Here is a 55,372-nt window from a genome sequence, read left to right on the forward strand (position 1 = left end):
GTGCGGTGATCCTGGCCAGCAACCACCTGTCGTTCATCGACTCGATGGCGATCCCCGTCGCCGCCCCCCGCCCCGTGCACTTCCTCGCGAAGTCGAGCTACTTCGAGGGCACCGGTGTGAAGGGAGCGCTCTCGAGGGAGTTCTTCACTTCCGTCGGCGCCATCCCGGTGCGCCGCGGTGCCGGCCAGGCCGCGCTCGACGCCCTGGATCAGCAGCGTCAGCTGCTCGATCAGGGTCTCGCGGTGGCGCTCTACCCTGAGGGGACGCGGTCCACCGACGGCCGGCTGTACAAGGGCCGCACCGGAGTCGCCTTCCTCGCTCTGCAGACCGGTGCACCCGTCGTGCCGGTCGGGCTGATCGGCACGGATCATGTGATGCCCGTGGGCGCGAAGATGCCGTCGGTCAAGGAGCGCATCACCGTGCGCTTCGGCCAGCCCATCGACGTGTCCAAGCACGGTCCCGCCACCAGCGGGAAGGCGCGCCGACTCGCGACCGACGAGATCATGGCCGCCATCCACGCGCTGAGCGAGCAGGAGCTCGCGGGCGTGTACAACGAGCCGCCGGCGCAGAGCCCGATCGAGAAGATCAAGCAGGCGCTGCCGCACGAGCGGCGCTGACCCTTCGACGGTCTCAGGGGCCGGCAAGAGGGTCGACGGTCACCGTCGCCTCATGGCGGACCGGGAAGTTCACCGAGTTCGCGATGAAGCACCAGTCGTGCGCCTGGTGGTGAGCCTGCTCGGCGGCCTCGATCATGGACGCGTCCGCGACCGTCACCTGCGGATGCAGCACCACCTCGGCGAATGCTCCCCCGCCGCGGCCGTCCTCGCGCATGACCCCGGTCGCCTCATCGCGATACGAGGTGACGACGACCCCCGCCGTGACGCAGGCGTGCAGGTACGACAGCAGATGGCACTCGGCGAGCGCCGCGATCAGCATGTCCTCGGGATTCCAGCGGCCGGGATCGCCGCGGAACGGACGGTCGGCGGAGGCGAGCAGGTCCGGTTTGCCGTCGATCGAGATCGTCACGTCGCGCGCGTAGTCCCGGTAGCCGCTCGTGCCGCTCCCGCGGTCGCCGGTCCAGGTGGCGGTGAGTGCGTAGCGGTGCTCGCCGAGCGGATGCTGTGCCATGCCGCCAGTCTTTCACCTTCCGGGAGCGGCGGGACGGTCGCACGACAGAGGAGGCCAGGCCGTCTGCAGGAAGGGGCGATGCGGCGCATTAGGCTGGTCTGGTGCTGGAGACCCTTACCGTCCGTGATGCTGTCGAACTCGCCGTCGTGGAGCGCAGCGGCTTCGTGGAGTCCCGCCACGCGGGCGCCGCGGTCGTGCTGTCACCGGAAGGCGACATCGTCGCCCAGCACGGCAACGCGGATGCCCTGATCCTCCCCCGCTCGAGCCTCAAGCCGCTGCAGGCGGTCGCCAGCCTCACCGCCGGCGCCGCGCTGGAGGGCGAGCAGCTCGCGGTAGGTACGGCCAGTCATTCCGGGACCGATCGACACGCCGAGGTCGTGCGCGAGATCCTCGCCGCCGGTGGTCTGACCGAGGACGATCTGGGCTGCCCTCCCGCCTGGCCCTCGGATGCCGCCACCCGGCGGGAGATGATCAGCGATCACGCCGCGGAGTCCCGCATCCGGATGAACTGCTCCGGCAAGCACGCGCTCATGCTCCGCGCCTGCGTGGCAACCGGGTGGCCCACCGCGGGGTACCTGGATCCCGCGCATCCGCTGCAGGTGCACATCCGCGAAGTCGTCGAACGGCTCACCGGTGAGAAGATCGCGCACACGTCGGTCGACGGCTGCGGTGCGCCGGTGCATGCGATCACGCTGACCGGGCTCGCCCGCGGCATCCACCGGATCGGCTCCGCGTCGGAGCGCTCCCCGTTCGCGCTGCATCGCGTGGCCGGAGCCCTGGTGCGCGCCGTGCGCGAGAACCCGTGGACGATCGCCGGTCCCGGTGAGCCGGACACGATCGCGATCGAGACGCTCGGCGTTTTCGCGAAGGGCGGTGCCGAGGGCGTCATGGTCATGGTCGCCCCGAACGGCGCGACCGTGGCGCTCAAGATGCTCGACGGCAACGGCCGCGCCGCGACGATCGTCGCCGCGACACTGCTCGCCCGCGCGGGGGCCCTGACGGATGCCGATGTGGCGACGCTGACTGCGGCACTGCCGCTGTCGGTGCTCGGCGGCGGGCAGCCCGTCGGAGCCGTCCGGGTCGCCCCCGGCCTCTGAGCTCTGAGCTCCGCCGCGGGCCGAGGGGTGCTCCCCTCACGCGGGTGAGCGCGCTCACCCGAGCACGACGCGTCGCGGCATCCGTCCGCCCTGCACGCTCCAGGCCCGATCGGCGTGGGCTCGCGCATACGGCGGCAGTTCCCGCACGCCCGTGAGCTGCCGGAGCTCGGTGGCGCACTCCGCGGCGACGACGAGTTCTCCGGAGGATCGGATGCCCTGCAGGAGCGTCCACTGGGCTCGCCAGTCCTCGGGATCACCGACGATGATCACGGGCGCGTCCAGGTGAGCGCCGAGCGCCTCAGCGAGAGGCACGATGCGATGGCCGGGATGCGCGGTGCGCAGCACAGCGCAGGTGGCTCTGACCGCCTGAGTGATGATCCCCACCCGGTGCTCGGACGGCGCCCACACCGCATCGGTTGCCGGAGAGACGCGAGCCGAGGACATGGCGCGATCGGAGGAGCCGGGCACGCACAGCTGCACCTCCCGCCCGTCCAGCCACGCGCGCCCGACCGGACGGTCGCGTTCGAACGCCGCCGGCTCTCCCCCGGCCGCGATGTGCTCGACCCTGCTCGTCAGTCTGAGCAGGCCGCGCCGCGGGAGGGCGTCGATCAGCCGGCCGACCGGCCCTGACACCCGGGACAGCGTGACCACGATCGTCGTGGGGGCGCGCACGATCAGCTCCCAGCGGCTCAGGAAGAGCTGCGCGTAATCGGGCGGATACTGACCGATCAGCACGTCCAGGTCGTCGCAGAGCACGGGTCGATCGGTTCCCGCGCTGAGTTCCGCGACGACGTCCCAGGCGGCCTCGGGATCCGCGGGGATCACGATCGCATCCGGGAGCTGTGCGGCCAGCATCTCGATGGCAGAGCTCTTGCCCGAGCCGGGCCCGCCGATCAGCGCAAGCCCGTCCGACGGCCCCAGCGCCACCCACGGCTGCCTCTGCCGCTCGGGCTCGTCCGCCCGGCCGAGCACCGCGCCGCCGTCGTCGCGCACGCCGCTCGGCAGCGGGATCCGAGCCGGCAGCGGAGGCAGCCATGGGCTTCTCTGCGATTCGTGTCCCGCCCACCGGCGGTCGACGCCGGCGAGAGCGGCCTCGGCAGTGAGGGCGATGCGGGCCGGCAGTGCCGCCGTGTCTCGGGGACGCCGCACGAAGGCCAGGCCGCGCGAGTCCGCTCCGCCGGGCAGATCGGATGCCGCATCCGAGCCGATCACGAAACGGCTGTCGGCCGCCTCGGCGACCCGCAGGCTGACGCGCAGCGGGCAGTTCGCGGCCAACGCGTCGCGGATGACCCCACTCGCGCGCTGCGTGCCGAGGATGAGATGCATGCCGAGGGCGCGACCGCGCGCCGCGACGTCGGTGAAGATCTGGCCCAGGTCGGGGTGCTCCTGAAGAAGCGCGGCGAACTCGTCCACGACGATCACGAGCCGCGCCAGCTCGGGACAGTCAGTGACGTCGCGCACGCCGGCCCGCGACAGCGCGGCCTCTCGCCGCCGCAGCTCGGCGCTCAGGCTCCCCACGCCGCGCTGCGCTCCCTCGGCGTCCAGATCGGTGACGACCGCGACCACGTGGGGCAGGCGGCGCAGCGGATCGAACGCCGTGCCGCCCTTGAAGTCGACGAGCACGAAGGCGAGCTGCTCCGGCGGGTGCGCTGCAGCGAGGCCCGTGATCCAGGTGATCAGCAGCTCGCTCTTCCCGGTCCCCGTCATACCGGTGACGATGGCATGCGGGCCGTCCTCGACGAGGTCCACGACCACATCTCCTCGCTCGCCCCTCCCGAGTGCGGCGGTGAGGCCGGCAGGGCCCACCGGTGCGAGTTCGTCCAGACCGATGCGATCGGGGAAGGTCTCCTCGGCATCCGTCCGCCCGGCGAGCTCTGCGGCGATCGCCCGCGCCTGCTGCGCGGACAGGGCCTCGACCGCGACGGACTCCTCACCGTCGGGTGTGCGCACACGCGTCTCGTCCGGCACGGTGCAGTCGAGCACGGTGGTCACGCCCTCTGGGGCCTCCTCCCCCGGCCGGCGGATGCACACGACGGCATCCGCACCCTCCACCCCGGCATCGAGCCCGAGCCGGAACGCCGCGCGACGGCGGCCCAGGTGCGGGAGCGCATCCAGTGCCCAGGCCGGTGCGAGGTCGCCGATCACACCCAGCTGGCCCGGGCCGAACCGCAGGCACAGCTGGATCACGAGCGCGCGGGCGACGGCCCGGGCCACGGGTTCTGCGGCGCGGACGCAGATCCCGCCGCCGAGTGGGACCGACGCGGGCGCGTCATGCAGCGTCTGCGCGCGAACGCGGAAGGCCCGCGAGAGCTCGTCCTCCCCGCCCCTCACCTGGACGCGGCTGGTCCGGGTTCCACGGCCCAGCACCACCGGAGTGGCTCGATCAGGCGGCTCATGCCCTCGCAGCGGCGGCTCGGCCACGCACTCCGCGACGCCCGGTTCGCGGCGCCAGGCGGCGGCGTGCTCCTGTACGTGCAGGCGCTCCAGCTCCGCCTCGGCGCGCTGCCAGCCGGCATCCGCCTCCTGCTGCGCGCGTCGGCGATCCCTGCCCCTGGTGCGCAGCCCGTCGAGGAACGACGCGACCAGCATCAGCGGGCCGAGCGCGGCGAAGCACAGCGCGAACAGGGACCCCGTGACCAGCCAGAGGACGACACCCGCGACGACGGGCACGACCGCGGCCATCAGAGGCAGCGACGGGCGTCTCGGCTCGGCGGGAACAGCGGGAAGCACGATCGTGGTGGCGTCCATGCGCACCATTGCACCGCACGATCAGCACGGGAACCGGCCTGTCCACAGGCCGGACCGGTCATTCCTCCGGATCGGCGTCTGTGGAGGGAGAGTCCGGCATCAGCACGCGCACGACGATCAGCGTGACGTTGTCGCGCCCGCCGTTCTCCAGAGCCGCGTCGAGCATGGCTTCCGCCGCCTCGGCCGGGTCCTCGTGCTCGCGCAGGAAATGCAGGATGCCGTAGTCCGTGAGCTCTTTGGTGAGCCCGTCGGAGCAGATGACGAGCCGGTCCTCGTCGCGCAGGTCGACCGTCACGTAGTCCGGCGGCACGAGCTCACTGGCGCCGACGGCGCGCGTGATCACGTTGCTGTACGGGTGGCCGTCGGCCTCCTCCGGGCTGATCTTGCCCGAGGCGATGAGCTCCTGCACCACGGAGTGGTCGGTCGTGACCTGCACGAGCCGGTCATCGCGCTTGAGGTAGACGCGCGAGTCGCCGATGTTCAGCACGGTCCACTGCGGGGTGCCGTCCTCGGCGTGGTCCAGAAATGCACCGGTGAGCGTGGTCCCGGTGCCCTCGTCCGTCGTCTCCGGGTGCAGGTGGATGTCGTCGACCGCGTGGTGCAGTGCGGTCTGGATGGCGGCATCCGACACCTCGCCGTCACCGACCATCTCGTCGAGGCGGGCGACCGTGCTCTGGCTGGCGATCTCGCCACCCGCATGCCCGCCCATGCCGTCCGCCACCACGAAGAGCGGGAACCTCGCCAGGAACGAGTCCTGGTTGTTCTCACGGCGACGACCGCGATCGGTCACCCCGGCCCAGGCGAGCTGCAGCTCGTCGCTGACGCGATGCGTCTGCGTTGTGGTCTCAGGCACGGGCGGTCTCCGTCGAGTGGGCGGATGCAGGGGCATCCGCGGGATACAGATACATGCTAGTGGTCGCCGCTCACATCGCCGACGCGGGGTCCTCGACCAGCGGGAACAGCCGGTCGATCTCCTCCAGCTCGGCGACGGACGGCGCCCAGGCATCGGAGGCTGCGGCATTCGCCTCGACCTGGGCCGGCGTGGTGGCTCCGGCGATCACACTGGCCACCCCCGGCTGGGCGAGCAGCCACCCGAACGTCGCCTGCAGCATGGTGATCCCCCGCGCGTCGCAGAACGCCTGGTACGCCTCGAGCGCATCCCACGGGGCATCGGCCCAGATGTGCGGACGGGTCTCCATGATGCGGCTTCCCGCCGGACCGCCTTCGCGGGTGAACTTGCCGGTGAGCAGACCGTTCTTCAGCGGGAAGTACGGGAAGAATCCCAGATCGTAGCGATTCGCCGCGGGCAGCACCTCCCGCTCGGACGCCCGTGCGAGCAGCGAGTAGTGGTTCTGCGCGGAGATGAACCGGCCCGTGGAGCGCGCCCGCGCCGTGAACTCCGCCTCGGCGATCTGCCATCCGTCGAAGTTCGAATGACCGTAGTAGCGGATCTTCCCCTCATCGACGAGCTCGTCCAGGGCGTCGATCGTCTCGGCGATCGGCGTCTGCGGGTCAGGCAGATGAAGCTGGTACAGGTCGATCCAGTCCGTGCGCAGGCGCCGCAGGGACTGCTCGACGGCGAAGCGCACGTACCGGCGGGAGCCTCGGCCACCCGGGAAGTCGTAGCCCATGTCGCGGGCGTGCCCGAACTTCGTGGCCAGCACGACGCGATCGCGACGCCCCTCGAGGGCCTCGCCCATCAGCGCCTCGCTGCTGCCCGGCTCTGCGCCGTACATGTCGGCCGTGTCGAAGAAGAAAACGCCGTTCGAGAGGGCCGCGTCGATCACGGCCCTGGTGCCCTCCAGCGTCTGCGTCACGGTGCCCGCGCGCCCGAAGTTGTTGCAGCCGAGGCCGGTTGCGGAGACGACGAGGCCGGATGCGCCGACGCGACGCTGCGAGGTTCCCATGCCTCCACCGTATCGAACGCGCGGACATGCCGAGGCCGCACGCAGGAACGCCCCCGACCGGAGTCGGGGGCGTTCGAGGCGAATCAGATCACGCCGGGGGCTGCGTCGGATCTGCCGGCGGCTCAGCGGCCGGCGGTGCGGGCGGAGCAGGAGGCGCCGGCGGAGTCGCAGGCGGTGCAGCAGGCGGCACGGGGGCTGCCGGGGGCGCCGCGGGCGGCGGAACCGGAGCACCCGGTGCAGCAGGCGGCGGGAACGGAGCACCGGGCTGCGGAACACCGTATCCCGGCTGCGCGGGGGCGCCGTAACCGGGCTGTGCCGGGTAGCCGGGCTGCTGCGGAGCACCGTAGCCGGGCTGCGGCGGGGCGTAGCCCTGCGGTGCCGGCGGCTGGTATCCCTGCGGCGCGCCGTAGCCGGGGGCCGCGAAGCCCGGAGCAGCGGCGGCCGACGGCTGAACGGGGATGCCGTCCCACACCGTGCGGTCGGCGAGGAAGCTGTTCGTCGCCCAGGCGGACGGCGGGATGTTCGGGTTCCAGCGCGAGGAGTCGAAGGCGAGGATACCCAGCCAGACCGGCTCGAGCAGGATGTACAGCACGATCCACGCGCCGTCCTTCTGCAGCTTCTGGCCGATGCGGTACGCGGCCAGGATGCCCATCACGGCGACGGCCAGGCCGACCAGCCAGCCGAGGAACGGGATCCAGGTCAGGAACACGCCGAAGAGCAGCCAGGGGCTGACATCACCGAGCTTGAAGAAGATCATCCCGTTGTAGAACGGGACCCAGGCGCGCCACTTGCCCTGCACACCGGCCTTCTCGAAGATGTTCATCAGGAACCAGGCCGTGATGACGTAGAAGATGGGCCCGGCAAGCAGCACGATCAGCCAGATCAGGCCGATCAGGGCGCTCACCCCCGCGCCATAGCCGTAACCGCTGTAGTCGTCCATGTTTCCCTCCGATAGGCATTCGCGTCCACGCGGACGCCGTGACCACACTAGCCAACGCCCGGTACCGCGAGCAATCGTCACTCTGCGACGACGAGCTCCAGCACTCCGGCATCCGCTGTCCTCCTGAGCAGGATGCCCTGCTCGCCGGCCCACGAGAGGAGGGATCCGGCCGACTTCACCCTCGGGCGCGTGTGCGCGAGGGTGCGCACCAGTTCGCCCTTGGACTTCTTGTTGAAGTGGTTCAGCGCCCGGCCCTGCTCGGTGACCACGCGCACGTAGGCGGCGGGGACGCCTGACGGAACGGGCCCGAGCGCGACGTACGCCTCACTGCGCAGGTCGAGAACGAAGTCGGCGTCGCCCAGTGCGGCGCTGGTCGCCGCGCTCCAATGCCGTCGCAGCGGCGGGATGCCAGGCAGCGACGTCCCGGCCGAAAGCCGGTACACCGGGATCGGGTCCAACGCTCCGACCGGTCCGAAGGGCGCCGAGTGGATGAGCACGTTCCGTCCCAGCCACCGTCGGGCCGGCTGGTCGAGCGATCCGGCGTCCAGTGCGTCGTAGAGCACGCCGGTGTACCGGTCGACCGCCGCCATCGTGGCGGCCGTGCGCAGCATCCGGTTGTGGTCCACATCCGCCAGCTGACGGTCGCTGAGCTTGAGCACGCGCCGCACGGCGTCGGCATCCGCCGACAGCGCCACGAGGGCGTCCACGACCGCCTCGCGCTGCGGCGCAAGGGCGGGCAGCGCGAGCCCGGCGACGTCGAGCGGCCGCGGCCGCCCCCCGGCGCGCTTGGTCTCCGAGGGCGGGAGGAGGATCTTCATGAGCTCCCTGCATACGGAGACGTCCGCCCCGTCCTGCGCCGGAGCGCGGTCGAGGCGGACGTCTCGGGAATGGTTGTCAGGCGACCAGTGCGGCGTTCCCGGCCACGATCGTCAGGGCGTCGCCCTCCATGGAGAGGAAGCCGTCCTGCGCGTTGGCGAGCACCTTCGTGCCGTCGGGCCGGGTGATCCGGACCTGCCCCTCGGCGAGGATGGCCAGGACCGGCTCGTGACCGGACATGAAGCCGATCTCGCCCTCGACGGTCTTGGCGACGACGAGCGACGCTTCTCCCGTCCAGACCTCCGCGTCCGCGGAGACGAGGCTGACGTGCAGAGCCATGGTCAGCCGTTCTCCTTCTGGATCTTCGCCCACGCCTCTTCCACGTCGGAGATGCCACCGACGTTGAAGAACGCCTGCTCGGCGACGTGGTCGAAGTCACCGCGGCAGATCGCATCGAACGACTCGATGGTCTCCTTCAGCGGCACGGTCGAACCCTCGACGCCGGTGAACTTCTTGGCCATGTAGGTGTTCTGCGAGAGGAACTGCTGGATGCGGCGCGCACGGGCGACGACGATCTTGTCCTCTTCCGAGAGCTCGTCGACACCGAGGATCGCGATGATCTCCTGGAGCTCCTTGTTCTTCTGCAGGATCTGCTTGACCGTGGTGGCCACGCGGTAGTGGTCCTCGCCCAGGTAGCGGGGGTCCATGATGCGCGACGTCGAGGTCAGCGGGTCGATGGCCGGGTACAGACCCTTCGACGCGATCTCACGGCTGAGCTCGGTCGTCGCATCGAGGTGCGCGAACGTGGTCGCCGGAGCCGGGTCGGTGTAGTCGTCAGCCGGCACGTAGATCGCCTGCAGCGAGGTGATCGAGTGACCGCGCGTCGAGGTGATGCGCTCCTGCAGGAGGCCCATCTCGTCAGCCAGGTTCGGCTGGTATCCCACGGCGGAGGGCATGCGGCCCAGCAGCGTGGAGACCTCGGAACCGGCCTGCGTGAAGCGGAAGATGTTGTCGATGAAGAGCAGCACGTCCTGCTTCTGCACATCGCGGAAGTACTCCGCCATGGTCAGGGCCGACAGGGCGACGCGCAGACGCGTCCCCGGCGGCTCGTCCATCTGGCCGAAGACGAGGGCGGTCTTGTCGAAGACGCCCGCCTCCTCCATCTCGTGGATCAGGTCGTTGCCCTCACGGGTGCGCTCACCGACACCGGCGAACACCGACACACCACCGTGGTCCTGCGCGACGCGCTGGATCATCTCCTGGATGAGGACCGTCTTGCCGACGCCGGCGCCGCCGAACAGGCCGATCTTTCCACCCTGCACGTACGGGGTGAGGAGGTCGATCGACTTGATGCCGGTCTCGAACATCGTGGTCTTCGACTCGAGCTGGTCGAAGTTCGGCGCCTTGCGGTGGATCGGCCAGCGCTCGGTGATCTCGATCTGCTCGCCGGGCTCGGCGTTGAGGACCTCGCCGATCACGTTGAAGACCTTGCCCTTGGTGACGTCGCCAACGGGCACCGAGATGGCGGCGCCGGTGTCGCGGACCTCCTGGCCGCGGACGATGCCGTCCGTCGGCTTCAGGGCGATCGCGCGCACCAGGTCGTCACCCAGGTGCTGTGCGACCTCGAGGGTGATCTCGTTGGACTCTTCGCCCATGACGATGGTCGTCTTCAGCGCGTTGTAGATGTCGGGGATCGAGTCGTGCGGGAACTCGATGTCGACAACCGGACCGTTGACGCGTGCGACGCGCCCGACGACCGCGGTCGCGGGCTTGTCAGCCGTAGCGGTGGGGGTCATTTCTTCGTCTCTTTCCTGAGTGTCTGTCAGCTGGATGCCAGTGCGTCGGCGCCACCGACGATCTCGGCGATCTGCTGGGTGATCTCGGCCTGACGCGCGTTGTTGCGCAGGCGGGTGTAGTCGGTGATCAGCTTGTCGGCGTTGTCGCTGGCCGACTTCATCGCCTTCTGCGTCGCCGCCTGCTTCGCGGCGGACGACTGCAGCAGTGCGTTGAACACACGGCTCTGGATGTACACCGGCAGGATCGCATCCAGCACGGTCTCGGCATCCGGCTCGAACTCGTAGAGCGGGTAGACGGTGCTGCCCGCCTCCGAGTCGTCCGCCTCCGCGATCTCCAGCGGCAGCAGGCGCACGGACTCCGGCGACTGCGTCATCATGCTGACGAAGCGGTTGTACACGAGGGTGATCTCGTCCACGCCGCCGGCATCTCCCCCGCGGTTGAAGGCATCCAGCAGGGTGTGCGAGATCTTCTCCGCGGTGTGGAAGGACGGCGTGTCCGTGTCGCCGGTCCACTCCGCCGCCGAGGCGATGCCCCGGAACTGGAAGTAGCCGACGGCCTTACGGCCCACCAGGTAGAACACCGGCTCCTTGCCCTGCTCGCGCAGGAGCTCTGCAACCTCGAGACCCTCACGGAGGATCTGCGAGTTGAAGGCTCCGGCGAGGCCGCGGTCCGACGAGAAGATGACGACCGCGGAGCGGCTGATCTTCTCGGGCTCGCGGGTGAGCGGGTGGTCGACGTTCGAGTGCGTCGCGACGGCGGACACGGCCCTCGTCACGGCACGCGCGAAGGGGCTGGACGCCTTGACGCGTGCCATCGCCTTCTGGATGCGCGAAGCCGCGATGAGTTCCATCGCCTTCGTGATCTTCTTGGTCGTCTGAGCAGAAGAGATCTTCTGCTTGTAGACCCTGAGTTGAGCGCCCATGAATCAGTACCTCACGCGATTACGCGCGACGACCCTTGACGATCTTCTCCTGGTTGACGTCGTCCGCCTCGGCGGCGGCGTGCTCCTCGTGGCCCGGGGCGCCGATGGCGTGACCCTTGCCGCCCTGGAACTCCAGAAGGAAGGCGTCGGTCTGCTTGTCGAGCTCGGCGACGGTCGCGTCGTCGAGGACGTTCGTCTCGCGCAGGGTGTCGAGGATGCTCGTGTTGCGACGCAGGTAGTCGAGCAGGTCGCGCTCGAAGCGCAGCACGTCCTCGACCTCGATGGTGTCGAGCTTGCCGTTGGTGCCGGCCCAGATCGAGACGACCTGCTCCTCCACCGGGTACGGCGAGTACTGCGGCTGCTTGAGCAGCTCGGTCAGGCGGGCACCGCGGGCCAGCTGACGACGCGAGGCGGCGTCGAGGTCGGATGCGAACATCGCGAACGCCTCGAGCGAGCGGTACTGCGCGAGCTCGAGCTTCAGCGTTCCGGAGACCTTCTTGATCGACTTGACCTGAGCGTCACCACCGACTCGCGAGACCGAGATGCCCACGTCGACAGCAGGACGCTGGTTGGCGTTGAACAGGTCGGACTGCAGGAAGATCTGACCGTCGGTGATCGAGATCACGTTGGTCGGGATGTACGCCGAGACGTCGTTCGCCTTGGTCTCGATGATCGGCAGACCGGTCATCGAGCCGGCGCCGAGCTCGTCGGACAGCTTCGCGCAGCGCTCCAGCAGACGGGAGTGCAGGTAGAACACATCGCCCGGGTAGGCCTCGCGCCCCGGCGGGCGGCGCAGCAGCAGCGACACGGCGCGGTAGGCCTCGGCCTGCTTGGACAGGTCGTCGAAGACGATCAGCACGTGCTTGCCGTCGTACATCCAGTGCTGGCCGATGGCCGAGCCGGTGTACGGGGCGAGGTACTTGAAGCCCGCGGGGTCGGAGGCGGGAGCGGCCACGATGGTGGTGTACTCCAGCGCACCGGCGTCCTCGAGCGCGCCCTTCACCGAGGCGATGGTCGAGCCCTTCTGGCCGATCGCGACGTAGATGCAGCGAACCTGCTTGTTGACGTCGCCGGACTCCCAGTTGGCCTTCTGGTTGATGATCGTGTCGATCGCCAGTGCCGTCTTGCCGGTCTGACGGTCGCCGATGATCAGCTGGCGCTGGCCGCGGCCGACGGGGATCATGGCGTCGATCGCCTTGACGCCGGTCTGCATCGGCTCGTGCACCGACTTGCGCTGCATGACGCCGGGCGCCTGCAGCTCGAGCTCGCGGACGCCGTCCGTCGCGATGGCGCCGAGGCCGTCGATCGGGTTGCCGAGCGGGTCGACGACGCGACCCAGGTAGCCGTCGCCGACGGGGACCGAGAGGACCTCGCCGGTGCGGGTCACTTCCTGGCCGGCCTCGATGCCGGTGAAGTCGCCGAGGACGACCACGCCGATCTCGTGCTCGTCGAGGTTCAGCGCCAGGCCCTTGGTGCCGTCACCGAAGGTGACGAGCTCGTTGGCCATGACGCCGGGCAGCCCCTCGACGTGCGCGATGCCGTCGGCTGCGTCGATGACGGTGCCGACCTCGGTCGCGACGGCGCCAGTGGGCTCGTAGGCGGCTGCGAAGTTCTTCAGCGCGTCACGGATGACGTCGGGGCTGATCGATAGTTCTGCCATTGTCTTCCCTTTGTGTGTCTGGTGTGCGCGGTTCCCCGCGTCAGTCTGTGTCAGCTCGCGAGCTTCTGACGGAGCTCGGCGAGTCGGGCGGAGATGCTGCCGTCGATGACGTCATCGGCGATCTGCACGCGCAGGCCGCCGACGACGGTGGGGTCGATCACCTGGTTCACGGAGATCTCCCCGCCGTAGCGGCGTGCCAGAGCGTCACGGAGACGCGTCTCCTGCGCAGCGGCGAGCGGTGCGGCCGTGTAGACGGTCGCGACCGAGCGGCCGGCCTGCGCGGAGACGATGTCGATGGCCCGGCTCAGAAGCTGACGGACGCGGCGCTCGCGCGGCAGGCGCACCAGCGAAGCGGCGATCAGCACGGTCGCAGCGGAGGCCGAGGAACCCAGTACGTTCTCGACGAGCGCGGCCTTGGCCGCGGAGTCGCCGAGGCGGCTGCCGAGCGCGAGCTCGAACTCCGGGTTCGCGGCGACGACGCGCGAGAACCCGAAGAGCTCGCCGGCGACGTCGTCCTTCGCGGAGGCGATGGCCGCAGCGCGGATCGCGAGCTCCTCGACACCGTCGATGAGATCGGATGCACTGGACCAGCGCTCACCGGCGACGGTGTCCAGCAGCGCGCGCACCGGAGCGGATGCCCCGGCGAACACGCTGGAGACCAGCGCGGAGCGTGCCTGGGCAGGCGCCGTGGGATCGGCCAGCGCGCCGCTCAGCTGAGCCGAATCCCCGAGCGCGCGGGCGGCTGCGAACAGCTCGGCCGCACTGTCGAGGGTCAGGCCCGACGCCGCGGCAAGCGCCTGCGTGGATGCCGCGAGTGCCTGAGTGGTCGCGCTGCCCATTACTTCGCCTTCTCGAGGTCGGCGAGGAAGCGGTCCACGACGGCCGTCGCACGAGCGTCGTCGGTGAGGGTCTCCCCCACCACGCCGCCGGCGAGGTCGATCGCGAGCGTGCCGACCTCGTTGCGGAGGGACACGAACGCGGCCTGGCGCTCGGCCTCGATCTGCGTGTGCGCGGCGGTGGTGATGCGGTTCGCCTCAGCGGACGCGGCATCCTTCGCCTCGGCGACGATCTTCTTGCCGTCCTCGCGGGCGGCGTCGCGGATCTGTCCGGCCTCGGTGCGCGCCTCGGCGAGCTGACGGGTGTACTCGTCGAGCGCGGCCTCGGCCTGCTTCTGAGCCTCATCAGCCTTGGCGATGTTGCCTTCGATCGCTGCGGAGCGCTCATCGAGCATCGCCGTGAGCTTCGGAAGGGCGACCTTCCAGACCACGATGAGGATGATGAGGAACCACAGCGCCGACCAGACGATGTCGTACCAGGCAGGGAGAAGCGGGTTCTGCGCCTCTTCCCCTGCTGCCAGGTTCGTGACAAGAGCGTTCAGCATCCTGTCTCCTTCAGAAGTCGCTGCGGTTTACGGGAAGGGGATGAATCCGACGGCGATGCCGACGAATGCAAGCGCCTCGGTGAAGGCGATACCGATCCACATCAGGACCTGCAGGCGACCTGCGAGCTCGGGCTGGCGGGCGACACCCTCGATCGTCTTGCCGACGACGATGCCCACGCCGATGGCCGGGCCGATGGCGGCGAGGCCGTAGCCGACTGCCGCGAGGTTGCCGTTGACTGCTGCGAGAACCGTAGTTGCGTCCACGGGGTTTTCCTTTCGATTTTGGTCAGCAGATGCTGACCCGTTCAGTGCTCTTCTGCGACCGCGAGCTGGATGTAGATCGCGGTGAGGACGGTGAAGACGTAGGACTGCAGGACGACGACGAGGATCTCGAAGATCGTGAACGCGCCGCCGAAGGCGAGGGTTCCGACGCCGAGCGCGGCCCAGCCGCCGCCTGCGGTGAACATGAAGAATGCGGTGGCCGAGAAGCAGAGCACGAGGATCATGTGCCCGACGACCAGGTTCATCATCAGTCGGAGCGTGAGCGTGACCGGACGGATGATGAAGGTGGAGATGAACTCCAGCGGCGTGACGATGATGTACACCGGCCACGGCACACCCGAGGGGAAGAGCGAGTTCTTCCAGAACCCGAGGGGGCTCTTCTTCATGCCCGCGTAGATGAACGTCACGTAGCTGATCACGGCGAGCGTGAGTGGGACGGCGATGATCGCGGTTCCCGGCATGTTCAGGAACGGGATGATGCCCGTGATGTTCATGAACAGGATCATGAAGAAGATCGTGACCAGCAGCGGCGCGAACCGCTCGCCGTCCTTGCGGCCGAGCAGATCGTGCGCGATTCCGTTGCGGACGAAGCCGATCCCCATCTCGACGAGGCTCTGGAAGCGGCCGGGGACGACCTTCATCCGGCGCGTGCCGAGCCACATGAACAGCACGACGGCGATCACCGAGAGGAACTGGATCAGGTGGATCCGGTGAACCGGAACACCGAAGACCTCGAACAGGATCGGCGGGAAGAAGTCGCCCATCGAGGGACCATGGAACTCACCATCACCGGCGAATGGACGAAGGATCATTGTCGCAACGGGATTCAACAGCGCGGGCTCCAGCTTCGGGTCACCGGTCGGAACCGGGGCGACGAGGGACGGTGTGCATCACAGCGCAAGCGCTCGCGAAACGAGCGGCGGGCACGGTTCAACACTATCAGATGTCGCCGGTCTGCTTTGGCGCACCGGGCGCCCCCTGGGCGTCGTCACCGTCGTCTTCGGGGTTCGTCGTCGGGAGGTCGATGTCGCTGACGTTCGGGAGCCGCATCTTCGTGAGGACGATGACATCCACGACGAGAGTCATCGCGATGCCCGCGACGAGAGCGAGGAAGAAGACGAGCGGGTCGATCCACGGCTGCTCACGCAGCACCAGCATGAGCACCACGAACAGACCGAGCTTGACCAGCCAGCCGCCGAGCACGATCGCGAAGAAGAACTGCACGTACAGCGGGTCCCCGAACCAGCGGTTCGCGAACAGGATGCTGCCCGCTGTGATCCCGAGGAAGATGAACGAGAGGAGCACGCCGATCAGCCCGCTCCACAGCCCGTCGGTGCCGGCGACTGCGAAGCCAATGCCCGCGGCGATGAGAGCCAGCACCCCGGCCGCGACGGCGGACAGGATCAGCGTGCGGCGAAGGATGGGCGTGCTGGACACGGGGCTCGGGGTCATCGGGGCTCCAGGGGCTTCGTGGGCTTCATGGCGTCAAGGGTCTGGGGTGCGCCCTCGGACGGTTCGTCCGTGCGCGGGCTGCGGCGAGAGGGTATCCGGGTGACCACCAGGCAGGCGGCCGCCCCGAGCACGCCGAACACGATCCCGCCGACGTAGCCGCCGGGCCAGTCCTGGCGCGTCCCGATGTACATCAGCAGCACCGCGAGCGAGATCACGGCGGTCCAGGCGTAGAAGACGAGCACGGCGTCGCGGTCGCGGTGGCCGAGGTCCAGCATCCGATGATGCAGGTGCTTGCGGTCCGGGGCGAACGGCGACTTGCCCGCGCGCATCCGCCGGAACACGGCCAGACCGAAGTCCAGCAGCGGCAGCATCACGATGACCAGCGGCAGGACGATCGGGATGAAGGCGCCCAGCAGCTGCGAACGGCCGAACTTCGCGGGGTCGAACGCGTTCACGTCGCCCTGGGCGGTCACGGCGATCGCCGAGGTGGCCATCAGCAGGCCGAGCACGAGCGCGCCGGAGTCGCCCATGAAGATCTTGGCGGGGCTCCAGTTGAACGGCAGGAACCCCAGGCAGGCGCCGATCAGGACGGCGGCGAGGAAGGTGGCCACGTTGAAGTAGCTGGTCGCGCCGGAGTCGCGGGTGAGGATGTAGGAGTAGACGAAGAAGATGCCGTTCGCGATCAGGCAGACGCCGGCGACGAGCCCGTCGAGTCCGTCGATGAAGTTCACGGCGTTCATGACCACGACGATCGCCACCATCGTGATCGCGATGCTGAGCCACGGCGAGACGAGGACCATGGTCCCGACGGGCAGCGACAGGATCTGCAGACCGCCCCAGGCCGTGATGATGCCGGCGGCGAGGAACTGCGCGGCCAGCTTGATCATCCAGTCCAGATCCCAGAGGTCGTCGATCACGCCGACCACGGCGATCAGCGCGGCCGCGGCGAGGATCGCCCAGAGCGTCTGCGGCGGCGACCACATCCGCTCGAAGAACGGGTTCGCGGTGGAGATCAGGATCGCCGCGGCGATGCCGATGAACATGGCGACGCCGCCCAGGCGGGGCTTCGGCGTCTTGTGCACGTCCCGTTCACGGATGCCCGGGTAGAGCTTGAACTTCATGCTCAAGCGCCACACCGCCCACGTCAGCGCGAAGGTGATCGACGCCGTGAGGATGATCGTGAACAGATACTGCTTCACTCTTCGTCTACCGGACTTCCCGCGTCCCCTGCCGGTGCGGCGTCCGCGGCAGGAGCGGCGTCCGCGGCAGGAGCGGCGTCAGGAACGTGACCCGGGACCGTCTCGTCGGGCTTCTCGGCGGGCTCGAGCAGATCACCGAGGACCTCCTCGAGCTGCTCGCGGGAGACCGCTCCCTGGCGCAGGATCCGGACGACAGGGGTCTCCCCCTCCGCGGTGCCCACCAGCGAGGTCGCGTCCACGATGGTCGAGGGGATGCCGTTCTCGCTGTAGCCCTCCTCGAGGTACACCGCGACGGAGTCGCCCAGCATCTCCTGGGCGTCGGAGGCGATGACCGCGGCATCGTGGCCGGTGAGGTTCGCGCTGGACACCGCGAGCGGGCCGGTCTCGGCGAGCAGCTCGAGGGCCACGCGGCGGTCGGGCATCCGCACCGCGACCGTGCCCTTGGTCTCCCCCAGGTCCCAGGTCAGCGACGGCTGCGCGGGCAGCACGATGGTCAGTCCGCCGGGCCAGAACGCGTCGATGAGCTTCTGCACGGCATCAGGCACGGACTCCACCAGAGCCGCCATCATCTCGGGCCCCGCGACGAGCACGGGCGGCGGCATCTCACGACCCCGGCCCTTCGCGTCGAGGAGACGCTGGACGGCGGCAGGTGAGAACGCGTCGGCGGCGATGCCGTAGACGGTGTCGGTGGGGAGGACGACGAGCTCGCCGCGGGCGATCGCCTGACGGGCGTGGCGCATGCCGGCGAGGATCTGGGCGTCGTCGCGGCAATCGAAGACAGTTGACATGGCGTGCTCATTCTACGGTGGTGGCCTGTCGGTCCGCCGTGGAGGGCGGACCCGGGTTCAGGGGAGGCTCAGCGACTCAGCGCAGTGGTGGCGCGATCGCGCCGGGTCAGGTCCTCGTGCGTCGCCGCCGCCCGCCATCCGTCGGCCTCCAGCAGCGCCCGGATCGACGCGCCCTGCAGCTCGCCGTGCTCCAGTACGAGCAGACCGCCCGGATGCAGCAGCTCCTGCGCCCGCCGGCTGATCACCCGCACCACGTCGAGCCCGTCCGCGCCGCCGTAGAGCGCCTGCGCTGGATCGTGCAGGCGCACCTCCGGGTCGCGCGGGATCGCGTCGTCCGGCACGTAGGGCGGGTTGGAGATCACGACCGACGCCGTGCCGCGCAGCTCATCGAACGCGGTGGCGAGATCGTCGAGCACGAGGGTCAGGTTCTCGGCATCCGCGGTGTTCCTCGCAGCCCAGGCGTGCGCCTCGAGCGAGCGCTCGACGGCGAACACCCGCGCGTGCGGCACCTCGGTCGCCATCGCGAGAGCGATAGCGCCGCTGCCCGTGCCCAGATCGATCGCGATCGGCGAGGGCGAGGCGCTCTCCATCAGTGCGTCGATCGCGATCTGCACGACCGTCTCGGTCTCCGGCCTGGGCACGAAGACGCCGGGGCCCACGGCGAGCTCCAGGTGCCGGAAGGCGGCGACACCGGTGAGATGCTGCAGGGGCTCCCTGGCTGCGCGCCGCGAGACGAGTGCGTCCAGCCGAGCGGCATCCGCGTCCTCCAGCCCGTCACCGCGGACGACGGCAGCCTGCAGCTCGCCGCGTCCGAGGCCCAGGACATGGCCGATCAGCAGCTCCGCATCCACCAGCGGGTCCGGAACCCCGGCATCGGCGAGCTGCTGGGCGACGGCGCGCAGACGCGCGGAGAGGGAGTCGGGCATCCCTCCAGCGTAGGCGTCGAACGCGCTCGGACACATTCGGCGAGGGTCGGGGATCCGGGTCGTAGGCTGAGCACGCTGATCACTTCGACACCCTTCGACGAAAGGCCCGCCATGACCGGCATCCACTCCGACATCACCTCCGCATTCGGCAACACCCCGCTGGTGCGCCTGAATCGCGTCACCGAGGGCCTGGACGCGACCGTGGTCGCGAAGCTGGAGTTCTACAACCCGGCATCCAGCGTCAAGGACCGCATCGGCATCGCCATGGTCGACGCGGCCGAGGCGTCGGGCCAGCTCAAGCCCGGCGGCACGATCCTCGAGGCCACCAGCGGGAACACCGGCATCGCGCTCGCGATGGTGGGGGCCGCGCGCGGCTACAAGGTGATCCTCACCATGCCGGCGTCGATGTCCAAGGAGCGTCGCGTGCTGCTGCGCGCGTTCGGCGCCGAGATCGTGCTCACCGACCCGACCAAGGGCATGACGGGATCCATCGACGCGCTGAAGGAGATCCTCGCCGAGAACCCGGGTGCCGTGTGGGCCCGCCAGTTCGAGAACGAGGCCAACCCCCGGATCCACCGCGAGACCACCGCCCAGGAGATCCTGCGCGACACCGACGGGAACATCGACATCCTGGTCGCAGGTGTCGGGACCGGTGGCACCGTCACCGGCGTCGGCCAGGCGCTGAAGGCGGTCAAGCCCGAGGTGCAGGTGATCGCGGTCGAGCCGAAGGACTCCCCCGTGCTCAGCGAGGGCCACCCCGGCCCGCACAAGATCCAGGGCATCGGCCCGAACTTCGTCCCGCCGGTGCTCGACCGCGACGTGATCGACGAGGTCTACCCCGTGGAGTTCGAGGACTCGCTGCGCACCGCGCGCGACCTCGCCGCCAAGGAGGGACTGCTCGTGGGCATGTCCGCCGGCGCCGCGGTGTGGGCGGCCCTGAACATCGCCCGTCGCCCCGAGAACGCGGGCAAGACCATCGTCGCGGTCGTCCCCGACACCGGTGAGCGCTACATCTCGACCGCGCTGTTCGAGGACCTGCGCGACCAGCCGAAGGACTGAGATGGGCATGATCGGGCGGCTGCGCGAGGACGTCGCAGCCGCACGCAGGCGCGACCCGGCGGCGCGCTCCGGACTCGAGGTGGCACTGCTGTACCCGGGGCTGCACGCCATCTGGGCGCACCGGGTCTGGCATGCGCTGTGGCGGCGCGGCATCCGATTCCCGGCGCGGATGGGCTCGCAGGTGTCGCGCTGGCTGACCGGCATCGAGATCCACCCCGGCGCGCGCATCGGCCGGCGCTTCTTCATCGACCACGGCATGGGCGTCGTGATCGGCGAGACCGCGGAGGTCGGCGACGACGTGATGCTGTACCACGGCGTGACGCTCGGCGGCCGCACACGGGATCACGGCAAGCGGCATCCGACGCTGGAGGACGGCGTCGCGGTCGGCGCCGGGGCGAAGATCCTCGGTCCGGTGCGCATCGGCGCGCGCTCGGTCATCGGGGCGAACGCGGTCGTGACCCGTGACGCCCCGCCGGACAGCGTGCTGGTGGGCATCCCCGCGAAGGCGCGCCCGCGCGACGCGGACGAGAGCGTCCGCGTCCTGCTGTCCGTCCCCGACTACTCGATCTGAGCGGCCGACTACTCGATCTGAGCGGCCGCGCGCCGACGGCGGGTCAGGACGCGTCGGAGCCGACGGCGGCGAGGCGCTCGGCCTCGTCGGCCTCGATGCAGGACTCGATGATCGGCTCGAGCGCGCCGTCCATGACCTGGTCGAGGTTGTACGCCTTGTACCCCGTGCGATGGTCCGCGATCCGGTTCTCCGGGAAGTTGTAGGTGCGGATGCGCTCCGAGCGATCCATACCGCGGATCTGCGAGCGACGGGCGTCGGATGCGGCGGCTGCCAGCTCCTCCTGCTGACGCGCCAGCAGCCGGGCGCGCAGCACGCGCATGCCGGCTTCGCGGTTCTGCAGCTGCGACTTCTCGTTCTGCATCGACACCACGATGCCGGTCGGCACATGCGTGATGCGCACGGCCGAGTCGGTGGTGTTCACCGACTGCCCGCCGGGACCGGACGATCGGTACACGTCGATCTTCAGATCGTTCGGATCGATCTGGATCTCCTCCGGCTCGTCGACCTCGGGGAAGACCAGCACACCGGTGGTCGAGGTGTGGATGCGTCCCTGCGACTCGGTGGCCGGCACGCGCTGCACGCGGTGCACGCCGCCCTCGTACTTCAGGTGCGCCCAGACACCCTGCGAGGGATCGCTGGAGGATCCCTTGATCGCCACCTGCACGTCCTTGTATCCGCCGAGATCGGACTCGTTGCGCTCGAGCAGCTCGGTCTTCCACCCGCGGTGCGCTGCGTACTGGATGTACATCCGCAGCAGGTCCGCGGCGAACAGCGCCGACTCGGCGCCGCCCTCCCCCGCCTTGATCTCCATGATCACGTCACGGGCGTCGTCCGGGTCGCGCGGGATCAGCAGCCGGCGCAGCTTCTCCTGCGCGGCGTGCAGCCCGGCCTCCAGCTCGGGAACCTCGTCGGCGAACGCCTCGTCCTCGCGGGCGAGCTCACGGGCGGCCTCCAGGTCCTCGCCTGCAGCGACCCACGCCTCGTGCGCGGCGACGATCTTCGACAGCTCGGCGTAGCGACGGTTGACGCGCTTCGCCCGCGCGGCATCGGCGTGCACCGCCGGGTCGGAGAGCTCCTCCTGCACCCGGCGATGCTCGTCGATCAGAGCCTGGACGGACTCGAACACAGATCAGTCCCGACTGCAGCTCAGCGGATGTTGTTCTCGTGCGCGTGCGAGGAACCGGTCGAGGTGGGCGCCGGGATCGACTTCTGCATCTGGAACAGGAACTCGACGTTCGAGCTCGTCTCCTTCAGCTTGCCGAGCACGACCTCCAGGGCCTGCTGCGGGTCCAGGCCCGCGAGGGCACGGCGCAGCTTCCAGGTGATCTTGACCTCGTCGGCCGAGAGCAGCATCTCCTCGCGGCGGGTGCTGGACGCGTTGACGTCCACGGCCGGGAAGATCCGCTTGTCGGCCAGCGCGCGCGACAGGCGCAGCTCGCTGTTGCCGGTGCCCTTGAACTCCTCGAAGATGACCTCGTCCATCTTGGAGCCGGTCTCCACGAGCGCGGTCGCGAGGATGGTCAGCGAGCCGCCGTTCTCGATGTTGCGCGCGGCGCCGAAGAAGCGCTTCGGCGGGTACAGCGCCGAAGCGTCGACTCCACCGGTCAGCACGCGGCCGGAGGCGGGCGCCGAAATGTTGTACGCACGGCCCAGTCGGGTGATCGAGTCGAGCAGCACGACCACGTCGCGGCCCAGCTCCACCAGTCGCTTCGCGCGCTCGATGGCGAGCTCGGCGACCGTGGTGTGGTCCTCGGCGGGGCGGTCGAAGGTGGAGGCGATGACCTCGCCCTTCACCGTGCGCTGCATGTCGGTGACCTCTTCGGGCCGCTCGTCGACGAGCACGACCATGAGGTGCACCTCGGGGTTGTTCTGCGCGATCGCGTTCGCGATCTGCTGCAGCACGATGGTCTTGCCGGCCTTGGGCGGCGCGACGATCAGGCCGCGCTGGCCCTTGCCGATCGGGGCGACCAGGTCGATGATGCGCTGGGTCAGCTTCTCGGGCGCCGTCTCCAGGCGCAGGCGCTCCTGCGGGTACAGCGGGGTCAGCTTGCCGAACTCGACGCGGTTGCCCGCATCCTCGGGCGAGAGGCCGTTGATCGAGTCGACCTTGACCAGGGCGTTGTACTTCTGGCGGCCCTGCTGCTCGCCCTCGCGCGGCTGCTTGATGGCGCCGACGATCGCGTCGCCCTTGCGCAGGTTGTACTTCTTGACCTGTCCGAGCGAGACGTAGACGTCGCTGGCGCCGGCGAGGTAGCCGGTGGTGCGCACGAACGCGTAGTTGTCGAGCACGTCGAGGATGCCCGCGACGGGGATCAGCACGTCGTCCTCGCCGATCTCGGTCTCGAACTCGTCGGCGTTCTGGTTGGCACCACCACGGCGCTTGTTGCGCTGGCGGGTGCGGCCAGAGCCCTGCTCGTCGTCGCCCTGGGCGTCGTCCTGCTGGCCACCACGGCTGTTCTGGCCGCCCTGCTGGCCGCCGTTCTGGCCGTTCTGACCGTTCTCGCCCTTGCCGCCGCGACCACGGCTGCGGCTCCGGCTGCGGCTCCGGCTCCGGCCGGAGCCCTCGCCGTCGGCCTGCTCTCCGTCGGCAGTCGAGCTCTGCTCTCCCTGCGCGACCTCGGCGGGTGCGGACTCGGCAGGCTTGTCACCCGATGCCTCGGATGCGGCGCCCTCGGCCGCGTCGGCGGCCTTCGAGCCGCGACGCCCGCGTGCGGGGCGCTTGGCCGGTGCGGCCGAGTCGTCGGATGCGGCGGCGTCCGCGGCCTCTGCCGGGGCGGACTGCTCGGCGGTGGTCTCGGCGGGAGCCGCGGCATCCTCCGTCGCCGTCTTGCCGGCGGCGCGCGATGCGCGCTTGCGGACGGGCTTGGCCGGTGCCTCGTCGGCGGCGGGCGCCTCGGCGACGGGGATGTCGAGCGTCTCGGCGTCCGCCTTCTTCGCGCGGGTGCGGCGCGCGGCCTTCGGCTTCTCCTCCGCGGCGGGCGCCGCCTCGGAGGCCGGCGCAGCCGGCGCCTCGGTCACCGCAGCCGGCGCCTCGGCGGCAGCAGCGGCGGATGCTGTGGTGGCGCGACGCGGAGCGCGCTTGCGCACCGGAGCAGCCTCGGAAGCCGGCGCCTCAGCGGTCGGCTGGTCGTTCTGGGTCTCGGAGAAGGTCTCCACGAGTACTCCCTCATATGTCGTGGGAAATGAGCAATCCAGATGTGCGCAGCAGAAGCTGCGCGTTTCACACGCGCCGACGCAGAAGAGCGTCTGCCGGCCAGAACCTGGATGGTGCTGGGGATCGCGTGCGGATTTCGCAGAAGTGCGATGGGGCGAGATTCACGAAGTTACGTGGAGCCCTCCGCTCGATCCCTAACTGTACCACCACGCACGTCGACGGCGAGCATGTGCGCGTCCCACGGAGTGTCCGTGACGGCGTCCGCCACCTCGACCGCGCGCTGGCGCGTGCCTGGTCCGTCCGCGAGCACCAGCACGCTCGGCCCTGCGCCGGACACGACGGCGGCGAAGCCCTCGGCTCGCAGCGCCTGCACGAGTCGCAGGGTCTCCGGCATCGCGGCGCCGCGGTAGTCCTGGTGCAGCCGGTCGGCGGTGGCGTCCAGCATCAGCTCGGGGCTCTGCGTCAGCGCCGCCACCAGCAGCGCGGAGCGCGAGACGTTGAACACGGCGTCCTCGCGCGGCACGTGCGGCGGCTGCAGCGAGCGCGCGAGCGAGGTCGACATGGTGAACCCGGGCACGAACACCAGCGGAGCGACGCCGCGATGCACCAGCAGCTTCTTGTGCTGCGGTCCGCGCTCGCCCATCCAGGCGATCGTCAGGCCCCCGAAGAGCGCCGGAGCGACGTTGTCGGGGTGCCCCTCCAGCTCGGTGGCCAGGCGCAGCAGCGCCTCGTCGTCGAGGTCGACGTCTCCTGCCAGCAGACCCTTGGCGATCAGGATGCCGGCGGTGACCGCCGCACCCGATGACCCCAGGCCGCGCCCGTGCGGGACGCCGTTGAGGGCGTGGATGCGCAGACCAGGCATCCGTCGCCCGGCATCGGCGTAGACGTGCGCGATGGTGCGGACCACGAGGTTGCTCGCGTCCGTGGGGATCTCGGCGGCGCCCGATCCCTCGACTTCGATCTCCAGGCGGTCGTCGTCGAAGGACGACGCCGTGAGCGTGTCGTAGATGCTGAGCGCGAGGCCCAGGGTGTCGAAACCGGGGCCGAGGTTCGCGCTGGTGGCCGGCACCGTCACGATGACCGTGCGCAGCGCGCCCTCGACGGCGTGCGCCTCGGAGACGACGGGCTCCATGTCCGCCGGCACGAGGGTGACGGTCATGCTCACTCCCCTTCGACGCGAAGCACTGAGACGACGTGCTCGACGACGTCGCTGGCCGTGAGCCGCTCGACAGCCGCGCTCAGCGCGCTGTCCGCCGCGCGGTGCGTTCCGATGATCAGGCGCGCGGTGCTGCGCTGCTCCCCCTCGACCGCGGGGATCGCGGTCTGCACGAGCGTCGCCACCGAGACGCCGCCCTCGCTGAGGAGGCCTGCGATCGACGCCAGCACGCCCGGCTGGTCGGCGACCTCGAGTGTGATCTGGTAGCGGGTCACGACGTGGCCGATCGAGACGATCGGCAGGTTCGCCCTGGTCGACTCGCCGACCCCGGTGCCGCCGGCCATGTGGCGCCGGGCGGCGGAGACGACGTCACCGAGCACGGCGGATGCGGTCTGCATCCCACCCGCTCCCGCGCCGTAGAACATCAGGGAGCCGGCCGCCTCGGCCTCGACGAAGACCGCGTTGTTCGCGCCGTGCACGGAGGCGAGCGGATGCGAGCGCGGCACGAGTGCCGGATACACGCGCACCGAGATCGACTCGCCGTCCTCCGTGGTCAGGCGCTCGCAGACGGCGAGCAGCTTGATCACGAAGCCGGCCTCGCGGGCCTCCTCGATCATGTCGGCGGTGATGGTCGTGATGCCCTCGCGGTGCACGGCGTCGAGCGGGACGGCGGTGTGGAAGGCCAGGGATGCCAGGATCGCCGCCTTCTGCGCGGCGTCGTAGCCCTCGACGTCAGCCGTCGGGTCGGCCTCGGCGTAGCCCAGCCGCTGCGCGTCGGCGAGCACGTCGGCGAAGTCGGCGCCCTCGCTGTCCATGCGATCGAGGATGTAGTTCGTGGTGCCGTTGACGATGCCCATGATCCGCACCACGCGGTCGCCGGCGAGCGAGTCGCGCAGCGGCCGGATGATCGGGATCGCGCCCGCGGCGGCCGCCTCGTAGTAGACCGAGGCGCCGACCCGGTCGGCGGCCTCGAAGACCTCGGGGCCGTGAGTGGCCAGCAGGGCCTTGTTGGCGGTGACCACGTCGGCGCCCGAGCCCAGGCCCAGGAGGATGTGCGAACGCGCCGGCTCGATGCCGCCCATCAGCTCGATCACGATGTCGGCGCTCGTGATCAGCGCCTCCGGGTCGGTCGTGTACAGCTCGCGAGGCAGCTCGACGTCGCGCGGCGCGTCGGGGTTGCGCACCGCGATGCCCGCCAGCTCCAGCCGCGCGCCCGCGCGGTCGGCGAGCTCGTCGCCGTGCTTGAGCAGCAGGGACGCCACCTGCGAGCCCACGGCTCCGGCACCCAGCAGTGCCACACGAAGTCGTCGGTAATCAGTCATCAGCGCTCCTCAGCACATCGGGGTCGTCGGGTGCCGGGCGCGGAATGCGCGCCCGACGTCTGCAGGGGCTTCACCGCTCGATGCCGGCGTCGCGGGCGAGCAGGTCGTCCAGGCTCTCACCGCGCACGATCACCCGGGACTCCCCGTCGCGCACGGCGACGATCGGCGGGCGGGCGATGTGGTTGTAGTTGCTCGACAGCGGCGCGCAGTAGGCGCCTGTCGAGGGCACGGCCAGCAGGTCACCGGGGGCGACGTCGCCGGGAAGGTACTCGTGGTCGACGACGATGTCTCCGGACTCGCAGTGCTTGCCGACCACCCGCACGAGCACCGGGGCGTCCTCGCCGGCGCGCGACGCCAGACGCGCCGAGTACTGCGCACCGTACAGCGCGGGGCGGGCGTTGTCGCTCATGCCGCCGTCCACGCTCACGTAGCGCCGCTCCCCCTGCTCGAGGGCGACGTCCTTGATCGTGCCGACCTCGTAGAGCGTGATGCCGGCGTTGCCGACGATGGCCCGGCCGGGCTCGAACGACAGGGCGGGGATGCGGATGCCGCGTGCCGCGCATCCTTCTGCCACCGCGTCCACGATGCCCTGCGCGAGATCCTCGATGGGCTCAGGCGTGTCGACCCGGGTGTAGGCGATGCCGAAGCCGCCGCCGAGGTTCAGCTGCGGGACGTCGCCGCCCGCCAGCAGCTCCTGGTGCAGGTCGAGAACGCGTGCGGCCGACTCGCGGAAGCCGGCGACGCCGAAGATCTGAGACCCGATGTGGCAGTGCAGGCCGACGAACTCGAGGCCCTCGATCTCGCGGATGCGGGACACGAGCCCGGGGGCGAGGGACAGCGGGGTCCCGAACTTCTGATCCTCGTGCGCCGTCGCCAGGAAGTCGTGCGTCTCCGCGTGGACGCCGCTGTTGACGCGCAGCATGACGCGCTGCGTGGTCCCGGTGCGGGAGACGATGGCGGCGAGCCGCTCGATCTCGATCTCGCTGTCGATGACGACGGTGCCGATGCCGACCTCGACCGCCCGCTCCAGCTCGGGCACGGACTTGTTGTTGCCGTGGAAGCCCAGTCGTCCGGCATCCGCTCCGCCTGCCAGCGCCACCTCGAGCTCACCACCGGTGCAGACGTCGACGTTCAGGCCCTCCTCCGTCACCCACCGCACGACGGAGGTGTTCAGCAGGGCCTTGCCTGCGTAGTACACCCGCGCGGTGGTGCCGTGCGCCTCGGCCGCGGCGTCGAAGGCGGATCGGATGGCTGCCGCGCGACGCCGCACCTCGCCCTCGTCGAGGACCTGCAGCGGCGTGCCGTACGTGCGGGCCAGCAGCCCGGCCGGCACTCCCCCGACGATCAGCTCGCCATCCGCGTCGCGGTGGGCGGACGCCGGCCAGATCGCGGGCACGAGGTCGTTGGCGTCCTCGGGGACGACCAGCCATTCGGGAGCGGGCGATGAGACAGCTGAATGCACAGAGCACCAATCGTGGGCGGGACCTCGGGCGGGGAGCGCACGACGAGGCTGCCCCGATTCTAGGTCATCTCCGCAACCCCCTCCGCCTGTGTTCCCCGGCATGACTATGGTGGCCGGATGAGCCGACGAACCGATTCCCCGCGTCCCGGCGCCTTCGCCAGGGCGTCCGCCGCGGTCATCGCCCGAGCGCTGCGCTTGCGTCTGGTCCGGGCCGCCCTGCGCTATTCGGGGCACCGGGGCCCGGTGCTCGCTGATGCGGTGACCTACCGCGCCCTGTTCAGCGTGTTCGCCGCCGTGCTGCTGGCGTTCTCGGCCGCCGCGCTGTGGCTCTCACGGGACGACGCCGCGTGGGACGCGGTCGTGCACGCGGTCGACACCGCGGTGCCGGGCCTGATCCGCACCTCCGGCGGTCAGGGCATCGTCGATCTCGATGAGATCCGCGCTCCTGCCGGACTGTCGGTCACAGGGATCGTCTCACTGGCCGGGCTCATCGGCGCGGCGCTCGGCGCGATCAGCTCGCTGCGCATCTCGATCAGGTCGATGGCCGGCACGGCGCGCGACGACGTCGCCTGGTACCTGGTGATCGCGCGCAACGTCCTGCTCGCGCTGATCATCGCTGTGACGTTCGCCGGCGCCGCCGCCCTGACGCTGGCGGGCGAGTTCGTGGTCGACTGGCTCGCCGGCATCCTCGGTCTTCCCGCGAAGTCCGCCGCCGTGCTCTGGACGGTGCGGCTCGTCTCGCTCGTCATCGTGCTCGCGCTCAATGCGGTGCTCATCGCCGCGACCTTCCGGATGCTGTCGGGAGTGCCTGCCTCAGCACGATCGCTCTGGTCCGGCGCCGTGCTCGGCGGAATGGCGCTGCTGGTGCTGCAGGAGCTGTCGGGGCTGTTCGTCGGCGGCGCCAAGGCCAACCCGCTGCTCGCGTCGTTCGCGTCGCTGCTGGCGCTGCTGCTGTGGCTGAACCTGTCGACGCAGGTGATCCTGCTGGCGAGCGCGTTCATCGTGGTGTCGGTGCACGAGGAGCACGACCGCGTGGCAGCCAGGTTCGGAGCCACGACGCTCGCCGACGCCGCCGTGCGGCTCGCCGAGGAGGACGTGCGCACCGCGACCGAGGCGCTGCGCGCGGCCCGTGCGGGCGCGGAGCGCGCAGCACCCTGACGCCTGTCAGCGCGGGCAGGTGCCGTTCTCGAGCAGGGCAGGGTCCGTGGCGATGCGGCCGTCGGCGCTGATGTCGGCGACCGCGCTGGTTCCCTCGATGCGCAGGCCGGTGAGCGTGATGCCGGCCGGCAGGTGCTCCGCGATGCAGATGCGCTGGGGTGCGGCGAGCTGCGCGCCGAGGCCGCCCAGCACCCCGGAGAGCCTCTTCAGGTCGATCTCAGCGCCGCCGAGCGTCGCGGACACGGGCGTGAGCAGCAGGTCGCCGTCCTGAGCGCCAGGGGTGACCGTCAGGCCCACCGGGATCTCACGTCCGAGCAGGCTGAGCTCGCCCTGCACGGTGGCATCCGGTGCCGCCAGCACGACCCCGGTGATCGGCAGCTGCGAGTTCTTCAGCAGCGTCGTGAACTGGCCCTGATCGATGGCGATGGTGCCCTTCGCCGAGCCCAGGGCGCCGCCGCGGATCGGCACACCCGTGGCGGTCACATGCGCGGAGCCGGTGATCCCGCCGATCGTGACCTGCTTCGATGACAGCTGAAGCTCGTCCAGCGTTCCGGAGATCAGCTGCGGAAGCAGCACGCCGGACGCCTCCACGTCGAGCTGCTGGTCGGCCGGCAGCTTCAGCTCCTCGACGACCAGCGAGCGGACGATCCCCGGCAGAACGGCGCGCGCCACCACTTCGGCGGCGACGAGCAGAGCGGCGATCACCGCGACGACGATCAGCAGCACCCAGGGCCAGCGCGCATGCCGGCGGCGGACCTCCGCTTCTGGTGCCGCTGCCGTCATGTCACATCCGCTCGGGCGCGGAGACGCCCAGCAGCTCCAGACCGTTGCGCAGCACCTGGCCCGCGGCGTCGTTCAGCCAGAGACGCGTGCGGTGCACGGTCTCGATCGGGTCGTCGCCCTTGGGGATCACCCGGCAGTTGTCGTACCAGCGGTGGTACAGGCCGGCGAGCTCCTCGAGATAGCGCGCGATGCGGTGCGGCTCGCGCACCTCGGCCGCGAACGCGACGATGCGCGGGAACTCCTGCAGCGCACCCAGCAGCGCACCCTCGGTCTCGTGCACCAGAAGCTCCGGGGCGAACTCCGAGCGGTCGACGCCGGAGTCGGCGGCGTTGCGGGCGACGTTGTGCGTGCGCGCATGCGCGTACTGCACGTAGAAGACCGGGTTGTCGTTGGTGCGCTTCTGCAGCAGCTCCGGGTCCAGGTCCAGGGGCGAATCGGCGGGCGAGCGCTCCAGCGAGTAGCGCAGCGCGTCCGCGCCCAGCCAGTTCAGCAGGTCGTCCATCTCGATGATGTTCCCGGCGCGCTTGGACAGGCGCGCCCCGTTGATCGAGACCATCTGCCCGATCAGCACCTGGATGTTCTTCTCGGGATCCTCGCCCGCCGCTCCGGCGACGGCCTTGAGGCGGTTCACGTAGCCGTGGTGGTCGGCACCGAGCAGGTAGATCTTGTTCTGGAACCCGCGGTCGCCCTTGTTCAGGTAGTAGGCGGCGTCGGCGGCGAAGTAGGTGTACTCGCCGTTGGAGCGGCGGATGACGCGATCCTTGTCGTCCGTGAAGTCGGTGGTGCGCACCCACACCGCACCCTCGTCGTCGAAGACGTGTCCCTGCGCGCGCAGGCGGTCGACGGCCTGGTCGACCAGGCTGGGCCCGCCGTCCTCGCCGGCGGCGTGCAGCGTGCGCTCGGAGAACCACACGTCGAAGGGCACGTTGAAGCGCTCGAGCGAGTTCTTGATCTCGGCGAGCTGGTACTCGTAGGCCTGGTCGCGGGCGACGACGAGCTGCTCGTCCTCGGGGAGCTCCAGCAGCCCCGGGTGCGCGGCGAGCACCCGCTGGGCGAGCTCGGTGATGTACTCCCCCGGGTAGCCGCCCTCGGGGGTCGGCTCGCCCTTGGCCGCAGCCAGCACCGAGTGCGCGAAGCGCTCCATCTGGGCGCCGGCGTCATTGATGTAGTACTCGCGCACGGCATGCGCGCCGCTGGCCAGCAGCAGGCGCACGATCGAGTCGCCCAGCGCGGCCCACCGGGTGTGCGCGATGTGCAGCGGACCGGTGGGGTTCGCCGAGACGAACTCGACGTTCACCGAGACTCCGGCCTGGGAGTCGTTGGTTCCGTAGGCGGCGCCCGCGTCGACGATCGTCTTCGCGAGGGCTCCCGCGGCGCCGGCCTCCAGGCGGATGTTGATGAATCCGGGACCGGCGACCTCGACGCTCGAGATCCCGTCGACGGACGCCAGGTCATCGGCGATGCGCTGCGCGAGCTCCCGCGGGTTCGATCCGAGCTTCTTGGCCAGCCGCATGGCGATGTTGCTGGCCCAGTCGCCGTGGTCGCGATTGCGCGGACGGTCCAGCACGACGTCGGATGCCGTGAGCCCCAGCTCCTCGTCGGGTCGCAGCGACGTCGCGATCGGCGTCAGGACGGCGAGGATGGCTGCGGCGAGGGCTTCAGGATTCATAGACCCACAAGTCTACCGGCCCGGAACTCAGCGGAAGGCGGCGACGGTCTCCGTCAGACGGGCCAGGATCCGGTCGTCGGGGACGCCGCCCGCGGCGCGGATGGCGAGCATCGCCGCGCCGACCGCGCCATCGCTGACCGCGCGCATGTCCAGGTCGGCGGCCGCGACGCCGAGCCGAGCGAGGAAGGCATCGCGCACCGGTCCGCTGCGGGAGAGGACGCTGCCGCCGATCACCAGCGGCCCGGGCCCCCGCAGCACCGCGGAGAGCGTGCCCGCCAGGTGCTCCCCCGCTTCCTCGAGGATGCCGCGCGCCACCGCGTCGTCGACCTCGAAGGCGAAGGGCGCGAGCCCGGCGAGCTCGATCGGGGGCCGTGAGTACAGCGCTCCGACCAGGTCCTCGAGCTCCTGCCAGCGCCCGTCGTGCCGCACCTCCGTGCGGGCGAGGTCGTGGTGCGCCAGCACGAGGTCGGTGAGCCCCGTGCGCGGTCCCGTGCCGTCGAGGTCCTGCACGGCCGCCCGTGCGATCGCGTGCCCGATCCAGAACCCGCTCCCCCTGTCGCCGAGGAGCCACCCCAGCCCGTCGCCCGTCCCGTCGATCCGTCCGTCCTGCACGCGGATCACGCAGGCTCCGGTGCCGGAGACCAGCGCGTACCCGAATTCGGCGGCCGCCCCGCTGAAGTAGGTCGCCAGCAGGTCGGACTCGAACACCAGCCGCCCGGTGAACCCCTGCGGGGTGAGTCGGTCCAGCAGCCAGTCCGCACCGCCGGCGGCCCGCATCCCGGCCATCGCCGGCACGATCACCGCGATGTCGGCGAGGGTGCGGCCGGACGGCGAGAGGGCTGCGCCCACAGCAGCCAGCACACCGTCCGCGGCGCGCTCCGGCCCTGCGGAGATGGGGTTCCCGCGCCCGCCGACGCCATAACCGAGGCACTCGCCGTGCAGGTCGGTCAGCACCGCTCTGGTCGAGGTCCCACCTGCGTCGATTCCCAGCAGCAGCGGTTCGTGACTCATTTGTGATGTTGTCCTATTTGACGTTTTCGTCGCGTGAGAATAGTTTTCATCTCAACGAGAAATACTCCGGGCGGGATTCAGGAGGCAATGGTGCCACGGACCAAGGACTTCGGCAACGGAATGACGATCGCGCGCCGCATCGCGGCCGGTCGTCACACCATGCCGACGGCGATGAGCAAGATCGCCGACGTGGTCACCGGTCACCCCGCGGCCCCGGTCGAGCTGACCATCACCGAGCTCGCCGACCGTGCCGGCACCTCCCCCGCGACCGTCACCCGCTTCTGCCGGGCGATCGGGTTCGACGGCTACACGCAGTTCCGCGTCGGTGTGGCGAGCGAGATCGGGCGCGGAGACGCCGACGAGAGCTGGCAGGCCGACATCGGCGAGGAGTTCGGCGCCACCGACGAGCCGGGCAAGGTGCTCCAGACGCTCGTCGCCCTGCACGTCGCCAGCCTGGAGAGCACGGCTGCACGCCTGGACCTCGACGCCGTCATGCAGGTCGCGAACGCCATCGCCGCCTCGCGCCACGTCGACATCTACGGCGTGGGCGGCAGCGGTGTCATCGCCCGGGAGTTCCAGGGCCGGCTGTACCGCATCGGCGTCAACGCCCACGCCTGGTCGGACGTGCACGACGGCCTCACCAGTGCCGTGATGCAGAACGCGTCCTCGGTCGCGATCGGCGTGTCGAGCACGGGCCGCACCGACGAGACCGTGCAGATGCTCTCCCAGGCGGGCGCGGCCGGTGCCTTCACCGTCGCGATCACCCATGACGCGGACTCATGGCTCGCAGGCATCGCCGACATCTCCCTCGCCACCGCCGAGCCATCGCACTACCTGCGCCCGGATGACCTCTCGGTCAAGCACTCGCAGCTGCTGGTGCTGGATCTGCTGTACCTGCTGGTGGCCCAGCAGATGTTCGGCGAGGCGTCCACGCATCTCGCCGCCAGCGCGATGGCGGTCTCCGCCCACCGTCGCCCGGTGCGCGTCCCCAAGCCCGCCCCCGTCACGGAGGAGAACCGATGACCGCCACCCCGACCGATCTGCTCCAGCAGGCGACCTCCCGGCTCGAGCGTCTCGCCGCGGATGCCGAGGCGGGCGCGCTCGATGCCGCCATCGCCCTCATGGTGAAGGCGCTGGACGACGGCGGAGTGATCCACGCGTTCGGCACCGGCCACTCCGAGGCGTTCGCGATGGAGATCGCGGGACGCGCCGGCGGGCTGATCCCCACCAACCGATTCGCGCTGCGCGACATCGTGATGCACGGCGACCGCGACGTCGACGTGCTCACCGGCTCCCTGGAGCGCGAGCCGTGGGTCGTGGACGAGCTCATGGCCACCGTCCCGGTCGGTGCGGGCGACGTGTTCCTGATCGCCTCCAATTCGGGCGTGAACGGATCGATCGTGGGCACCGCGCTGTGGGCGCAGGAGCACGGCCACAAGGTCATCGCCGTGACGAGCCTGCAGCACACCGCGCGCGTCGAGCCCAAGCATCCCAGCGGGAAGCGACTCAGCGAGATCGCCGATGTCGTCATCGACAACCTCGCCCCGTACGGCGACTCCACGCTCGAGATCACGGACGGCATCGGCGCCGGCGCGATCTCCTCCATCACCGCGGCCTTCATCGCGCAGCTGCTGACGCTCGGCGTCGCGCGCACGATCGCCGAGCGCGGTGAGACCCCACCGATGTACATCTCCGCCAACATCCCCGGCGGCGATGAGCACAACTCCGTCCTCGAGGACCGCTACGCGGGCCGCCTGCGGCGGGGAGCTTGACCTCAGAGCTCACCCTGGGACCCTGAGCTCGTCGAAGGGCCCGAACCCTGTACACCGATCACATCACTACGGAAGGTATGAAGATGGAACTCAAAGAAGCATCCATCAGCCGTCGCAACCTGCTGCGCGGCGCGGCCACGGCTGCTCTCCTGCTGCCGTTCGGCGCAACCCTCGCTTCGTGCGCAGCACCCGGCGGCGGCGGTGGCGGCGGCGCGGGAACCGGCAAGGTCACCGCTGACAACCCGTTCGGCGTCGCCGCCAACTCGAAGGTCGACGCGGTCATCTTCAACGGCGGCTATGGCATCGACTACGTCGAGACCTCGGCGAAGATCATGGAGGGGAACAAGAAGCTCGGCGGCGTGTCCGTCAAGGTGAACTCCTCGACCAAGATCGCCCAGGAGCTGCAGCCCCGATTCGTCGGTGGCAACCCGCCGGACCTCATCGACAACTCGGGCGCCAACTCGATCGGATGGAACACCATCCTCGACCAGCTCGAGACGCTCGACGACGTGCTCGACTCGAACAACCTCGAGGGCACCAAGATCAGCGACACGCTGTTCGGCGGTGTCAAGGCACCCGGCACCTTCGACGGCAAGTTCGTGGCGCTGAACTACGTCATGACCGTCTACGGCATCTGGTACTCATCCAGCCTGTTCGAGGAGAACGGCTGGACCGTCCCCACCTCGTGGCAGGACCTGAAGGCCCTCGGCGAGGCCGCCAAGGCGAAGGGCAAGTACCTCTTCCTCTGGGGCAAGGAGGCGGCGACCTACTACCAGACCATGGTGGTGGACTCCGCTGTCATCCAGGCCGGCGACGACGTGCGCCTGCCGCTGGAGAACCTCGACGCCAAGGCGTGGTCGCACCCGGCCATCCAGGGCATCCTCGAGATCCTCTACGACCTCATCAAGTCGGGCTACGTCAAGCCCGGTGGCGGTGGCACGCAGTTCACGCAGGCCCAGTCTCAGTGGAGCCTGGACCAGGAGGCGCTGCTGTACCCCTCGGGCTCGTGGATCGAGAACGAGATGAAGAAGACGACGAAGGACGGCTTCAAGATGAAGGGCATCGCGGAGCTGCCCCTCGACGCCAACCAGACGACCCCCAAGGGCACCATGCGCGCCGAAGCCGGCGAGCCGTTCATCGTCCCCAAGAAGGCGAAGAACCCGGCCGGCGGCAAGGAGCTGCTGCGCACGATGCTCTCGAAGGAGTCGGCCACCGCGTTCGCCAAGGCGAAGCTCGCGCCGACCATCGTCAAGGACACCGTCCCCGCCGACGGCTTCGGCTCGACGGCGCTCGTCTCCCAGTCGGAGCTGCTGGCCGCCGCAGGCGACAACGTCTTCACCATCAAGTCGTTCAACCTGTACGGCATGAACTCCGACCAGCTGCCGATCTGGAACTCGTTCCTGGGTGGCGGCATGACGGTGGCCGAGATCACCTCTCAGCTGCAGGCCCTGACCGACAAGGTCCGCGAGGACAGCTCGGTCAAGAAGATCGAGATCAAGTGAGCAATTCGACACCCAGCGGCGGACCCGGCCTTCAGACGGCCGCGGTCACTGCAACCCAGGCGGGGCGACGCATGTCGCCCCGCCTGGGCGGGCGCAGGCTGACCTTCGATTTCATCTCGTTCATCGCGGTCTTCCTGCTGCTGCCGCTGGCGATCTTCCTGATCTTCGTCATCTCGCCGTTCGTGCAGGCGCTGTACTACGCCATGACGAACTGGACCGGCTTCTCGCCGAACATGGACTTCGTCGGCCTCGACAACTACGTCCGGCTGTTCAACGACAGCACCTTCAAGCAGGCGATGCTCAACAACGTGGTGCTGGCGCTCATCGTGCCGCTCATCACCATCGTCATCGCCCTCGTCTTCGCCAGCATGATCACCGTCGGCGGCCCGAGCCACGGTCAGGTGCGGGGGCTCCGGGGTTCGAGCTTCTACCGCGTCATCTCGTTCTTCCCCTACGTCATCCCCGCGATCGTCATCGCGATCCTGTGGAGCATGATCTACGCGCCGACCGGCCTGCTCAACGGCGCGCTGGGCGCGATCGGCATCGACACCGGCCAGTTCGCCTGGCTCGGCGATGCGAACACCGCCATGGGAGCCACGATCTTCGTGATCGTCTGGAGCATGGTCGGCTTCTACATGATCCTGTTCATCGCCGCGATCAAGGGCATTCCCGCCGAGACGCTCGAGGCCGCCCGCATCGACGGCGCCGGCCGCTTCCGCACCGTGACCTCGATCCTGCTCCCGCAGATGCGCGACAACGTGCAGACCGCGTACATCTACCTCGGGATCATGGCCCTGGACGCGTTCGTCTACATGGCGGGCCTGAACTCGACCGGTGGTCCTGGCAACAGCACGCTGGTCATGAGCCAGTACCTGTTCCGCACCGCGTTCGAGAAGGGCCAATTCGGCCTCGCCACCGCCATGGGCGTGGTGCTCGCCGTGCTCACGCTGCTGTTCGCCGCCCTGATCATCGGCGTGTTCCGCCTGATCGGCGGCAAGGATGAAGGAGGACGCGCATGAGCACCGACACGCGCGCCGCAATCACGATCGATCGCCACTCGGCCTCCGCCAAGGACGTGCGCACCACGAAGTCGACCGCCGGCGACAAGGTCGTCGGCGGCATCTCCCACGTGGTGATGGTGATCTGGTCGCTGATCGTCATCCTGCCGATGCTCTGGACGCTGATCGGCTCGTTCAAGACCACGAAGGAGATCTTCAAGTCCCCCTTCGGCCTGCCCGCGAACTGGAACTTCGACAACTACGTCAGCGCCTGGGTCGACAACAACTTCGGCGGGATGTTCCTGAACACCGTGATCGTCGTGGGCGTCTCGCTCGTGCTCGTGATGGTGCTCGGCGCCATGTGCGCGTACGTGCTGGCACGGTTCTCGCTTCCCGGCAGCAAGGTCATCTACTACCTGATGCTGGCTGGACTGACCTTCCCGGTCTTCCTCGCCATCGTCCCGCTGTTCATGATCCTGCAGAACATGCAGCTGCTGAACACGCTGGCAGGCCTCATCGTCACCTATGTGGCGTTCGCGCTGCCGTTCACGGTGTTCTTCCTGTTCTCGTTCTTCAAGTCGCTGCCGTACGAGATCCAGGAGGCCGCCTACGTGGACGGGGCCAGTGAGTGGCGCACGTTCTTCCAGGTGATGCTCCCGATGGCCAAGCCCGGCATGGCCGCTGTCGCGATCATGAACTTCCTGGGTCTGTGGAACCAGTTCCTGCTGCCGATCTCGCTGAACGCGGACAAGGACAACTACGTGCTCTCGCAGGGTATGGCCGCCTACGCGTCGTCGGCCGGCTACGCCCTCGACTTCGGGCAGATGTTCGCCGCCGTGATGATCACCATCATCCCGGTGCTGATCGTCTACATCCTCTTCCAGCGCCAGCTGCAGGGATCCGTCTCGCAGGGCACCTCGAAGTAGCATCCGTCAGCTCCGAAGGCCCGGGTTCCTCAGGTTCCCGGGCCTTCGGCGTCCCACCGCGGCATCCGAATTCTGTTCTGACCGAACATGACTTACTCTTCTCCAATGACCACGCGTCCGCCGACCCGACGGCGCCGCACGGCCCTCGTGGTCGTGGGCGCGCTCGCTGCCGCGCTCACGGTGTTCCTCGGGATCTCCCGGCCGTGGATGCCGCCCGCGGAGACGCCGCCGATCGCGGCCGCCGAGAGCGGTGTCCAGCCCGCCCCGCTGGCGCTTCCCGAGCATCCGAAGGTGCTCGTGTTCGGAGACTCCTGGACGTACGGCTCGGCTGCCACTCCCCCGACGAACGGGTACGCGTATCTGCTCGCCGGACTCATCGACGGAACCACCGTGGTCGACGGCGTCCGCGGCAGCGGATACCAGAAGCCCGGACTCGACGGGCCCGACTACCTGACCCGCATCAGGGCGCTGGATCCGAGCATCGCCCCCGACCTGATCGTCATCGAGGGCTCGATCAACGATCGCCGCGAGAACGCCGCGGCGTTCCCCGCCGCCGTCAACGCCGCGTGGGATGCACTGACCGGCAAGTTCCCCGACGTCCCGATAGTCGTGCTGGGTCCCGCGCCGCACGAGCTGCCCGTCGGCGCATCGACGGCGCGCATCGACCACGACCTCTCACGTCTGGCGGCCCAGCGCGCCTGGTGGTACATCTCGCCCGTGCAGGAGAACTGGATCACGCCCGAGAACTACCTGCGTCTGATCGATGTGGGTGCGGGTCGCAGGCATCCGACGAACGCGGGCCACGAGTACCTCGCCGAGAAGGTGCACGACGCGCTGGAGCGCTTCAGCACGGCGCCGGTCACGGCGGCGGACGGCGCCCATCAGAAGCCGGCGAAGTAGGGTCCGCGGCCGGATAGACGACCTGAGTCCCCCGGATCACCGCACCCGGGGTGAGCTCGGCCGGCGAGATGCGCCCGTCGGGCATGATGTGCTCGACACGGATGCCGCGGGCCAGCAGGTGGTCCGCGATGATGCGGCGATGACAGCGCCACCACACGGCCTCCGAGCACATCACCGCGGTCCGGCTCTCACCGCCAAGGCGCACGAGCTCGTCGAGCCCACGGGCGAAGTCCGGGCCGAGCGCGTGGTCGGCGTAGTTGTGGAAGCTGCGGTTGCGCCAGAGCGCGTCCACCTCGTCGGGGACGTCGTGCTGCACGGGACGGCGACCGGTCAGCTCCGGGATGCGGGTGTACCGGATGCCGGCATCGGCGAGGCTCTCGGACAGGGCGTCCTGGTCGAACCAGGGGAAGCGCCGGGAGCCCGGCAGCCGCCGTACGTCGACGATCCCTCCGATGTCCGCATCGCTCAGCAGTCCGAGGAACTCGTCGAGCGGATGCGTGGAGTGCCCGACGGTGAGGATCGTCCGCTCAGTCATCGGCGAGCTTCAGGGCACCGCCCTTGTGCGCCGCGATGTGGTCGGTCCTGTCGCTCTTGATCTCGTACTGCGGATCGGCCTCGCTGGCACGGTGCGTGTGCCCCTTGTAGTCGAAATCGGCCGTGTGCACCTTGACGATGCGGCCGCTGACGTGACCGGCCTCGGAGTTCCAGGTGACGTGATCCCCGACCTTGAAGCGATGAGGCATGACGGGCTCTTCCTCCGATGGCAGCGTAGGGCTATTGTGCCTCGGACGGCGCGTCAGGTGGTCGCATCGAGGATCGAGACGGGAGACGGCCTTCGGCCGTCGTGCCCCCGCGTCCCCACCGGCCACTCACCGCGCCGCGGGTGGGCGAGGTCGGGTCGCGTTGCGCACGGAGGGGGCGCGGCGAGCCTCCTGGCCGGCGGGGCCCCTCTGTCGGGGGCGGGTAGAACGCTGAAGGCCGCCCCCGCAAGCGGGGGCGGCCTTCAGCGTTCGTGCCCCCGACAGGAATCGAACCTGCGACCTACGGTACCGGAAACCGGCGCTCTATCCGCTGAGCTACGGAGGCGAACTCATCGAGCCTATCATTCAGCGGGGCCCGTCCCGTTCCGCCTCACCCCTTGCGCAGAGCATCCTCCGCGGCGACCCAGGCGAGCATCGCGCACTTCACCCGAGCGACGTACTTCGACACTCCCCCCAGGGCGGTCGCGTCCCCGAGCAGCTCGGGATCCGGCTCGATCCGGCCCCGCGATCGCATCGCCTCGCGGAACGCGTCGATCCGTCTGATCACCTCGTCCTCGGGCATCCCCTCGACAAGCTCGGCGAACAGCGACGCCGAGGCCTGCGAGATCGCGCAGCCGTGGCCCTCCCAGGCGACGGCCTCGATCGTGCCGTCCGGCGCGCGGTGCATCTGCAGGGTGATCTCGTCGCCGCAGGTGGGATTGAGCTGGTGCGACTGGGCGGCGATCGGTTCGCGCAGCCCGTAGCCGTGCGGCGCACGGGAGTGATCGAGGATGAGCTCCTGGTAGAGCCCGTTGAGGTCGGAAGAGGACATCAGCGCCTCCGGAAGAAGTCGATCGCGCGGGCGACCCCTGCGATCACCGCGTCGACCTCGTCGCGGGTCGTGTACAGGTAGGTGCTGGCTCGGGTGGATGCCGTGATGCCCAGGCGCCGGTGCAGAGGCTGAGCGCAGTGATGGCCCACGCGCACCGCGATGCCCTCGTCGTCCAGGATCTGACCGACGTCGTGGGCGTGGATGCCGGCCACGTCGAAGCTCGCGAGCCCGACGCGGGGCCGTGCGATGCCCGATCCCAGCACCCGCACGCCATCGAGCGCGCCGAGCCCGTCGACGAGCCGAGAGCCCAGCTCGGCTTCGTGTGCGGCGATCCGCGGCATCCCGACGCGCTCCAGGTAGCGGACGGCGGCGGCCAGCGCGATCGCCTGCGAGACGCGCTGCGTTCCGGCCTCGAAGCGCTGCGGCGGAGGCAGATACGCGGCCTCCGTGGTCGTGACGGTCGTGATCATCGAACCGCCGGTGAGGAACGGCGGCATGGCCTCGAGCAGCTCCCGCCGCCCGTACAGGGCGCCGATCCCGGTCGGGCCGAGCATCTTGTGCCCGGACAGCACCGCGAAGTCCACGTCGAGAGCATGCAGGTCAAGAGGCAGGTGGGGCGCGGACTGGCAGGCATCCAGAAGCACCATCGCCCCGGCCTCGCGAGCGAGCGCGATGACCTCCTCGATCGGGTTGACCACACCGAGGACGTTCGAGACGTGGGTGACGGCGACGATCCGGGTGCGCGGCCCGATCAGCCGGGCGGCCTCCTCCATGCGCAGCGCACCGTCATCGTCCAGCGGGATGACGCGCAGCGTCGCGCCGGTGCGCGCCGCCAGCTCCTGCCATGGGATGAGGTTGGCGTGGTGCTCCATCTCGGTGGTCACGATCTCGTCGCCCTCGGCGAGGCGAAGCCTGTCCGCCTCCGCTCCGCCACGACCCGCCGAGGCGTTCGACAGCGAGTACGCGACGAGGTTCACGGCCTCGGTGGCGTTCGAGGTCCAGACGATCTCGTCCGCGTCGGCGCCCACGAAGCGCGCCAGGGTCTCACGCGCGTCCTCGAAGGCATCCGTCGCCTCGGCGGCGAGCGTGTGCGCGCCCCGGTGCACGGCCGCGTTGAGGTTCAGGAGGTAGTCGCGCTCGGCGTCGAGCACCGCGAGCGGCCGTTGCGCGGTCGCGCCGGAGTCGAGGTAGACGAGCGGATGCCCGTTCACCTCGGTCTGCAGGATCGGGAAGTCCTCGCGGAGGCGGAGCACCTCCGCTTCGGCGAGCGTGTCCACGGTGGAGGCGGTGTTGTGCACCCCTCCAGTCTCCCACCTGCGAAGACCGCGACGGCCGTCGTGCGTCAGGAGCTGTCGTTCCCCGAGACGGCCTCAGATCAGGAAGACCGGGAGCAGCCCCGGATTGTGCGCGTGCACGAGGACCGCGAACACGACCGCGTCGAACAGCAGATGCACGGTGACGACGTAGGCGAGCGAATGCGTCCGCAGGAAGATCCAGCCCTGCAGCAGGGCGAACGGGACGGTCAGGACCGGCCCCCACGCCCGGTAACCGAGCTCCCACAGGAACGACACGAACACGATCGCCTGCAGCAGGTTCGCGACCAGGTCGGGGAAGTGCCTCCGCAGCAGCGCGAACACCGTGCAGATGAAGAACAGCTCGTCCCAGATGCCCACCGCTCCCACGCCGACGAAGAGCCGTCCGATCAATTCGGGCGAGTCGACGACGGGCCAGTTGCGGTACACGCCGCTGGAGATGAAGTAGTACGGCAGGATCAGCCAGCCGAGCACCAGCACGGCCACCAGCCACACCCACTGCCAGCGCGCCCAGCGCCTGCGAGTGCGCCACGGGAACGAGATCGCCCGATCCCGGAACACGAACCGCGAGACGAGGTACGGCACGAGCACCGCTCCCCCGAGCGCCAGGGTGAACCGCAGCATCGCCGCGTCGTCGAGCTGAGCCTCCAGCGAGATGGCGTGCACGATCAGCATCCCGGCCGCTATCAGCACAAGATCCCGCGCGAGCGACGGCGCGCGTCTCTCGCCGATGCGCCACGTCGGCCGATGACCCGCGAACACCGCTCCGCCGCTCTCGGGCCGCCGGCGCTCCACCAGGGCGGCGGTTCCGACGCCGATCGCGAGCAGCACCCATCCGACCCAGGTCCAGCCGAGCACGAAGAAGGCCGGCGCGGCGAGGCACACCAGCGCGGCGGGCCCGAGCCGCCGCCAGGCGGCGGCAGTCACACCCGCTGGACCCTGCGGTAGGTCAGATCCCGGATGTCGCGGCCCTTGGCGATGCCCTTGCGCTCGAAGGCGGTCATCACTCGGCCGTCGAATCGTTCGGCCCATTCGCCGTCGAACGCGCGCTCGAACTCGGGCGCCTCGTCGAGGACCTCGCGCATCTGCAGCGCATAGTCCTCCCAGTCGGTCGCCAGCCGCAGCAGCCCGCCATCGGCGAGAGCGCGTGCGGCGATGGGCGGGAATCCGGGGCGGATCATGCGGCGCTTGTTGTGACGTGACTTGTGCCACGGGTCGGAGAAGAAGATCCACACCTCGGATGCCGCGCCCTCCGGCAGGAACGTCGACAGCACCTCCGGCGCGTTCGCCTCCACGAGACGCAGGTTGCGGGCGCCCTCGCGATCCGCGTCGAGCATCGTCCGGGCCAGGCCGGCGCGGAAGACCTCGACGGCGAGGAAGTCGTCGTCAGGGCGCGACGACGCCGCGGACACGATCGCATGCCCCTGACCGGATCCGATCTCGACGATCAGCGGGGCGGTGCGGCCGTAGACGGAGGCCACGTCGAGCCGGGCATCCGGATGCACCGAGGTGAACGCCACGTCGCGCGGGACGTCGATCAGATAGGACGGAGCGAGCTCCTCGAACGCGCGCTCCTGACCCTCGGACATGCGGCCGCTGCGGCGCACGAACGAGACCGGTTCTTCGCGGAAGGTGCGGGGTTCTGGCATCCCTCCAGGGTACCGGGGCGAGCCCTCCCGCCCCGTCGGGATGCCGCGCGACCGGCCGCTCATGATGCCGGCGCGGTGACGAAGTCGATCAGCTCCTCCACCCGCCCCAGCAGAGAGGGCTCGAGGTCGCGGAAGGTGGTCACGCGGGACAGGATGCGCTGCCACGCCCGAGCGATGTCGGCCTGGTCCTCCGCGGGCCAGCCGAACGCGCGGCAGATCCCCGTCTTCCAGTCGGTGCCGCGCGGGATCTGCGGCCAGGCGCGGATGCCCATCGCGGCCGGCGTGACGCACTGCCAGACGTCGATGTACGGGTGGCCGACGATCTTGAGATGCTTCCCGTGCGGGCCGCGCATGATCTGCTCGACCATCCGGGTCTCCTTCGACCCGGGCACGAGGTGGTCGACCAGCACGCCGTAGCGGCGGGTCGCGTTCGGCGGCGCCTCGGTCAGCAGCTCCTCGAGCAGGTCGATGCCCTGCAGGTACTCGACCACGACGCCCTCGACCCGCAGGTCGGCGCCCCACACCTTCTCCACCAGCTCGGCGTCATGCCTGCCCTCGACCAGGATGCGGCTGGGAAGGGCGACCTTCGCGCGGTCGTCGGCGACAGCGAAAGAGCCGGATGCCGTGCGCCGGGTGCCCTGCGGCGCGGCCTTCGGCACCACGAGGCGCACGGGCCTGCCCTCCACGAGGAAGCCGCCGCCCATCGGGAAGCTGCGTCGGCGCCCCTTCCAATCCTCCAGCTCGACCATCCCGGCTTCGACGCGCGTGATCGCGCCGCAGTATCCGTCCGCTGCCAACTCGACGACGAGATCCTTCACGGCGGGCACGTCGCTCGCCTTCGCGAAGCCGCGCTCCCGCCATCCCGCCGCGAGCACATCGCTGCCGTACCTGTCGTCCATGCCTTCCAGCGTATGCGCCTCCGCGGACAGCGAACGGGCAGCGCCCAGCGGATGCTGTCGCGTGTCGGCCGCTGTGCATAGACTCGTCGCATGGGGGCACGGCTGCCGGTCGGAGGGAACAGTATGCGTCAACGGTGGCTGGTCTGGGTCGCGGTCCTGCTCGGTACGGTCCTGGGCGGGTTCTCGCTGAGCGCGGCCTCCGCCACGGACCCAGGGCCACTCACCGGATCCGGCAACGTCACCGACATCAGCGGCGTGCTCTCTTCGCAGCAGGTGTCGGCGGCCGATGCCCGGCTGTCAAAGCTTCGCGCGGACACGGGACTCGACCTCTTCGTCGTCTTCGTCCCCGAGTTCACCGGCGCCACCGACGAGAAGGACTGGGTCGCCCGCACCGCCTCGGGCAACGGCTTCAACGACCATCAGTATCTGGTCGGCGTCTCGACCGAGGGGCGGATGCTCGCCATAGCCGGGCCCCAGCAGGGCGGCCCGATCTCGGTCTCCGACCGCACACAGATCACCGACGCAATGCTCCCTGCGCTGCGTGGCAACGACTGGGCCGGATCGATCGACGCGGCGGCTGCCCAGGTGCAGGAGATGCTCGTCGACGGACCGGCGCGCACGGCGATGGGATGGACGGTATTCGGCATCATCTTGCTGATCGCCGTGATCATCGTCGTCGTCGTGCTGCTGATCCGACGGGCCCGCAAGCGAGCTGCCGAACAGGCGAAGCGCCGCGCGCAGCTGGTGGAGATCGGGCAGCAGGCGAACATCGCGCTCGTGCGCACCGACGATCTCGTGCGCTCCAGTGAGCAGGAGATGGAGTACGCGCGCGCCCAGTTCGGCGACGACGTCATCGGCGACTTCGTCACGGCGCTGCAGACCTCTCGCACCAATCTGAACGAGGCCTTCTCCCTGCAGCAGAAGCTCGACGACGAGGTCCCCGACACCGACGAGCAGAAGCTGGAGTGGTCGCAGCGCATCCTCGAACTGTGCTCGGAGTCGACGAAGGTGCTCGAGGAGCGCAAGGCCGACTTCGACGAACTGCGCAAGCTGGAGCAGAACGCCCCTGCTGCGCTGGACAACGTGCGCAAGCTCCGAGCCGCCGCCGGTGCCGAGGTCGACCGCGCCGATCAGATCCTCGCCGCGCTCACAGCCGCCTATGCGTCCGCAGCGATATCACCGGTCGCCGACAACCCCGCGCAGGCCCGATCCCGCCTCGCGTTCACGGACACGCAGGTCGAGGCGGCCGACGGGTTCATCGCCGCGGGGAAGACCGGTGACGCGGCCGTCTCGGTGCGCGCCGCGGAGGGCGCCGTGCAGCAGGCGACGCAGCTGGAGGATGCCGTCGAGGAGCTGCAGAAGTCGCTGAAGGATGCCGATGATCGTGCCGCGGCTCTCGTCGCGGAGCTGGGCAGCGACCTGCAGACGGCCCGCGCGCTGCCCGACGCACAGGGCGCTGTCGCCCAGGCCGTCGCGGCCACGGAGCAGGGCATCCGCCAGGCGCAGAGCCAGCTCGGCGCATCGGGTCGCAATCCCGTCGAGGCGCTGCGCGTCCTTGAGGCGGCGAACATCGCGATCGACGGCGTCATCGCGCACGTGCGCGATGAACAGGCCAGGATCCAGCGCGCCGCCGCCATGCTGGGCGATGCGATGCAGCGCGCGCAGATGCAGATCTCCTCGGCGGAGAGCTTCATCCTCAATCGCCGTGGCTCGATCGCGTCGACCGCGCGCACACGGCTCTCCGAGGCCCAGGGAAGCCTCGACCAGGCGCAGAGCCTCGCCGGGACGGATCCGGTGCAGGCCCTCGCGCTCGCGCAGCGCGCCGACACCCTCGCCGCCGAGGCCCTGCGCCTCGCCCAGAACGACTACGGCGGGTGGAGCGGCGGCGGAGGCGGGAACGACAATCTCGGCGCCTTCATCGGCGGGATCCTCATCGGGTCGGCAGGCAGCCATGGTGGTGGCGGCTGGGGTGGTGGCGGCGGCCTCTTCGGCGGGGGCGGAGGAGGCGGCACCAGCGGGAGCAGCGGCGGATTCTTCGGCGGCGGAGGCGGCGGCGGCTTCTCCGTGGGAGGCTTCGGCGGAGGAGGCGGAGGGTTCTCCGGCAGCAGCGGAGGCCACTTCTAGCCACATCGCGCACCTGATCGCGACTCATCAGATCGACCTCTAACCTGACCAGACACGTACACGGCAAGACAACCATCCGAGAAGAAAAGGGAACCCACACAATGGCCAAGGAATCCATCTTCGGACGCATCTCCACGCTCGTCCGTGCCAACATCAACGCTCTCCTCGACCAGGCCGAGGACCCGCAGAAGATGATCGACCAGCTCGTCCGCGACTACACGAACAACATCGCCGACGCCGAGTCCGCGATCGCGGAGACCATCGGCAACCTGCGTCTTCTCGAGCGCGACCACGAGGAGGACGTGCAGGCTGCGACGGACTGGGGCAACAAGGCCCTCGCCGCCTCCCGCAAGGCCGACGAGCTCCGCGGCACCGGCCACACCGCCGACGCCGACAAGTTCGACAACCTCGCGAAGATCGCGCTGCAGCGCCAGATCAGCTCCGAGCGCGAGGCGAAGGCGGCCGAGCCGCAGATCGCATCGCAGACCGAGATCGTCGACAAGCTGAAGGACGGCTTGAACGGCATGAAGAACAAGCTCGGCGAGCTCAAGACCAAGCGCAGCGAGCTGCTCGCCCGCGCCAAGGTCGCCGAGGCGCAGACCAAGGTGCAGGACGCCATCGGCTCGATCAACGTGCTCGACCCGACCAGCGAGCTGGGCCGCTTCGAGGACAAGATCCGCCGCCAGGAGGCTCTCGCCCAGGGCAAGGCCGAGATCGCCGCCTCGTCGCTGGACGCGCAGTTCGAGAGCCTCGAGGACCTCGGTGAGCTCACGGAGGTCGAGGCGCGCCTCGCCGAGCTCAAGTCGGGCAAGCCGCAGGCCGCCATCGAAGCCGAGTGATCGGACACACAGATTGACCGAGCGGGCGGACGCCGCATCCCGGCATCCGCCCGCTCCTTCTCCTCCCGGGAGAGACCATGACCCGTTTCCTCATCGTCCCGCAGTGGCAGGGCTCGCCCGCCTCGCGGGCCATGCTCCTCATCGACGGCGCCACCGCGATCGCCGGCGACCTGCCCCGCAAGGACACCACCGTCCTGGATGTGCCGCTCGAGGCCGGCGAATCGCTGGGCACCGGCGTGCGCCGGCTCAGCTCACTGCTGCGCGTGCGGGAGCTGATCGCGGAGCACATGACGGATGCCGACGATCAGATCGTGCTCGTCGGCGGCGACTGCAGCGTGAGCGTGTTCGCGCTCTCCGCGATCGACACCTCGGATCTCGCCGTGCTCTGGTGCGACGCGCATCCCGATCTGAACGATCCCTCCACCTCCCCGTCCGGCGCGTTCTCCGGCATGTCCCTCGGAGCCGTGCTCGGCGACGGGGAGCCGCAGCTCGCGCTGAACCCGGGCATCCCCGCCGAGCGGGTCGTCCTCCTCGGCGCTCGCAGCGTCGATGACGGCGAGAAGTCGCGACTGGACGCGCTGCGCACGCTCTCGCCGGAGGACGCACAGGATCCGGATGCCGTGGCCGAGGCGCTGCGCGCGACCGGGGCATCCCGGGTCTGGGTGCACATCGACGTCGATGTCATCGATCCCGCGGAGTTCGAGGGTGTCTCGGACGCGGAGCCGTTCGGCGTCAGCACGGCCGCCCTCGCCGCCGCCGTCAAGCGCGTCCGTCAGGATCTCCCGCTCGCCGGCGCGACGATCGCCGGGTTCGCGCCCCGCAGCCCCGCGGATGCCGTGCAGGACATGGGTGCGATCCTGCGCCTGATCGGTTCCGTGGCGTGACGCGGCGCACGGCATGAGGCAGGCCGCACCATGAGCGCCGACTGGCGCGCCGACGCCGAGCGTGCACTCGAGCGCGGGCGACGCTCCGACCTGCGCATCCCCTCGTTTCTGCTGCGCTCCCCCATCAGCCGGATCGGCTACTGGTGGGGCACCTCCGTCGGCTGGGTCTGGGGCTCGCTCTGGAGCACCGGACCGGTCGAGCGCCGTGCCGGCCTCTGGGTGTTCCGCGGCCTGCCTGACTGGGCCTACGGTCGCGGCGGGGTGTGCGTGGGCGGCTGCTATCTGACCGGTGATGTCGAACCCTCGGATGCCGTGCTGCGTCACGAGAGCGTGCACAAGCAGCAGTGGCTGCGCTACGGCTTCCTCATGCCGGTGCTGTACCTGTTCGCCGGCCGGAATCCCCTGCGCAACCGCTTCGAGATCGAGGCAGGTCTGGAAGACGGCGGCTATGTGCCGCGGTCCGGACGCTGAGCGTCAGAAGACCGGCAGTCCGTAGCGTGCGGGAGCGTGGATGGCCGTCGGCTCGACGCCGCACCCTCCGGTGAGGTGCTCGACGATGTCCGCCGTGCTGAGGTAACCGCCCAGCAGCGTGGCCTCGGTGCGCATCGCACCCTCGGAGTCGTCGCACAGCATCTCGTCCGCCCATGCGGTCGCGGCACGCGTGAGAGTCTCTCCGGCCGCCCGGCGGACGCCCCGACGGGTGCGAGGCAGCCAGGTGACGGTCATGCGCGGCGGCGCCGAGACGATGCTGACGTCGTCCTGGTCGGCGACCTCGATGAACACACGGCCCACGGCGCACAGCGGCAGCGTCGCGAGCAGGACCTCCAGCTCGGCGAGCGAGTTCTCGTCGGCGGTGATCAGGTGCTGCACCTGCGGGCGACGGGACGCCCGACGTGCGGCGCGTGCGCTCGCGGTCGTCTCGGCAGTGCTCATGATGTCTTCATCGTAGCACCGAGGAAGGGTTGCCTAACCTATGCGACTCCCAGCCTTGGGCCGCTGAGCCTGCCCGAGCAGACGCTCACTCGATCAGCGCGTCCGCGAGGGCATCCAGCTCGGCCTGCGTGAGACCCGCCTCGAGGAGGTAGGCGGCGACCGAGCCGTAGCGGCGATCGAGATCGCCGAGCAGCGCGGCCATGACCGGCGCGGGCGACTCGGTGGCGAGCTGGATCGCGTTGCGCGCGTCGGGCATGTGGGCGCGGAAGTACTCCGCGATAGCGCGATTGCGCTCAGCGGGCAGCTGCGACGCCGTCAGTGCGTAGTCAGCGACCACGGCATCGCGGTCCGCCCCGACCGCGCTCAGCGCCAGCGCGACGATGACCCCGGTGCGGTCCTTGCCGACCGTGCAGTGCACGAGCGCGGGCTCCCCCTCGGAGAGGATGCGCACGGCATCCACCAGTCGCGACGAGCAGTCGTCGACCAGATGGCCGTACATCCCGGCCAGATCCATGTCCTGCTCGAAGAACGATCCGACCGAGCCGAGGAACAGGGGGACGCGCGTCGTCGGGACGTCACGGAGCGCAGAGGGCTCCGAGCGCACCTCGGTGTCGTCCCGCAGGTCGACCACGCGCCGGATGCGGTCGCGCAGCAACGCCTGCCCGTCCGGCGTGACCCGCGCGAGATGACCCGACCGCAGCAGCGCACCCGCGCGCACGCGCGCCGACCCGACGGGAATGCCGCCGACATCACGCAGGTTGTTCACGCCGGGAATGCGAAGGACCGTCACCGTTCCAGCCTAGGCGAGGGAGCACAACCTGGCCCGACACCGGCGAAGACAGAAAGACAAGCCCAAGTGGTCAGATGACTTCTTTATGTCCATTGATTACCGAAGATTACTTGTCGTAATGATCTGGCATTTCCTGTGAGCCGCATCCGGATAGGAGAATATGGCCGTGGCACAAGACACCAGCGAGTTCCGGTACCTGCCCACGCAGGCGGCGATCCTCGGCACCACCGTACCCGCTGCCGAGCGCATCTCGCTGACGCTGCCCGACGGTCGCACCCTCAGCGCCCTGCGCTTCGGCGGCGGAGACCCGGAGGTGACCCTCCTGCACGGCGCCGGCCTGAACGCGCACACCTGGGACACCGTCCAGCTGCTGCTGGACCGACCCGCCCTCGCGATCGATCTCGCCGGTCACGGCGACTCCTCCTGGCGCGAGGACCTGGACTACTCCCCCGTCTCCCTCGCCGCCGACGTCGCGATCGCGATGGCCGAATGGACGCGTGACCCGCAGGTGCTGATCGGGCACTCGCTCGGCGGGCTCACGGCGTCCGTCGTGGCCGCGCGGAATCCGCGGCTCGTCCGCGAGCTCATCCTCGTCGACATCGTCCCCGGGATGGACACCGACGCCGCCCCGGCCGTTCTCCGCGACTTCTACCAGGTGACCGAGTTCGCGAGCCGCGAGGATGCCGTCGACCGGGCGCAGGCGTTCGGCTTCGGCGGTTCCCGCGAGGACACCGAGCGCGGTGTCTTCTTCAACACGCGCGTGCGCGCGGACGGTCGCGTGGAGTGGAAGCATCACTTCGCGCACATCATCGGGCAGGCCTTCGACGCGCTGAACGCCGCCAACGCGAAAGCCGCCGAGGCCGACCCATGGGCGGATCTCGAGGCGGTCACCGCGCCCGTCACCCTCGTCCGCGGTGCACGCGGCTTCCTCGCCGACACCGACGCGGCCGCATTCGAACGGCGTCTCCCGAAGGCCACCGCGATCACCGTCGACGCCGGCCACAACGTGCAGGAGACCGACCCGGCCTTCCTCGCATCCCTCGCATCCGACGCCCTGACCCGACCCTCCCGCTGACCAGCCCCGGCGTCTCACAGCACCCCTCCGAGAGGAAACACCGTGTCTCCCTTCCGCAGCACCCGACGATCGGCCCGTCTCGCGGCCATCGGCATCCTCGCCATCGGCGCTCTGATCCTCACCGCCTGCGGCGGATCGACCGAGCCGCAGACCACCTCGACCGGAAAGGCCGACCCCAAGGCGGGTCTCACGGTCGGGCTGGTGCTCGAGCCCACCAACCTCGACATCCGCCACACCAGCGGCGCAGCACTCGAGCAGATCCTGGTCGACAACATCTACGAAGGCCTCGTCACGCGCACGCAGGACAACAAGGTCGAGGACCGCCTGGCGAAGTCCCACGAGATCTCGCCCGACGGCCTCACCTACACCTTCACGCTCAATGAGGGCATCGCCTTCCACGACGGCACCGCCCTCACCTCGGCCGACGTCGTCTCGTCGTACGAGACCGTGAAGTCGGATGCCACGGTGCAGGGCAACGCCGAGTTCGCCGGCGTCACCGCGATCACCGCACCCGACCCGACGACGGTGCAGATCACGCTGGCCAAGCCGGATCAGAACTTCCTCTTCAACCTCACGGGACCTGCCGGCCTCGTCTTCAAGACCGGAGACACCACCGATCTGAAGACCGCCGAGAACGGCACGGGTCCCTTCACGCTGCAGCGCTGGGCCAAGGGCAGCTCGATCACGTTCTCGCGCAACGAGGACTACTGGGGCAAGAAGGCCGGGCTCGCCGAGGTCACGTTCCAGTACATCCCGGACTTCACCGCCGGCGTGAACGCGGCTCTGGACGGCAGCGTCGACGTGCTCACCGCCGTCGACCCGAACCTGGTCTCGCAGCTGAAGGACAGCGGCGACTTCACGATCACGACAGGGCGCACCACCGACAAGGCCACGCTCGCCTTCAACAACGCGAAGGCTCCGCTGAACGACAAGCGCGTGCGCGAGGCACTGCGCCTGGCGGTCGACCACGAGGCTCTCGTCGAGGCGGTCGGCGCGGGCCAGCCGCTGTACGGTCCGATCCCGGAGCTCGATCCTGGCTACGAGAACCTGTCCAAGCTGGTCCCCTACGACCCCGACAAGGCCAAGGCGCTCCTCAAGGAGGCCGGCGTCGAGAAGCTCGACCTCTCCCTGACGATCCCGTCGTTCTACGGCACGACCGTCGCTCAGGTGCTCGTCTCCGACTACGCCAAGATCGGCGTCTCGCTCGAAGTCGACCGCGTCGAGTTCGCCACCTGGCTCGAGGACGTCTACAAGAACCACGACTACGAGCTGAGCTTCGTGCTGCACGTCGAGCCGCGCGACTTCAGCAACTGGGCGAACCCCGAGTACTACTTCGGCTACGACAACAAGCAGGTGCAGGACCTCTATGCGCAGTCGCAGGCCGAGCTCGACCCGGCGAAGTCGGCCGATCTGCTCGCGGAGGCCGCGCGGATCGTCTCCGAGGACGACGCTGCGGACTGGCTGTACAACGGCGCGACCCTGACCGCCCTGACCGCGGGCGTCAAGGGCTTCCCGAAGGACTCGATCAACTCGCGCATCGACCTCGCGGGCGTCACCAAGACCGCCGGCTGACATGCTCCGCTACGCGCTCACACGAGGAGTCCTGCTCATCGCAGGGCTCCTCGTGTCGAGCGTGATCATCTTCTTCACCCTGCGGGTCTTCCCCGGCGACGTCGCGCAGCTGATCGCCGGCACGCAGGCGAGCCCCGAACAGGTCGAGGCGATCCGCCAGTCACTCGGACTCGACAAGCCGCTGCTCGCGCAGTACACCGACTGGATCGGCGGCATCCTGCACGGCGACCTGGGCACCTCTCAGCTCAGCGGGGCCTCGGTGGGCGCCGAGCTCGCCGAGAAGGCGCGGGTCACCTGGCCGCTGGCCCTGATGTCGATGACCATCGCGATGCTGATCGCAGCGCCCTTCGGCGTGCTCTCCGCGATGCTGCGGGGTCGCGGCGGCGGCACCGCGTTGAGCGTCACCGCGCAGGCGGTCGCGGCGATCCCGGTCATCTGGGCCGGCATGATGCTGGTCGTCGTCTTCGCGCACTGGCTGGGCTGGCTGCCCGCCCAGGGGTTCCCTCGCACCGGCTGGTCGACCCCGGCCAAGGCGTTCGAATCGCTGCTGCTGCCGGCCATGACCATCGGGATCGTCGAGGGCGCCATGCTGATGCGCTTCGTGCGCAGCGCGACGCTGCAGGCCTCCGGCCAGGACTTCGTGCGCACAGCAGCCGCCAAGGGACTCACCCGCCGCCAGGCGCTGATCCGGCACGGGATCCCTGCCGTGGGGCTCTCCATCGTGACCGTGCTGGGCGTGCAGGTCGCGGGCATCATCGTCGGCTCGGTCGTCGTGGAGCAGCTGTTCACGCTTCCCGGCATCGGGCGGATGCTGGTCGCCGACGTCGGCACGCGCGATCTCGTCAAGGTGCAGAGCGAGCTGCTGGTGCTGACCGGCTTCGTGCTGGTGATCGGCTTCCTGGTCGACCTCGTCCATCACGCCATCGACCCGCGACAGCGCGAGGAGGCCGGATGATGCCCCGCTGGCTGCGTTCCCTGCTCTCGTCGCGCACGGGGCTGTTCGGCGTGATCGTCGTGCTGCTGATCGCCGTGACGGCGCTGGTCTCGGTGTTCTGGACCCCGTTCGATCCGATGCTCTCCGACATCCGCGGCCGGTGGGCAGCCCCCGGCTGGCCGCATCTGCTGGGCACCGACGGCACCGGGCGGGACATCCTCAGCCTCGTCATGGCCGGTGCGCGCACGACACTGTTCGTCGCCGTGGGGTCGGGCATCGTCGCAACCCTCGTCGGTGTCGCCCTCGCCGCCCTGGGCGCCCTCACCGTGCGCTGGGTGCGCGAGACCGTCGCGGTGCTCGTCGACATCCTCATCGCGTTCCCCGTGCTGATGATCGCCATGATGATCTCCGCCGTCTGGGGCGGCTCGCTGTGGGTCGTCGTGTTCTCGGTGGGCATCGGGTTCGGTGTGAGCATCGCCCGCGTCACCCGGCCCGAGCTGCGCCGGGTGCAGCAGAGCGACTTCGTCGTGGCCGGCCGCGCGAGCGGGCTCACCACAGCACAGAACCTCGTGCGGCACCTGCTGCCGAACGTGGCGCCCGTGTTCATCGTGCAACTGTCCTGGTCTATGGCGGTCGCCGTGCTCGCAGAGGCCGGCCTGTCGTACCTGGGCTTCGGAGCGACCCTCACCGAGGCGTCCTGGGGAACGCTGCTGGCGGATCTGCAGCGGTACATCGGCGTGCATCCGCTCACCGTGGTCTGGCCGGGCCTTGCCATCACGATCACGGTGCTCGGGCTGAACCTGCTCGGCGACGCCCTGCGCGAGGCCACCGACCCGACGCTGAGCCGCCGCAGCGCAGAGGTGCATGTCCCGGCGGTGGTCGCATGAGCCTCGAGGTGAACGACCTGGTCATCGAGATCGACGGCCGTCGTGTGATCGACGGCGTCTCGTTCTCGGTCGCCGACGGCCAGCGCTTCGGCCTGATCGGCGAATCGGGATCCGGCAAGTCCCTGACCGCGCTCGCACTGCTGGGTCTGCTCCCGGACGCGGCGACGGCGAGCGGCAGCATCCGCTGGAACGGCACCGAGCTGATCGGGATGCCCGACCGCGAACTCGCGAAGCTGCGCGGTGATGAGATCGGCATGGTGTTCCAGGAGCCGCGCACCGCGCTGAACCCGATCCGCACGGTCGGCCGGCAGATCGCGGAATCGGTGCGCATCCACGAGCGCATCGGACGCCGCGAGGCCCGCGAGCGGGCCGTGGCCGAAGCCGCTCGCGTCCGGCTCCCGGAACCGGACGCCATCGTGGACCGCTACCCCCATCAGCTCTCCGGCGGCCAGCGCCAGCGCGTCGCGATCGCGATGGCACTCGCCTGCCGGCCGAAGCTGCTGATCACCGACGAGCCCACCACCGCCCTCGACGTCACGATCCAGGCCGAGGTGCTGAGGCTGCTGCTGTCGCTGGTGCAGGAGCACGGCATGTCGCTGGTGTTCATCACGCACGATCTCGCCGTGCTGTCACAGGTGGCGACGCACGCGGTGGTGCTCGAGCACGGCCGCATCGCCGAGCAGGGACCCGTCTCGACGCTGCTGAGCGCGCCGTCGTCCCCGATCACCCAGGCGCTGCTGCGCGACGCGACCGCGACGCTGTGGCGTCCCGACGCCGGGCATGACGAGGGTCACGCACCGAAGGGAGGCGTCGCATGAGTCTCATCGAGGCGGAGGGCCTCGGCCGCACGTTCGCCCTTCCCAAGCGCACCCTCCTCGAGTCGCGCCGCACGAGCACGGCCCTGCATCCCACCGATCTGACGATCGATGCGGGCGAGTCGGTCGGCATCATCGGCGAGTCCGGCTCCGGCAAGTCCACCCTTGTGCGACTGCTGCTGGGGCTCGACCGTCCGACGACCGGCCGGGTGGCGGTCGACGGCAGGGACGTGGATGCCACGGCATCCGCCCGCTCGCTGCACTGGCTGCGCCGACAGACCGGGCTGGTCTTCCAGGACCCGTACGCGTCACTGGATCCGCGGATGACGGCGGGCCGGATCATCGCCGAGCCGCTCTGGGCGCTCGACATCCCCGGCGATCACCGTGCGCGGGTGCGGGAGGTGCTCGAGCAGGTGGGTCTGGAGGCCGACATGGCCGATCGGCACCCCCACGAATTCTCCGGAGGGCAGCGCCAGCGCATCGCCCTGGCGCGCGCGATCGCGCATCGCCCCCGCGTCCTCGTCGGCGACGAGCCTCTTTCGGCGCTGGACGTGACGGTCCGCGCACAGGTGCTCGAGCTGATCGCGCAGCTGCAGCGCG

General features: G+C 69.8%; 56 protein-coding genes and 1 tRNA gene (2 of these 57 cut by a window edge). 21 read left to right on the forward strand and 36 right to left on the reverse strand.

The window, feature by feature from the left end; all coding sequences use genetic code 11:
* Window positions 1-617, forward strand: partial view of a lysophospholipid acyltransferase family protein gene (locus MIAR_RS06895; protein ID WP_425561556.1) — the 3' portion only. It extends 160 nt beyond the left edge of the window; 617 of the gene's 777 nt are visible here — the last part of the coding sequence; its start codon lies off the left edge, out of view; the stop codon is at window positions 615-617.
* 13 nt (window positions 618-630) lie between these two features.
* Here the strand turns inward: MIAR_RS06895 and MIAR_RS06900 are convergent, their stop codons facing one another.
* Window positions 631-1,128 (reverse strand): OsmC family protein, encoded by a 498-nt coding sequence (locus MIAR_RS06900; protein ID WP_285633280.1) that lies wholly within the window; start codon window positions 1,126-1,128, stop codon window positions 631-633.
* 101 nt (window positions 1,129-1,229) lie between these two features.
* Here MIAR_RS06900 and MIAR_RS06905 point away from each other — a divergent pair, with 101 nt between their 5' ends.
* Window positions 1,230-2,225, forward strand: a complete 996-nt coding sequence (locus MIAR_RS06905; protein ID WP_285633283.1) for an asparaginase — start codon at window positions 1,230-1,232, stop codon at window positions 2,223-2,225.
* A 54-nt stretch (window positions 2,226-2,279) separates the two neighbouring features.
* Here MIAR_RS06905 and MIAR_RS06910 read toward each other — a convergent pair whose 3' ends face one another.
* The 17 genes from MIAR_RS06910 to prmC form a co-directional block, all read right to left on the reverse strand.
* Window positions 2,280-4,973, reverse strand: coding sequence for an FtsK/SpoIIIE domain-containing protein (locus tag MIAR_RS06910; RefSeq protein WP_285633286.1), 2,694 nt, complete (start codon window positions 4,971-4,973; stop codon window positions 2,280-2,282).
* A 58-nt stretch (window positions 4,974-5,031) separates the two neighbouring features.
* A complete protein-coding gene (locus tag MIAR_RS06915; protein ID WP_285633289.1) occupies window positions 5,032-5,826 on the reverse strand; it encodes a PP2C family protein-serine/threonine phosphatase in 795 nt (264 codons plus the stop codon).
* 70 nt (window positions 5,827-5,896) lie between these two features.
* A complete protein-coding gene (locus MIAR_RS06920; RefSeq protein ID WP_285633291.1) occupies window positions 5,897-6,880 on the reverse strand; it encodes an aldo/keto reductase in 984 nt (327 codons plus the stop codon).
* 88 nt (window positions 6,881-6,968) lie between these two features.
* Window positions 6,969-7,820 carry a DUF5684 domain-containing protein gene (locus tag MIAR_RS06925; protein ID WP_285633294.1) on the reverse strand — a complete coding sequence of 284 codons (852 nt, stop codon included), beginning with the start codon at window positions 7,818-7,820 and terminating at the stop codon, window positions 6,969-6,971.
* 77 nt (window positions 7,821-7,897) lie between these two features.
* Window positions 7,898-8,638 carry a YaaA family protein gene (locus MIAR_RS06930; RefSeq protein WP_285633297.1) on the reverse strand — a complete coding sequence of 247 codons (741 nt, stop codon included), beginning with the start codon at window positions 8,636-8,638 and terminating at the stop codon, window positions 7,898-7,900.
* A 76-nt stretch (window positions 8,639-8,714) separates the two neighbouring features.
* Complete coding sequence (locus MIAR_RS06935; RefSeq protein WP_285633300.1) at window positions 8,715-8,975, reverse strand: F0F1 ATP synthase subunit epsilon; 261 nt, start codon at window positions 8,973-8,975, stop codon at window positions 8,715-8,717.
* A 2-nt stretch (window positions 8,976-8,977) separates the two neighbouring features.
* A complete protein-coding gene (gene atpD / locus MIAR_RS06940) occupies window positions 8,978-10,432 on the reverse strand; it encodes a F0F1 ATP synthase subunit beta (protein ID WP_285633303.1) in 1,455 nt (484 codons plus the stop codon).
* Between the two features lie 26 nt (window positions 10,433-10,458).
* Window positions 10,459-11,355, reverse strand: coding sequence for a F0F1 ATP synthase subunit gamma (locus MIAR_RS06945; RefSeq protein ID WP_285633306.1), 897 nt, complete (start codon window positions 11,353-11,355; stop codon window positions 10,459-10,461).
* A gap of 19 nt (window positions 11,356-11,374) precedes the next feature.
* The gene (gene atpA / locus MIAR_RS06950) at window positions 11,375-13,015 is read right to left on the reverse strand and encodes a F0F1 ATP synthase subunit alpha (protein WP_285633308.1); all 1,641 of its coding nucleotides are present in this window, start codon (window positions 13,013-13,015) and stop codon (window positions 11,375-11,377) included.
* Window positions 13,016-13,065: 50 nt separating this feature from the next.
* Window positions 13,066-13,854, reverse strand: coding sequence for a F0F1 ATP synthase subunit delta (locus MIAR_RS06955; protein ID WP_285633310.1), 789 nt, complete (start codon window positions 13,852-13,854; stop codon window positions 13,066-13,068).
* The gene (locus MIAR_RS06960) at window positions 13,854-14,396 is read right to left on the reverse strand and encodes a F0F1 ATP synthase subunit B (protein ID WP_285633312.1); all 543 of its coding nucleotides are present in this window, start codon (window positions 14,394-14,396) and stop codon (window positions 13,854-13,856) included. The genes MIAR_RS06955 and MIAR_RS06960 overlap by 1 nt, the downstream gene beginning before the upstream one ends.
* A 27-nt stretch (window positions 14,397-14,423) precedes the next feature.
* Window positions 14,424-14,660, reverse strand: a complete 237-nt coding sequence (atpE, locus tag MIAR_RS06965; protein ID WP_285633314.1) for an ATP synthase F0 subunit C — start codon at window positions 14,658-14,660, stop codon at window positions 14,424-14,426.
* 41 nt (window positions 14,661-14,701) lie between these two features.
* Window positions 14,702-15,442: a F0F1 ATP synthase subunit A gene (atpB, locus tag MIAR_RS06970; protein ID WP_285633317.1), complete on the reverse strand. Its 741-nt coding sequence runs from the start codon at window positions 15,440-15,442 to the stop codon at window positions 14,702-14,704.
* A 175-nt stretch (window positions 15,443-15,617) separates the two neighbouring features.
* Window positions 15,618-16,130: a Cg1360 family ATP-synthase-associated protein gene (locus MIAR_RS06975; RefSeq protein WP_285633320.1), complete on the reverse strand. Its 513-nt coding sequence runs from the start codon at window positions 16,128-16,130 to the stop codon at window positions 15,618-15,620.
* A complete protein-coding gene (locus tag MIAR_RS06980) occupies window positions 16,127-17,329 on the reverse strand; it encodes an MraY family glycosyltransferase (protein WP_285633323.1) in 1,203 nt (400 codons plus the stop codon). Before MIAR_RS06980 ends, MIAR_RS06975 begins: the two co-directional genes overlap by 4 nt.
* On the reverse strand, window positions 17,326-18,117 hold the full coding sequence (locus MIAR_RS06985) for an L-threonylcarbamoyladenylate synthase (protein ID WP_285633326.1): 792 nt from the start codon (window positions 18,115-18,117) through the stop codon (window positions 17,326-17,328). The genes MIAR_RS06980 and MIAR_RS06985 overlap by 4 nt, the downstream gene beginning before the upstream one ends.
* Window positions 18,118-18,185: 68 nt before the next feature.
* Window positions 18,186-19,043 (reverse strand): peptide chain release factor N(5)-glutamine methyltransferase, encoded by an 858-nt coding sequence (prmC, locus tag MIAR_RS06990; RefSeq protein ID WP_285633329.1) that lies wholly within the window; start codon window positions 19,041-19,043, stop codon window positions 18,186-18,188.
* 111 nt (window positions 19,044-19,154) lie between these two features.
* Here prmC and cysK point away from each other — a divergent pair, with 111 nt between their 5' ends.
* On the forward strand, window positions 19,155-20,102 hold the full coding sequence (cysK, locus tag MIAR_RS06995; RefSeq protein WP_285633332.1) for a cysteine synthase A: 948 nt from the start codon (window positions 19,155-19,157) through the stop codon (window positions 20,100-20,102).
* Between the two features lies 1 nt (window position 20,103).
* The gene (gene epsC, locus MIAR_RS07000) at window positions 20,104-20,673 is read left to right on the forward strand and encodes a serine O-acetyltransferase EpsC (protein WP_285633335.1); all 570 of its coding nucleotides are present in this window, start codon (window positions 20,104-20,106) and stop codon (window positions 20,671-20,673) included.
* 43 nt (window positions 20,674-20,716) lie between these two features.
* Here epsC and prfA read toward each other — a convergent pair whose 3' ends face one another.
* The 5 genes from prfA to lysA form a co-directional block, all read right to left on the reverse strand.
* Window positions 20,717-21,799, reverse strand: a complete 1,083-nt coding sequence (gene prfA / locus MIAR_RS07005; protein WP_285633338.1) for a peptide chain release factor 1 — start codon at window positions 21,797-21,799, stop codon at window positions 20,717-20,719.
* A gap of 20 nt (window positions 21,800-21,819) precedes the next feature.
* Entirely contained in the window at window positions 21,820-23,829 is a 2,010-nt protein-coding gene (gene rho, locus MIAR_RS07010) for a transcription termination factor Rho (RefSeq protein ID WP_425561557.1), read from the reverse strand.
* A gap of 167 nt (window positions 23,830-23,996) precedes the next feature.
* Entirely contained in the window at window positions 23,997-24,959 is a 963-nt protein-coding gene (gene thrB, locus MIAR_RS07015; RefSeq protein ID WP_285635674.1) for a homoserine kinase, read from the reverse strand.
* A gap of 29 nt (window positions 24,960-24,988) precedes the next feature.
* Window positions 24,989-26,305: a homoserine dehydrogenase gene (locus tag MIAR_RS07020; RefSeq protein ID WP_285633341.1), complete on the reverse strand. Its 1,317-nt coding sequence runs from the start codon at window positions 26,303-26,305 to the stop codon at window positions 24,989-24,991.
* Between the two features lie 70 nt (window positions 26,306-26,375).
* The gene (lysA, locus tag MIAR_RS07025) at window positions 26,376-27,767 is read right to left on the reverse strand and encodes a diaminopimelate decarboxylase (protein ID WP_285633344.1); all 1,392 of its coding nucleotides are present in this window, start codon (window positions 27,765-27,767) and stop codon (window positions 26,376-26,378) included.
* A gap of 117 nt (window positions 27,768-27,884) precedes the next feature.
* On the opposite strand from lysA, the gene MIAR_RS07030 reads away from it, so the two are divergent.
* Entirely contained in the window at window positions 27,885-28,925 is a 1,041-nt protein-coding gene (locus MIAR_RS07030) for a YhjD/YihY/BrkB family envelope integrity protein (RefSeq protein WP_285633347.1), read from the forward strand.
* Window positions 28,926-28,931: 6 nt separating this feature from the next.
* On the opposite strand, the gene MIAR_RS07035 is transcribed toward MIAR_RS07030, so the two are convergent.
* The 3 genes from MIAR_RS07035 to MIAR_RS07045 are packed head-to-tail and all read right to left on the reverse strand — an operon-like array spanning window position 28,932 to window position 32,388.
* Entirely contained in the window at window positions 28,932-29,708 is a 777-nt protein-coding gene (locus tag MIAR_RS07035) for an LmeA family phospholipid-binding protein (protein ID WP_285633350.1), read from the reverse strand.
* 1 nt (window position 29,709) lies between these two features.
* Entirely contained in the window at window positions 29,710-31,377 is a 1,668-nt protein-coding gene (gene argS, locus MIAR_RS07040) for an arginine--tRNA ligase (protein WP_285633353.1), read from the reverse strand.
* A 27-nt stretch (window positions 31,378-31,404) separates the two neighbouring features.
* Window positions 31,405-32,388 (reverse strand): N-acetylglucosamine kinase, encoded by a 984-nt coding sequence (locus MIAR_RS07045; protein ID WP_285633356.1) that lies wholly within the window; start codon window positions 32,386-32,388, stop codon window positions 31,405-31,407.
* A 90-nt stretch (window positions 32,389-32,478) separates the two neighbouring features.
* Here MIAR_RS07045 and MIAR_RS07050 point away from each other — a divergent pair, with 90 nt between their 5' ends.
* The 6 genes from MIAR_RS07050 to MIAR_RS07075 all read left to right on the forward strand — a co-directional run bounded on the left by MIAR_RS07050 (window position 32,479) and on the right by MIAR_RS07075 (window position 38,486).
* The gene (locus MIAR_RS07050) at window positions 32,479-33,411 is read left to right on the forward strand and encodes a MurR/RpiR family transcriptional regulator (RefSeq protein ID WP_285633359.1); all 933 of its coding nucleotides are present in this window, start codon (window positions 32,479-32,481) and stop codon (window positions 33,409-33,411) included.
* Window positions 33,408-34,160 (forward strand): sugar isomerase domain-containing protein, encoded by a 753-nt coding sequence (locus MIAR_RS07055; protein WP_285633362.1) that lies wholly within the window; start codon window positions 33,408-33,410, stop codon window positions 34,158-34,160. Before MIAR_RS07050 ends, MIAR_RS07055 begins: the two co-directional genes overlap by 4 nt.
* Before the next feature lie 83 nt (window positions 34,161-34,243).
* Window positions 34,244-35,662, forward strand: coding sequence for an N-acetylglucosamine/diacetylchitobiose ABC transporter substrate-binding protein (gene ngcE / locus MIAR_RS07060; protein ID WP_285633364.1), 1,419 nt, complete (start codon window positions 34,244-34,246; stop codon window positions 35,660-35,662).
* A gap of 71 nt (window positions 35,663-35,733) precedes the next feature.
* Window positions 35,734-36,681, forward strand: coding sequence for a carbohydrate ABC transporter permease (locus MIAR_RS07065; RefSeq protein WP_285633367.1), 948 nt, complete (start codon window positions 35,734-35,736; stop codon window positions 36,679-36,681).
* Window positions 36,678-37,586 carry a carbohydrate ABC transporter permease gene (locus MIAR_RS07070; RefSeq protein ID WP_285633370.1) on the forward strand — a complete coding sequence of 303 codons (909 nt, stop codon included), beginning with the start codon at window positions 36,678-36,680 and terminating at the stop codon, window positions 37,584-37,586. Before MIAR_RS07065 ends, MIAR_RS07070 begins: the two co-directional genes overlap by 4 nt.
* Before the next feature lie 105 nt (window positions 37,587-37,691).
* Window positions 37,692-38,486 carry an SGNH/GDSL hydrolase family protein gene (locus tag MIAR_RS07075; protein WP_285633373.1) on the forward strand — a complete coding sequence of 265 codons (795 nt, stop codon included), beginning with the start codon at window positions 37,692-37,694 and terminating at the stop codon, window positions 38,484-38,486.
* Here MIAR_RS07075 and MIAR_RS07080 read toward each other — a convergent pair.
* The 8 genes from MIAR_RS07080 to MIAR_RS07115 form a co-directional block, all read right to left on the reverse strand.
* Entirely contained in the window at window positions 38,446-39,021 is a 576-nt protein-coding gene (locus MIAR_RS07080; protein ID WP_285633376.1) for a DUF488 domain-containing protein, read from the reverse strand. The genes MIAR_RS07075 and MIAR_RS07080 overlap by 41 nt on opposite strands.
* The gene (locus MIAR_RS07085) at window positions 39,014-39,229 is read right to left on the reverse strand and encodes a hypervirulence associated TUDOR domain-containing protein (protein ID WP_285633378.1); all 216 of its coding nucleotides are present in this window, start codon (window positions 39,227-39,229) and stop codon (window positions 39,014-39,016) included. Before MIAR_RS07085 ends, MIAR_RS07080 begins: the two co-directional genes overlap by 8 nt.
* Before the next feature lie 270 nt (window positions 39,230-39,499).
* Window positions 39,500-39,572 (reverse strand) — tRNA-Arg (locus MIAR_RS07090).
* Between the two features lie 45 nt (window positions 39,573-39,617).
* A complete protein-coding gene (sufU, locus tag MIAR_RS07095) occupies window positions 39,618-40,058 on the reverse strand; it encodes a Fe-S cluster assembly sulfur transfer protein SufU (protein ID WP_285633381.1) in 441 nt (146 codons plus the stop codon).
* Window positions 40,058-41,356, reverse strand: a complete 1,299-nt coding sequence (locus MIAR_RS07100) for a cysteine desulfurase (protein ID WP_285633383.1) — start codon at window positions 41,354-41,356, stop codon at window positions 40,058-40,060. The genes sufU and MIAR_RS07100 overlap by 1 nt, the downstream gene beginning before the upstream one ends.
* Before the next feature lie 72 nt (window positions 41,357-41,428).
* Window positions 41,429-42,298, reverse strand: coding sequence for a CPBP family intramembrane glutamic endopeptidase (locus MIAR_RS07105; RefSeq protein WP_285633386.1), 870 nt, complete (start codon window positions 42,296-42,298; stop codon window positions 41,429-41,431).
* Window positions 42,295-43,020, reverse strand: a complete 726-nt coding sequence (trmB, locus tag MIAR_RS07110) for a tRNA (guanosine(46)-N7)-methyltransferase TrmB (protein ID WP_285633388.1) — start codon at window positions 43,018-43,020, stop codon at window positions 42,295-42,297. Before trmB ends, MIAR_RS07105 begins: the two co-directional genes overlap by 4 nt.
* 59 nt (window positions 43,021-43,079) lie before the next feature.
* Complete coding sequence (locus MIAR_RS07115) at window positions 43,080-43,919, reverse strand: DUF3097 domain-containing protein (protein WP_285633390.1); 840 nt, start codon at window positions 43,917-43,919, stop codon at window positions 43,080-43,082.
* A gap of 123 nt (window positions 43,920-44,042) precedes the next feature.
* Here MIAR_RS07115 and MIAR_RS07120 point away from each other — a divergent pair, with 123 nt between their 5' ends.
* From MIAR_RS07120 to MIAR_RS07135, 4 genes are all read left to right on the forward strand, one after another.
* The gene (locus tag MIAR_RS07120) at window positions 44,043-46,043 is read left to right on the forward strand and encodes a TPM domain-containing protein (RefSeq protein WP_285633392.1); all 2,001 of its coding nucleotides are present in this window, start codon (window positions 44,043-44,045) and stop codon (window positions 46,041-46,043) included.
* A 101-nt stretch (window positions 46,044-46,144) separates the two neighbouring features.
* Window positions 46,145-46,882 (forward strand): PspA/IM30 family protein, encoded by a 738-nt coding sequence (locus tag MIAR_RS07125; RefSeq protein ID WP_285633394.1) that lies wholly within the window; start codon window positions 46,145-46,147, stop codon window positions 46,880-46,882.
* A 77-nt stretch (window positions 46,883-46,959) separates the two neighbouring features.
* Window positions 46,960-47,766 (forward strand): arginase family protein, encoded by an 807-nt coding sequence (locus MIAR_RS07130; protein ID WP_285633397.1) that lies wholly within the window; start codon window positions 46,960-46,962, stop codon window positions 47,764-47,766.
* Between the two features lie 30 nt (window positions 47,767-47,796).
* Window positions 47,797-48,237: a Fe-S oxidoreductase gene (locus MIAR_RS07135; protein ID WP_285633400.1), complete on the forward strand. Its 441-nt coding sequence runs from the start codon at window positions 47,797-47,799 to the stop codon at window positions 48,235-48,237.
* A gap of 3 nt (window positions 48,238-48,240) precedes the next feature.
* Here the strand turns inward: MIAR_RS07135 and MIAR_RS07140 are convergent, their stop codons facing one another.
* Together MIAR_RS07140 and MIAR_RS07145 are read right to left on the reverse strand one after the other, a co-directional pair.
* Window positions 48,241-48,699, reverse strand: a complete 459-nt coding sequence (locus tag MIAR_RS07140) for an SIP domain-containing protein (protein WP_285633403.1) — start codon at window positions 48,697-48,699, stop codon at window positions 48,241-48,243.
* A gap of 85 nt (window positions 48,700-48,784) precedes the next feature.
* Window positions 48,785-49,489: a tyrosine-protein phosphatase gene (locus MIAR_RS07145; RefSeq protein WP_285633406.1), complete on the reverse strand. Its 705-nt coding sequence runs from the start codon at window positions 49,487-49,489 to the stop codon at window positions 48,785-48,787.
* Between the two features lie 160 nt (window positions 49,490-49,649).
* Here MIAR_RS07145 and MIAR_RS07150 point away from each other — a divergent pair, with 160 nt between their 5' ends.
* The 6 genes in view from MIAR_RS07150 to MIAR_RS07175 are tightly spaced (at most 42 nt apart) and all read left to right on the forward strand, a layout consistent with a single transcriptional unit that may run on beyond the window.
* On the forward strand, window positions 49,650-50,564 hold the full coding sequence (locus tag MIAR_RS07150) for an alpha/beta fold hydrolase (RefSeq protein ID WP_285633409.1): 915 nt from the start codon (window positions 49,650-49,652) through the stop codon (window positions 50,562-50,564).
* 42 nt (window positions 50,565-50,606) lie between these two features.
* Window positions 50,607-52,136 (forward strand): ABC transporter substrate-binding protein, encoded by a 1,530-nt coding sequence (locus MIAR_RS07155; protein ID WP_285633412.1) that lies wholly within the window; start codon window positions 50,607-50,609, stop codon window positions 52,134-52,136.
* A gap of 1 nt (window position 52,137) precedes the next feature.
* Window positions 52,138-53,091, forward strand: a complete 954-nt coding sequence (locus MIAR_RS07160) for an ABC transporter permease (protein WP_285633415.1) — start codon at window positions 52,138-52,140, stop codon at window positions 53,089-53,091.
* Window positions 53,088-53,957, forward strand: a complete 870-nt coding sequence (locus MIAR_RS07165; protein ID WP_425561559.1) for an ABC transporter permease — start codon at window positions 53,088-53,090, stop codon at window positions 53,955-53,957. The genes MIAR_RS07160 and MIAR_RS07165 overlap by 4 nt, the downstream gene beginning before the upstream one ends.
* Window positions 53,954-54,775, forward strand: coding sequence for an ABC transporter ATP-binding protein (locus tag MIAR_RS07170; RefSeq protein ID WP_285633418.1), 822 nt, complete (start codon window positions 53,954-53,956; stop codon window positions 54,773-54,775). Before MIAR_RS07165 ends, MIAR_RS07170 begins: the two co-directional genes overlap by 4 nt.
* A protein-coding gene (locus tag MIAR_RS07175) for an ABC transporter ATP-binding protein (protein WP_285633422.1) crosses the window boundary here: on the forward strand, window positions 54,772-55,372 show its 5' portion. It continues 188 nt past the right edge of the window; 601 of the gene's 789 nt are visible here — the first part of the coding sequence; it begins with the start codon at window positions 54,772-54,774; its stop codon lies off the right edge, out of view. Before MIAR_RS07170 ends, MIAR_RS07175 begins: the two co-directional genes overlap by 4 nt.

The sequence above is a fragment of the Microbacterium arabinogalactanolyticum genome (assembly GCF_030268005.1).
GTDB classification, from domain to species: domain Bacteria; phylum Actinomycetota; class Actinomycetes; order Actinomycetales; family Microbacteriaceae; genus Microbacterium; species Microbacterium arabinogalactanolyticum.

Excerpts from the sequence above, each read along its gene's own strand:
- MIAR_RS06900 (WP_285633280.1), bottom strand. The coding sequence starts at position 1,128 with ATGGCACAGCATCCGCTCGGCGAGCACCGCTACGCACTCACCGCCACC.
- MIAR_RS07130 (WP_285633397.1), top strand. The coding sequence starts at position 46,960 with ATGACCCGTTTCCTCATCGTCCCGCAGTGGCAGGGCTCGCCCGCCTCG.
- MIAR_RS07070 (WP_285633370.1), top strand. The coding sequence starts at position 36,678 with ATGAGCACCGACACGCGCGCCGCAATCACGATCGATCGCCACTCGGCC.
- atpD (WP_285633303.1), bottom strand. The coding sequence starts at position 10,432 with ATGACCCCCACCGCTACGGCTGACAAGCCCGCGACCGCGGTCGTCGGG.
- MIAR_RS07075 (WP_285633373.1), top strand. The coding sequence starts at position 37,692 with ATGACCACGCGTCCGCCGACCCGACGGCGCCGCACGGCCCTCGTGGTC.
- argS (WP_285633353.1), bottom strand. The coding sequence starts at position 31,377 with ATGAATCCTGAAGCCCTCGCCGCAGCCATCCTCGCCGTCCTGACGCCG.
- MIAR_RS06935 (WP_285633300.1), bottom strand. The coding sequence starts at position 8,975 with ATGGCTCTGCACGTCAGCCTCGTCTCCGCGGACGCGGAGGTCTGGACG.
- MIAR_RS07135 (WP_285633400.1), top strand. The coding sequence starts at position 47,797 with ATGAGCGCCGACTGGCGCGCCGACGCCGAGCGTGCACTCGAGCGCGGG.
- atpB (WP_285633317.1), bottom strand. The coding sequence starts at position 15,442 with ATGGGCGACTTCTTCCCGCCGATCCTGTTCGAGGTCTTCGGTGTTCCG.
- epsC (WP_285633335.1), top strand. The coding sequence starts at position 20,104 with ATGGGCATGATCGGGCGGCTGCGCGAGGACGTCGCAGCCGCACGCAGG.
- MIAR_RS07140 (WP_285633403.1), bottom strand. The coding sequence starts at position 48,699 with ATGAGCACTGCCGAGACGACCGCGAGCGCACGCGCCGCACGTCGGGCG.
- MIAR_RS07045 (WP_285633356.1), bottom strand. The coding sequence starts at position 32,388 with ATGAGTCACGAACCGCTGCTGCTGGGAATCGACGCAGGTGGGACCTCG.
- MIAR_RS06975 (WP_285633320.1), bottom strand. The coding sequence starts at position 16,130 with ATGACCCCGAGCCCCGTGTCCAGCACGCCCATCCTTCGCCGCACGCTG.
- MIAR_RS07115 (WP_285633390.1), bottom strand. The coding sequence starts at position 43,919 with ATGGACGACAGGTACGGCAGCGATGTGCTCGCGGCGGGATGGCGGGAG.
- atpA (WP_285633308.1), bottom strand. The coding sequence starts at position 13,015 with ATGGCAGAACTATCGATCAGCCCCGACGTCATCCGTGACGCGCTGAAG.
- MIAR_RS07080 (WP_285633376.1), bottom strand. The coding sequence starts at position 39,021 with ATGACTGAGCGGACGATCCTCACCGTCGGGCACTCCACGCATCCGCTC.
- MIAR_RS07165 (WP_425561559.1), top strand. The coding sequence starts at position 53,088 with ATGATGCCCCGCTGGCTGCGTTCCCTGCTCTCGTCGCGCACGGGGCTG.
- cysK (WP_285633332.1), top strand. The coding sequence starts at position 19,155 with ATGACCGGCATCCACTCCGACATCACCTCCGCATTCGGCAACACCCCG.
- MIAR_RS07125 (WP_285633394.1), top strand. The coding sequence starts at position 46,145 with ATGGCCAAGGAATCCATCTTCGGACGCATCTCCACGCTCGTCCGTGCC.
- MIAR_RS06925 (WP_285633294.1), bottom strand. The coding sequence starts at position 7,820 with ATGGACGACTACAGCGGTTACGGCTATGGCGCGGGGGTGAGCGCCCTG.
- MIAR_RS07065 (WP_285633367.1), top strand. The coding sequence starts at position 35,734 with ATGTCGCCCCGCCTGGGCGGGCGCAGGCTGACCTTCGATTTCATCTCG.
- MIAR_RS07120 (WP_285633392.1), top strand. The coding sequence starts at position 44,043 with ATGCGTCAACGGTGGCTGGTCTGGGTCGCGGTCCTGCTCGGTACGGTC.
- MIAR_RS06945 (WP_285633306.1), bottom strand. The coding sequence starts at position 11,355 with ATGGGCGCTCAACTCAGGGTCTACAAGCAGAAGATCTCTTCTGCTCAG.
- MIAR_RS06930 (WP_285633297.1), bottom strand. The coding sequence starts at position 8,638 with ATGAAGATCCTCCTCCCGCCCTCGGAGACCAAGCGCGCCGGGGGGCGG.
- MIAR_RS07150 (WP_285633409.1), top strand. The coding sequence starts at position 49,650 with ATGGCCGTGGCACAAGACACCAGCGAGTTCCGGTACCTGCCCACGCAG.
- MIAR_RS06910 (WP_285633286.1), bottom strand. The coding sequence starts at position 4,973 with ATGGACGCCACCACGATCGTGCTTCCCGCTGTTCCCGCCGAGCCGAGA.
- prmC (WP_285633329.1), bottom strand. The coding sequence starts at position 19,043 with ATGCCCGACTCCCTCTCCGCGCGTCTGCGCGCCGTCGCCCAGCAGCTC.
- MIAR_RS06985 (WP_285633326.1), bottom strand. The coding sequence starts at position 18,117 with ATGTCAACTGTCTTCGATTGCCGCGACGACGCCCAGATCCTCGCCGGC.
- MIAR_RS06960 (WP_285633312.1), bottom strand. The coding sequence starts at position 14,396 with ATGCTGAACGCTCTTGTCACGAACCTGGCAGCAGGGGAAGAGGCGCAG.
- MIAR_RS07020 (WP_285633341.1), bottom strand. The coding sequence starts at position 26,305 with ATGACTGATTACCGACGACTTCGTGTGGCACTGCTGGGTGCCGGAGCC.
- MIAR_RS07160 (WP_285633415.1), top strand. The coding sequence starts at position 52,138 with ATGCTCCGCTACGCGCTCACACGAGGAGTCCTGCTCATCGCAGGGCTC.
- MIAR_RS07170 (WP_285633418.1), top strand. The coding sequence starts at position 53,954 with ATGAGCCTCGAGGTGAACGACCTGGTCATCGAGATCGACGGCCGTCGT.
- MIAR_RS07035 (WP_285633350.1), bottom strand. The coding sequence starts at position 29,708 with ATGACGGCAGCGGCACCAGAAGCGGAGGTCCGCCGCCGGCATGCGCGC.
- MIAR_RS07030 (WP_285633347.1), top strand. The coding sequence starts at position 27,885 with ATGAGCCGACGAACCGATTCCCCGCGTCCCGGCGCCTTCGCCAGGGCG.
- MIAR_RS07085 (WP_285633378.1), bottom strand. The coding sequence starts at position 39,229 with ATGCCTCATCGCTTCAAGGTCGGGGATCACGTCACCTGGAACTCCGAG.
- ngcE (WP_285633364.1), top strand. The coding sequence starts at position 34,244 with ATGGAACTCAAAGAAGCATCCATCAGCCGTCGCAACCTGCTGCGCGGC.
- MIAR_RS06955 (WP_285633310.1), bottom strand. The coding sequence starts at position 13,854 with ATGGGCAGCGCGACCACTCAGGCACTCGCGGCATCCACGCAGGCGCTT.
- MIAR_RS07055 (WP_285633362.1), top strand. The coding sequence starts at position 33,408 with ATGACCGCCACCCCGACCGATCTGCTCCAGCAGGCGACCTCCCGGCTC.
- thrB (WP_285635674.1), bottom strand. The coding sequence starts at position 24,959 with ATGGAGCCCGTCGTCTCCGAGGCGCACGCCGTCGAGGGCGCGCTGCGC.
- trmB (WP_285633388.1), bottom strand. The coding sequence starts at position 43,020 with ATGCCAGAACCCCGCACCTTCCGCGAAGAACCGGTCTCGTTCGTGCGC.
- MIAR_RS06920 (WP_285633291.1), bottom strand. The coding sequence starts at position 6,880 with ATGGGAACCTCGCAGCGTCGCGTCGGCGCATCCGGCCTCGTCGTCTCC.
- sufU (WP_285633381.1), bottom strand. The coding sequence starts at position 40,058 with ATGTCCTCTTCCGACCTCAACGGGCTCTACCAGGAGCTCATCCTCGAT.